Source organism: Kluyvera sp., assembly GCF_047971185.1.
In the GTDB taxonomy this organism is placed as follows: domain Bacteria; phylum Pseudomonadota; class Gammaproteobacteria; order Enterobacterales; family Enterobacteriaceae; genus Kluyvera.
In genome coordinates this window covers 1-57,497 of sequence record NZ_JBKDZH010000058.1, presented here as the reverse complement: position 1 = coordinate 57,497, position 57,497 = coordinate 1, and the positions used below count along the sequence as shown (strand labels likewise).

General features: G+C 55.9%; 53 protein-coding genes, 1 pseudogene and 1 other annotated feature (1 of these 55 running past the window's edge). Of the genes and pseudogenes, 18 read left to right on the top strand and 36 right to left on the bottom strand.

The window, feature by feature from the left end; genetic code table 11:
- Both ACK5JN_RS16950 and ACK5JN_RS16945 read right to left on the bottom strand, forming a co-directional pair.
- Positions 1-1,048 carry the 5' portion of an MFS transporter gene (locus ACK5JN_RS16950; protein ID WP_416871229.1) on the bottom strand. 329 nt of this gene lie to the left of the window's left edge, so only the first 1,048 of its 1,377 coding nucleotides appear in the window; it begins with the start codon at positions 1,046-1,048; its stop codon lies beyond the left edge, outside the window.
- Between the two features lie 204 nt (positions 1,049-1,252).
- Positions 1,253-2,203, bottom strand: a complete 951-nt coding sequence (locus tag ACK5JN_RS16945) for a LacI family DNA-binding transcriptional regulator (RefSeq protein ID WP_416871228.1) — start codon at positions 2,201-2,203, stop codon at positions 1,253-1,255.
- 296 nt (positions 2,204-2,499) lie between these two features.
- Here ACK5JN_RS16945 and ACK5JN_RS16940 point away from each other — a divergent pair, with 296 nt between their 5' ends.
- The 4 genes from ACK5JN_RS16940 (at position 2,500) to ACK5JN_RS16925 (ending at position 6,085) form a co-directional block, all read left to right on the top strand.
- Positions 2,500-2,814 (top strand): PTS sugar transporter subunit IIB, encoded by a 315-nt coding sequence (locus ACK5JN_RS16940; RefSeq protein ID WP_416871227.1) that lies wholly within the window; start codon positions 2,500-2,502, stop codon positions 2,812-2,814.
- A gap of 12 nt (positions 2,815-2,826) precedes the next feature.
- On the top strand, positions 2,827-4,149 hold the full coding sequence (locus ACK5JN_RS16935; RefSeq protein WP_416871226.1) for a PTS sugar transporter subunit IIC: 1,323 nt from the start codon (positions 2,827-2,829) through the stop codon (positions 4,147-4,149).
- A gap of 81 nt (positions 4,150-4,230) precedes the next feature.
- Complete coding sequence (locus ACK5JN_RS16930) at positions 4,231-4,533, top strand: PTS lactose/cellobiose transporter subunit IIA (RefSeq protein ID WP_416871225.1); 303 nt, start codon at positions 4,231-4,233, stop codon at positions 4,531-4,533.
- A 163-nt stretch (positions 4,534-4,696) separates the two neighbouring features.
- Entirely contained in the window at positions 4,697-6,085 is a 1,389-nt protein-coding gene (locus tag ACK5JN_RS16925; protein ID WP_416871224.1) for a carbohydrate porin, read from the top strand.
- A 123-nt stretch (positions 6,086-6,208) separates the two neighbouring features.
- On the opposite strand, the gene nepI is transcribed toward ACK5JN_RS16925, so the two are convergent.
- From nepI to ACK5JN_RS16905, 4 genes are all read right to left on the bottom strand, one after another.
- Complete coding sequence (gene nepI / locus ACK5JN_RS16920) at positions 6,209-7,393, bottom strand: purine ribonucleoside efflux pump NepI (protein ID WP_416871223.1); 1,185 nt, start codon at positions 7,391-7,393, stop codon at positions 6,209-6,211.
- A gap of 120 nt (positions 7,394-7,513) precedes the next feature.
- A complete protein-coding gene (locus tag ACK5JN_RS16915) occupies positions 7,514-7,813 on the bottom strand; it encodes a helix-turn-helix domain-containing protein (protein WP_416871222.1) in 300 nt (99 codons plus the stop codon).
- A 146-nt stretch (positions 7,814-7,959) separates the two neighbouring features.
- Positions 7,960-8,472 carry an SRPBCC domain-containing protein gene (locus tag ACK5JN_RS16910; protein ID WP_416871275.1) on the bottom strand — a complete coding sequence of 171 codons (513 nt, stop codon included), beginning with the start codon at positions 8,470-8,472 and terminating at the stop codon, positions 7,960-7,962.
- A gap of 114 nt (positions 8,473-8,586) precedes the next feature.
- Entirely contained in the window at positions 8,587-9,039 is a 453-nt protein-coding gene (locus ACK5JN_RS16905; RefSeq protein ID WP_416871221.1) for a DUF1198 family protein, read from the bottom strand.
- Between the two features lie 104 nt (positions 9,040-9,143).
- Between ACK5JN_RS16905 and ACK5JN_RS16900 the strand changes: the two genes are divergently transcribed.
- Positions 9,144-10,049, top strand: coding sequence for a LysR family transcriptional regulator (locus tag ACK5JN_RS16900; protein WP_416871274.1), 906 nt, complete (start codon positions 9,144-9,146; stop codon positions 10,047-10,049).
- Between the two features lie 41 nt (positions 10,050-10,090).
- On the opposite strand, the gene uhpT is transcribed toward ACK5JN_RS16900, so the two are convergent.
- From uhpT to ivbL, 7 genes are all read right to left on the bottom strand, one after another.
- On the bottom strand, positions 10,091-11,482 hold the full coding sequence (gene uhpT, locus ACK5JN_RS16895) for a hexose-6-phosphate:phosphate antiporter (protein ID WP_064540786.1): 1,392 nt from the start codon (positions 11,480-11,482) through the stop codon (positions 10,091-10,093).
- Between the two features lie 138 nt (positions 11,483-11,620).
- Complete coding sequence (locus ACK5JN_RS16890; protein ID WP_416871220.1) at positions 11,621-12,940, bottom strand: MFS transporter; 1,320 nt, start codon at positions 12,938-12,940, stop codon at positions 11,621-11,623.
- A 9-nt stretch (positions 12,941-12,949) separates the two neighbouring features.
- Entirely contained in the window at positions 12,950-14,452 is a 1,503-nt protein-coding gene (uhpB, locus tag ACK5JN_RS16885) for a signal transduction histidine-protein kinase/phosphatase UhpB (protein ID WP_416871219.1), read from the bottom strand.
- Positions 14,449-15,042 carry a transcriptional regulator UhpA gene (gene uhpA / locus ACK5JN_RS16880; RefSeq protein WP_416871218.1) on the bottom strand — a complete coding sequence of 198 codons (594 nt, stop codon included), beginning with the start codon at positions 15,040-15,042 and terminating at the stop codon, positions 14,449-14,451. Before uhpA ends, uhpB begins: the two co-directional genes overlap by 4 nt.
- 73 nt (positions 15,043-15,115) lie before the next feature.
- A complete protein-coding gene (gene ilvN / locus ACK5JN_RS16875; RefSeq protein WP_065357373.1) occupies positions 15,116-15,406 on the bottom strand; it encodes an acetolactate synthase small subunit in 291 nt (96 codons plus the stop codon).
- Positions 15,407-15,409: 3 nt separating this feature from the next.
- A complete protein-coding gene (gene ilvB / locus ACK5JN_RS16870; RefSeq protein WP_416871217.1) occupies positions 15,410-17,098 on the bottom strand; it encodes an acetolactate synthase large subunit in 1,689 nt (562 codons plus the stop codon).
- A gap of 105 nt (positions 17,099-17,203) precedes the next feature.
- Positions 17,204-17,302, bottom strand: a complete 99-nt coding sequence (gene ivbL / locus ACK5JN_RS16865; RefSeq protein WP_416871216.1) for an ilvB operon leader peptide IvbL — start codon at positions 17,300-17,302, stop codon at positions 17,204-17,206.
- Positions 17,303-17,494: 192 nt separating this feature from the next.
- Between ivbL and ACK5JN_RS16860 the strand changes: the two are divergent.
- The 4 genes and pseudogenes from ACK5JN_RS16860 to ACK5JN_RS16845 all read left to right on the top strand — a co-directional run bounded on the left by ACK5JN_RS16860 (position 17,495) and on the right by ACK5JN_RS16845 (position 22,537).
- A pseudogene (locus tag ACK5JN_RS16860) lies at positions 17,495-18,356 on the top strand (EamA family transporter).
- A gap of 175 nt (positions 18,357-18,531) precedes the next feature.
- A complete protein-coding gene (gene emrD / locus ACK5JN_RS16855) occupies positions 18,532-19,719 on the top strand; it encodes a multidrug efflux MFS transporter EmrD (RefSeq protein WP_416871215.1) in 1,188 nt (395 codons plus the stop codon).
- 251 nt (positions 19,720-19,970) lie between these two features.
- Positions 19,971-21,242: an MFS transporter gene (locus tag ACK5JN_RS16850; RefSeq protein WP_416871214.1), complete on the top strand. Its 1,272-nt coding sequence runs from the start codon at positions 19,971-19,973 to the stop codon at positions 21,240-21,242.
- Entirely contained in the window at positions 21,242-22,537 is a 1,296-nt protein-coding gene (locus tag ACK5JN_RS16845) for a BNR repeat-containing protein (protein ID WP_416871213.1), read from the top strand. The genes ACK5JN_RS16850 and ACK5JN_RS16845 overlap by 1 nt, the downstream gene beginning before the upstream one ends.
- Before the next feature lie 47 nt (positions 22,538-22,584).
- On the opposite strand, the gene ACK5JN_RS16840 is transcribed toward ACK5JN_RS16845, so the two are convergent.
- The 8 genes from ACK5JN_RS16840 to ACK5JN_RS16805 form a co-directional block, all read right to left on the bottom strand.
- Complete coding sequence (locus tag ACK5JN_RS16840; protein ID WP_416871212.1) at positions 22,585-23,910, bottom strand: PTS sugar transporter subunit IIC; 1,326 nt, start codon at positions 23,908-23,910, stop codon at positions 22,585-22,587.
- A gap of 1 nt (position 23,911) precedes the next feature.
- Positions 23,912-25,300: a glycoside hydrolase family 1 protein gene (locus ACK5JN_RS16835; protein WP_416871211.1), complete on the bottom strand. Its 1,389-nt coding sequence runs from the start codon at positions 25,298-25,300 to the stop codon at positions 23,912-23,914.
- Between the two features lie 9 nt (positions 25,301-25,309).
- Positions 25,310-25,624 carry a PTS sugar transporter subunit IIB gene (locus ACK5JN_RS16830; RefSeq protein WP_416871273.1) on the bottom strand — a complete coding sequence of 105 codons (315 nt, stop codon included), beginning with the start codon at positions 25,622-25,624 and terminating at the stop codon, positions 25,310-25,312.
- Positions 25,625-25,869: 245 nt separating this feature from the next.
- Positions 25,870-26,682, bottom strand: a complete 813-nt coding sequence (locus tag ACK5JN_RS16825; RefSeq protein ID WP_416871210.1) for a helix-turn-helix domain-containing protein — start codon at positions 26,680-26,682, stop codon at positions 25,870-25,872.
- Between the two features lie 108 nt (positions 26,683-26,790).
- Positions 26,791-27,912, bottom strand: coding sequence for an anaerobic sulfatase maturase (locus ACK5JN_RS16820; RefSeq protein ID WP_416871209.1), 1,122 nt, complete (start codon positions 27,910-27,912; stop codon positions 26,791-26,793).
- Positions 27,909-28,271, bottom strand: coding sequence for a DUF202 domain-containing protein (locus tag ACK5JN_RS16815; RefSeq protein WP_416871208.1), 363 nt, complete (start codon positions 28,269-28,271; stop codon positions 27,909-27,911). The genes ACK5JN_RS16820 and ACK5JN_RS16815 overlap by 4 nt, the downstream gene beginning before the upstream one ends.
- Positions 28,261-28,608 (bottom strand): YidH family protein, encoded by a 348-nt coding sequence (locus tag ACK5JN_RS16810; protein ID WP_416871207.1) that lies wholly within the window; start codon positions 28,606-28,608, stop codon positions 28,261-28,263. Before ACK5JN_RS16810 ends, ACK5JN_RS16815 begins: the two co-directional genes overlap by 11 nt.
- 78 nt (positions 28,609-28,686) lie before the next feature.
- A complete protein-coding gene (locus ACK5JN_RS16805) occupies positions 28,687-30,030 on the bottom strand; it encodes a glycoside-pentoside-hexuronide (GPH):cation symporter (protein WP_416871206.1) in 1,344 nt (447 codons plus the stop codon).
- Between the two features lie 244 nt (positions 30,031-30,274).
- Here ACK5JN_RS16805 and ACK5JN_RS16800 point away from each other — a divergent pair, with 244 nt between their 5' ends.
- On the top strand, positions 30,275-31,690 hold the full coding sequence (locus ACK5JN_RS16800) for an aryl-sulfate sulfotransferase (protein WP_416871205.1): 1,416 nt from the start codon (positions 30,275-30,277) through the stop codon (positions 31,688-31,690).
- Between the two features lie 158 nt (positions 31,691-31,848).
- Positions 31,849-33,294, top strand: coding sequence for a sulfatase (locus ACK5JN_RS16795; RefSeq protein WP_416871204.1), 1,446 nt, complete (start codon positions 31,849-31,851; stop codon positions 33,292-33,294).
- A gap of 37 nt (positions 33,295-33,331) precedes the next feature.
- Here ACK5JN_RS16795 and ACK5JN_RS16790 read toward each other — a convergent pair whose 3' ends face one another.
- On the bottom strand, positions 33,332-34,825 hold the full coding sequence (locus ACK5JN_RS16790) for a sulfatase-like hydrolase/transferase (protein ID WP_416871203.1): 1,494 nt from the start codon (positions 34,823-34,825) through the stop codon (positions 33,332-33,334).
- On the bottom strand, positions 34,822-36,540 hold the full coding sequence (locus ACK5JN_RS16785; protein ID WP_416871202.1) for a solute:sodium symporter family transporter: 1,719 nt from the start codon (positions 36,538-36,540) through the stop codon (positions 34,822-34,824). Before ACK5JN_RS16785 ends, ACK5JN_RS16790 begins: the two co-directional genes overlap by 4 nt.
- 172 nt (positions 36,541-36,712) lie before the next feature.
- Between ACK5JN_RS16785 and ACK5JN_RS16780 the strand changes: the two genes are divergently transcribed.
- Positions 36,713-37,606 carry a helix-turn-helix transcriptional regulator gene (locus ACK5JN_RS16780; protein WP_416871201.1) on the top strand — a complete coding sequence of 298 codons (894 nt, stop codon included), beginning with the start codon at positions 36,713-36,715 and terminating at the stop codon, positions 37,604-37,606.
- Here ACK5JN_RS16780 and ACK5JN_RS16775 read toward each other — a convergent pair.
- On the bottom strand, positions 37,603-38,925 hold the full coding sequence (locus tag ACK5JN_RS16775; RefSeq protein ID WP_416871200.1) for a 6-phospho-alpha-glucosidase: 1,323 nt from the start codon (positions 38,923-38,925) through the stop codon (positions 37,603-37,605). The genes ACK5JN_RS16780 and ACK5JN_RS16775 overlap by 4 nt on opposite strands.
- Positions 38,922-40,544, bottom strand: a complete 1,623-nt coding sequence (locus tag ACK5JN_RS16770) for an alpha-glucoside-specific PTS transporter subunit IIBC (RefSeq protein WP_416871199.1) — start codon at positions 40,542-40,544, stop codon at positions 38,922-38,924. Before ACK5JN_RS16770 ends, ACK5JN_RS16775 begins: the two co-directional genes overlap by 4 nt.
- Positions 40,545-40,841: 297 nt before the next feature.
- Between ACK5JN_RS16770 and ACK5JN_RS16765 the strand changes: the two genes are divergently transcribed.
- On the top strand, positions 40,842-41,588 hold the full coding sequence (locus ACK5JN_RS16765) for a GntR family transcriptional regulator (RefSeq protein ID WP_416871198.1): 747 nt from the start codon (positions 40,842-40,844) through the stop codon (positions 41,586-41,588).
- Here the strand turns inward: ACK5JN_RS16765 and ACK5JN_RS16760 are convergent.
- The 4 genes from ACK5JN_RS16760 to ibpA all read right to left on the bottom strand — a co-directional run bounded on the left by ACK5JN_RS16760 (position 41,545) and on the right by ibpA (position 45,204).
- Positions 41,545-43,206, bottom strand: coding sequence for a putative transporter (locus ACK5JN_RS16760; protein WP_416871197.1), 1,662 nt, complete (start codon positions 43,204-43,206; stop codon positions 41,545-41,547). The genes ACK5JN_RS16765 and ACK5JN_RS16760 overlap by 44 nt on opposite strands.
- A gap of 103 nt (positions 43,207-43,309) precedes the next feature.
- Positions 43,310-44,134 (bottom strand): DNA damage-inducible protein D, encoded by an 825-nt coding sequence (dinD, locus tag ACK5JN_RS16755; RefSeq protein ID WP_416871196.1) that lies wholly within the window; start codon positions 44,132-44,134, stop codon positions 43,310-43,312.
- Positions 44,135-44,269: 135 nt separating this feature from the next.
- Positions 44,270-44,698 (bottom strand): small heat shock chaperone IbpB, encoded by a 429-nt coding sequence (gene ibpB / locus ACK5JN_RS16750; RefSeq protein WP_416871195.1) that lies wholly within the window; start codon positions 44,696-44,698, stop codon positions 44,270-44,272.
- Between the two features lie 92 nt (positions 44,699-44,790).
- The gene (gene ibpA / locus ACK5JN_RS16745; protein WP_015343937.1) at positions 44,791-45,204 is read right to left on the bottom strand and encodes a small heat shock chaperone IbpA; all 414 of its coding nucleotides are present in this window, start codon (positions 45,202-45,204) and stop codon (positions 44,791-44,793) included.
- Positions 45,198-45,273, bottom strand: a sequence feature (ROSE (Repression Of Heat Shock gene Expression) occurs in the 5'-region of heat shock genes and acts as an RNA thermometer to modulate expression.). Its footprint overlaps the gene before it by 7 nt.
- Before the next feature lie 240 nt (positions 45,274-45,513).
- On the opposite strand from ibpA, the gene ACK5JN_RS16740 reads away from it, so the two are divergent.
- Complete coding sequence (locus tag ACK5JN_RS16740) at positions 45,514-45,846, top strand: YceK/YidQ family lipoprotein (RefSeq protein WP_416871194.1); 333 nt, start codon at positions 45,514-45,516, stop codon at positions 45,844-45,846.
- On the opposite strand, the gene ACK5JN_RS16735 is transcribed toward ACK5JN_RS16740, so the two are convergent.
- From ACK5JN_RS16735 to dnaA, 7 genes are all read right to left on the bottom strand, one after another.
- Complete coding sequence (locus ACK5JN_RS16735; protein ID WP_416871193.1) at positions 45,840-47,066, bottom strand: DUF3748 domain-containing protein; 1,227 nt, start codon at positions 47,064-47,066, stop codon at positions 45,840-45,842. The genes ACK5JN_RS16740 and ACK5JN_RS16735 overlap by 7 nt on opposite strands.
- A 90-nt stretch (positions 47,067-47,156) precedes the next feature.
- Complete coding sequence (yidA, locus tag ACK5JN_RS16730) at positions 47,157-47,969, bottom strand: sugar-phosphatase (protein ID WP_416871192.1); 813 nt, start codon at positions 47,967-47,969, stop codon at positions 47,157-47,159.
- Positions 47,970-48,090: 121 nt separating this feature from the next.
- The gene (locus ACK5JN_RS16725; RefSeq protein WP_416871191.1) at positions 48,091-48,492 is read right to left on the bottom strand and encodes a YidB family protein; all 402 of its coding nucleotides are present in this window, start codon (positions 48,490-48,492) and stop codon (positions 48,091-48,093) included.
- Positions 48,493-48,613: 121 nt separating this feature from the next.
- Positions 48,614-51,028: a DNA topoisomerase (ATP-hydrolyzing) subunit B gene (gene gyrB / locus ACK5JN_RS16720; protein ID WP_416871190.1), complete on the bottom strand. Its 2,415-nt coding sequence runs from the start codon at positions 51,026-51,028 to the stop codon at positions 48,614-48,616.
- Positions 51,029-51,056: 28 nt separating this feature from the next.
- Positions 51,057-52,130 (bottom strand): DNA replication/repair protein RecF, encoded by a 1,074-nt coding sequence (gene recF / locus ACK5JN_RS16715; RefSeq protein WP_416871189.1) that lies wholly within the window; start codon positions 52,128-52,130, stop codon positions 51,057-51,059.
- Positions 52,130-53,230 (bottom strand): DNA polymerase III subunit beta, encoded by a 1,101-nt coding sequence (dnaN, locus tag ACK5JN_RS16710; RefSeq protein ID WP_064540673.1) that lies wholly within the window; start codon positions 53,228-53,230, stop codon positions 52,130-52,132. Before dnaN ends, recF begins: the two co-directional genes overlap by 1 nt.
- Before the next feature lie 4 nt (positions 53,231-53,234).
- Positions 53,235-54,632 carry a chromosomal replication initiator protein DnaA gene (gene dnaA, locus ACK5JN_RS16705; RefSeq protein WP_035896454.1) on the bottom strand — a complete coding sequence of 466 codons (1,398 nt, stop codon included), beginning with the start codon at positions 54,630-54,632 and terminating at the stop codon, positions 53,235-53,237.
- 778 nt (positions 54,633-55,410) lie between these two features.
- Here dnaA and rpmH point away from each other — a divergent pair.
- The 4 genes from rpmH to yidC all read left to right on the top strand — a co-directional run.
- Positions 55,411-55,551 carry a 50S ribosomal protein L34 gene (gene rpmH, locus ACK5JN_RS16700; protein ID WP_003849659.1) on the top strand — a complete coding sequence of 47 codons (141 nt, stop codon included), beginning with the start codon at positions 55,411-55,413 and terminating at the stop codon, positions 55,549-55,551.
- A gap of 17 nt (positions 55,552-55,568) precedes the next feature.
- Positions 55,569-55,928: a ribonuclease P protein component gene (rnpA, locus tag ACK5JN_RS16695; protein ID WP_064540669.1), complete on the top strand. Its 360-nt coding sequence runs from the start codon at positions 55,569-55,571 to the stop codon at positions 55,926-55,928.
- Positions 55,892-56,149 carry a membrane protein insertion efficiency factor YidD gene (gene yidD / locus ACK5JN_RS16690; RefSeq protein ID WP_074398703.1) on the top strand — a complete coding sequence of 86 codons (258 nt, stop codon included), beginning with the start codon at positions 55,892-55,894 and terminating at the stop codon, positions 56,147-56,149. Before rnpA ends, yidD begins: the two co-directional genes overlap by 37 nt.
- Positions 56,150-56,151: 2 nt before the next feature.
- Positions 56,152-57,497, top strand: a 1,346-nt coding sequence (gene yidC / locus ACK5JN_RS16685; RefSeq protein ID WP_416871188.1) for a membrane protein insertase YidC, incomplete at its 3' end; no start/stop codon positions are given.

Below are 57,497 nucleotides of genomic sequence, written 5' to 3'. Positions count from 1 at the left end.
CCGACAGCGCCGCCGAGCCGAAGTCCATCAGCCCCTGCGACAGCAGACACAGGCAGCCAAGGAAATAGGTTGCCGCGATCACCACTTTCGCCGAAGTGCGATCCATCAGGTAGCCCACCAGAATACCGCCCAGCGGGCCGCCGAGCTGGAACAGGCCGGTGATGATCGCCGCCTGCTGCAGCGACAGGCCGCCGGAGCGCAGAATGGTCGGCAGCCAGCCGTTCAGCAGGTAAATCACAAACAGGCCCATGAAATAGGTCAGCCACAGCGCGACCGTTCCGCGCGCATAGCCGCCGCGGAATAGCTGGATCACTTTGGCATGACGGGAGATTTCCGGCGTGCTGAGGGTAAACAGCGTGCTGGCGGCAAAGCTTCCCCCCATCCGATTCAGCACGCGGGCGATTTCCGCCCCCGGCAGGCGTCGCGCCACCATATTCATGGCGGATTCCGGCAGCATCACCAGCATAAAGGGCAGTACGATAAGCGGCAGCGCGCCGCCGAAAATCAGCGCCGAGTGCCAGCTGTAGTGCGACAGCAGCGCGGCGGCGATGAAGCCACCCAGCCCGGAGCCGACGTTAAATCCGCTGTACATTAGCGTAATCATCAGCCCTTTACGCCGTTCCGGCATGTATTCCGCCACCAGCGTCACACAGTTTGGCATGACCGCCCCCAGGCCCAGCCCGGTCAGGAAACGCAGCAGCGCCAGCTGCGTCGGCGTTTGCGCCATTGCCGCCGCCAGGCTGAAGAGACCAAACAGCGCCACCGAGGCCAGCAGAATCCGCTTGCGCCCGTAGCGATCGGCCAGCGGCCCGGCAATCAGCGCACCCAGCGCCACGCCGAACATCGCGGCGCCGAGGATGGGCCCGAGCGCCGCGCGGCTGATGCCCCAGTCCTCCAGCAGCGCCGGGGCGATAAAGCCCATCACCGCGGCGTCGTAGCCGTCGAGCATGATAATCACGAAACAGAGAAACAGGATTTTCCACTGAAAGCGCGAGATTGGTCGGGCATCTATCCACGCTTTTACATCTACACCGGTAGAGAGGTTCATAGGGTCACTTCCTTAAAGAGGAGGTCTGAATGTTCTGGTTTGTGTTATTGGATGAACGTTCAGTCCACGGTAAGGCAGTCGCCCGACGCTGTCCGGTTCAAAAATCCGGGGGTAGGTATGAGTTATTTTTATATTGTGAGCGGGGTGGCAAAAAGGTGAAAGCGGGAAATGCCCCGCCGCAAACCCTGCGGCGGGCGGTAAAAACTAGCGCGGACGGGTATTGGGAAGGATTAAATCCCCGCGAAACGCGGTGTGGCCCGGCGTCTGCGTTTTTTCTTCCAGCCAGTGCACAATGCGCGCGGCGATAGCGTCCATCGAGTATTCAATCGCCGGGATGGTCGGGATGCCAGGCAGGTGCAGCGAACCGGCGAGGCTAAAGACCATCACGTCTTCCGGCACCCGCTTGTTAAAGGCCAGCAGCTGCGGGATCACCCGCTGCGCTTCCTGTTCGTCGGCCACCAGCAGGGCGTTAAAGCTGACCAGACTGGCGTTATTGAGCAGCTCCTGCAGCGCCACGGTAGACGAACTGCTGTCCATAAACACCAGATTGCGATTAAACGGCAGGAAGTTTTTCTCCAGCCCGTGCTTGTAGCCCAGCAGCACGTCGTCGGCAAAGCCGCTGCCCAGCGGTTGGATCAGCGCAATCTGCCGCCGCCCCTGGCTGGCGAGGTAATTGCAGGCGGTTTCCGCGGCAAATACGTGGTCAAACTGGATACTGTTGCCGGTCTCCGCTTCCGGGCAGTCAATCAGCACCACGTTGTCGCTTTCCACCTCCAGCGGGAAGCGCGCGCCGATAATCAGCACGTCATCGCACAGCCCGCTGGTCAGTTCGTCCAGCGCGGACATCACGCCGGTACGCGTATTGGCAAAGCGCAGCAGCAGATGCTTTTGATGCTGGCTGAACTGCTTTTCCAGCGCGTAAAGATAGCCGGTGGTCTGATTAATATTCTCCATGGCGCAAATGACGCCAATGCAGCCGGTGGATTGACTCAGCAGCGATTGGGCAATCACATTTGGCCGATAATTGAGCTCATCAACCGCCCGTAATACCGCTAGCCGGCTGGCCTCTTTGACGCCTCTTGAACCGCTCAACACACGTGAAACCGTGGCTTTAGATACCCCTGCCAGACGTGATACATCGTTGATTGTGGACATCTTTCTCCCCTGAAAAGGCACAATGCCTGCCGTAAAAATCCTCTGTACAGCAACGGCTTAAATGATAGCTGAGCCCAGTATATCCGTTTCTCTTTTTTCATGGAAACCGATTGTCCATTTGATGTCCATTTCATCGCAAAACGACATTTTTATGTGAGCCAGGACGAAATAATTAGTCTCATAAGCATGAGAAATTGATGGATATCACAGTTCTAAGTTTTATGAATAGAAACCGGTTTCAGTTTCATATCAAATCAAACTCGCAACAACTTTTTACATTTAGAGGAGGGTCGTCGATGTACAAAATTATGCTGTGCTGCTCCGCCGGAATGTCGACCAGTATGCTGGTCAGAAAAATGGTTGAAGCCGCGAAAGAACGGGACTTGCCGGTGAAAATTGATGCCTACGGCGTGTCCGAGTTTGATATCCAGTACCCGCAATATCAGGTGGTGTTACTGGGGCCACAGGTGAAGTACATGTTAAAAAGTTTGTCAGAAAAGGCCGCCGCCCAGAATATTCCCGTCCAGCCGATCGATACCATGGACTACGGAATGCAACGGGGTGACAAGGTACTCGATTACGCTCTGTCGCTGATTTCCGCGGCGCACTAAAAGGGTTTCCAGATGAGTTCTCTTTATCAGTCGATGGTTGCCGTTATTGAGCAATCCATAACCCCGCTGGCCGGCCGTCTCGGGCAGCAGAAATATGTCATCGCCATTCGCGACGGCTTCACCGCCGCGCTGCCGTTTATGATCATCGGTTCGTTCATGCTGGTGTTTATTTTTCCACCGTTTTCACCGGATACCACCAACGGTTTCGCCCGCGGCTGGCTGGATTTCTCTGAGCACTATCGCGAGCAGCTGATGCTGCCGTTCAACCTCAGCATGGGCGTGATGACGTTCTTTATCTCCGTCGGTATCGGGGCCAGCCTCGGCCGTCAGTTTAACCTCGATCCGGTGATGTCCGGACTGCTGGCGTTTATGGCGTTTCTGCTGGTCGCCGCGCCGTACGCCGACGGTAAAATTTCCACCCAGTACCTTTCCGGTCAGGGGATCTTTACCGCGCTGATTACCGCGATTTACTCCACCCGCGTCTATGCGTGGCTCAAACAAAACAACGTAACGATTCGCCTGCCGAAGGAAGTGCCGACCGGCGTGGCGCGTTCGTTTGAGATCCTGATTCCGGTGCTGGTGGTGATTGGCACGCTGCACCCGCTGAACCTGTTCATTGAAGCGCAGACCGGCATGATCCTGCCGCAGGCGATTATGCATGTGCTAGCGCCGCTGGTTTCCGCCTCTGACTCCCTGCCGGCGATTCTGCTGTCGGTGCTGATGTGCCAGATTTTCTGGTTTGCCGGGATTCACGGCTCGCTGATTGTCACCGGCATCATGAACCCGTTCTGGATGGCGAACCTCTCCGCTAACCAGGCCGCGCTGGCCGCCGGCACCGTCCTGCCGCACGTTTACCTGCAAGGCTTCTGGGATCACTACCTGCTGATCGGCGGCGTTGGCTGCACCTTACCGCTGGCGTTTTTGCTGCTGCGCAGCCGCGCCACGCATCTGCGTACTATTGGTAAAATGGGCATCGTTCCAAGCTTCTTTAATATCAACGAACCGATTCTGTTCGGCGCGCCGATTATTATGAACCCGATGATGTTTATCCCGTTCGTCTTCATTCCGATGATCAACGCCGTTCTGGCCTACACCGCAACCCGCCTCGGCTGGCTGGCGCAGGTGGTGTCTCTGACCCCGTGGACCACCCCGGCCCCCATCGGCGCGTCCTGGGCGGCCAACTGGGCGCTGAGTCCGGTCATCATGTGTATTATCTGCATGCTGATGTCGGCGGCGATGTATTTACCGTTCCTCCGTGCCTATGAACGTTCATTAATGAAAACGGAAGAGCAGAAATTAAAAGCGGCGACGCCTGTGGCCGAAACTATCAGCTAAGTCAGAGCTGATTAATATTACGCAATAGATATTTTTAGCCCTTATTGAAACGATGACTTTCACGAGTCAGGGGGACCTATTATGGTTAGGTTAGAAGACGCGGTAATGGAAATTATCATTAACGCCGGCCAATCCCGTTCGCTGTGTTTTGAAGCGCTGCACGCCGCGCGCAAAGGTGAGATCGAGGAAGCCAGAAATCTGCTGCGGGAAGCCGACGGCTACGCCCGCCAGGCGCATCATATGCAGACTCAGCTCATTGAGCAGGATGCAGGCGAAGCGCGCCAGCCGATGACATTGATTATGGTACACGCCCAGGATCATCTGATGAATTCCCTGCTGGCGCGTGAGCTGTCGGAAGAGATTATTCACCTTTACCAACGTTAATATTAAATTTTTCTGACTACGGAGAACTGTATTACGCTAATTATTTAACTGTACCCCTACGATATTAAAAATAGAATCAGCTTGTTTTGGTGGCGTCTTTTATATTTACACCAGAACGAGATGGTTATTGTCTGAAAATATAATTAATTAATTTGAGATAACCATGAAAACTGTAAAAAAACTTCCTTTAGCTATGGCGGTTATCGCCGCGCTTTGCCCACTCTCCTCTGTAATGGCACAAGAATTTACTCAGGAGCAAATCGACGCCATTGTGGCGAAGGCCGTCGATAAAGCGCTGGCGGACCGCCAGGCCAAAATGGACGCCGCTGCCGCCAAGAAGATAGACCTGGAAACTAACCCGCAAACCGCCGCCGCGACGCCGGATATGGCAGTGCCGTTCGGCCTGAAGTTCAGCGGCTACGCGCGCTACGGCGCGCATTTCCAGACCGGCGACCAGAAATACATTGGCGTCGACGGCTCCTATAACGGCGCCTCGGCGATTGGCCGTCTGGGTAACGAAAGCAACGGCGGTGAATTCCAGCTCACCAAGGCCTTTAAGAGTGACAAAGGCGCTATCTGGGATATCAACGTCATGTTCGACCACTGGAGCGACGAAGTTAACCTGAAAAAAGCCTACGTCGGCGTGACCAACGTGCTGGAGTCCAACCCGAATGCCTACATCTGGGCCGGTCGCGACTTCCACCAGCGTCCGCAACAGGGTATCAACGACTACTTCTGGATGAACCACGACGGCCAGGGCGCCGGGGTGAAAAACTTTGATATCGGCGGCGTGCAGTTCGACGTGGCCGCCGTCTCGCAGGTGAAATCCTGTAGCCCGGAAGTGATGGCCGATGAGACTAACCCGTCGCGCATTACCTGTACCGGCAGCTCCGACACCGGTGATGACGGCCACTACGCGCTGACCACCAAAACCCACAACCTCAAAGCCGGCCCGATCGACGTTGAAGTGTATGCTAACTACGGCTTTGATTCGAAAGCGGTGGATAACGATGAGCAGCTTGATGCCTGGCAGGGCGGCCTGCTGTTAAGCCATACCAACAGCGATGGCAGCGGCGTGAACAAAGTGATCCTGCGCTACTCCGATAACGCGGATAACAGCGTTTACAACAAAACGGACGGTCTGACCGCCATCTACGCCAGCTTCGAGGGGAACTACAAGTTTACCCAGCAGGCGCAGGTTGAATATCTGCTGGCCTTCCACGACTACGACAACAGCAAAGACAACACCGACAACCGTAAAAACTACGGCGCGATCGTGCGTCCGATGTACTTCTGGAACGACGTGCACTCCACCTGGCTGGAAGCGGGTTACCAGCGTGTCGATTACGATCAGGGCGGGGATAACCACGGCTGGAAGCTGACCCTGTCGCAGAACATCGCCATCGGTATGGGCCCGGAATTCCGTCCGATGCTGCGCTTCTACGTGACCGGTGGTCAGGTCGACAACAAGCGTACGGCGAAGGTGAACGGCACCGACGACCAGCAGCTGGATTCGCTGAACGTCGGCGGCATGTTTGAAGCCTGGTTCTAAGCTAGCGTGAAAACCCCCTCTCCCTGCTAAAGGGAGGGTTGGGGTGAGGGTTTGACTTTCGGGCCAACATACACCCCTTACCCTAACCTCTCCCCAACGGGGCGAGGGGACCCCATTGTGGCATTAGTGAATCTTCACTTTTGCGGTCACCAGCAGCGCCGTCAGCAGCATCAGCGCGCCGGAAATCATTAATGGCGACGTCAGCCCCAGACGGTCCAGCGCCAGGCCGCCAATCGCCGCGCCGCAGGTATTCGCCAGCTGAATTACCGCCACCTGAATAGAGCCGGCTTTTTCCGCCTGATCGGCAAGCGACCGGGTGATCCACGTCGACCAGCCCACCGGCACCAGCGCAAACGCCAGCCCCCAGATAATGGCGATAGCCGCGGCCACGATTTTTTCGTCGCCCCACAGACTCAGCACCAGCGCGCTCACCGCCAGCACCAGCGGCGCGCCGGCCAGCGCCAGTTTGACCGAGCGTTTAAGGATAACGGAGGAGAACGAGGTGCCGATAAAGCTGGCGATACCAAAGCTCAGCAGCACCAGCGTCAGGCCGTCGACGTCGAATCCCGCCAGATTCATATACACCGGACGAATATAGGTGAAAAAGGCGAACTGCCCGGCGAAGGACATAAAGATGGCGATCATCCCGGCCATCACGCCGGGGCGCTGCAGCAGGCTAAACATGTTCTGCTTGTGATGCGCAGGCTCGCCCGGCAGCGACGGCAGCGCCTTCAGCACCCAGACAATGCACAGCAGCCCCATCACCGCCGCCGCGTTAAAGACGTTGCGCCAGCCGATAATGCCGCCCAGAAAACTGCCCAGCGGCGCGGCAATCACCAGCGCGATGGACACCGCACCAAAGATTACCGACAGCGCCTTCGGCACTGTGCGAGCGGGCACCAGACGCATAGTCAGCGAGGCCGACATCGCCCAGAAGCCGCCAAGCGCCAGCCCCAGACAGGCGCGGCCCAGCAGCAACAGCGTAAACGAACTAGCGAACGACACCAGCAGGCAGGAGAGCGTCAGCAGCACGGAGAACAGAATCACCACGTAGCGACGGTTGGTGGCGCCAATAGCCTGAGTAATAAACAGGCTGGAAAACATGGCGACAAACGCGGTCACCGTGACCGACTGCCCGGCGACGCCCTCGGAAATGCCCAGATCCTGCGCCATCGGCGTGAGCAGGCTAACGGGTAAAAACTCCACGGTAATCAGGCAGGCGACGCAAAACGCGACGGCAAAAACCGCCGACCAGTTGGGCCGCGCAACGACGTCGGCGCGGGTTTTTTCTTCGATATGTGCACTCATTTTGTTACCTGCGGAGGGTGTCTTTGCGGAAAAGACACGCAGTGTAACATCTTATTTGTGACGTATTTAACGTTTTAGCAACTGTTTTCCGGATGGCGACGTTGCCTTATTCAGCCAACATCAAAGATGAAACGCCACTCTCTTTCCTGTGGGTAATGTCACATCAATGCTTATCTCTCCCCCTAACGCTGTAACATAACGTTTTAACGTTGAGAGACGGGGATCGTTGTCTGCTTGCTCCATTTTCGCCACGGTAGGCTGTTTAACCCCCATTGCCGCAGCCAGCTCTGCTTGAGACACGTTCAGCTCTTCCCTTAATCGATTTAAGGCAATCGTCTGACGCATCTCTTCAACTTTTTCAGCGATACGCTTCTGACTTTCCGGGCTCTGTTTAGCCATTAACTCTTTAAGGGTCGCCATTCTCATTCCTTACTTGAGTGCTTCGGTTTGCTCCACGAACCAACAGTCGAAAACATCCGTTGTTTCCACCTCCCACATCGGCGATCCCTCATAGCAAATAAGCTATAAATAAATTATAGCCTATTTGCTATAAATCAATGAAATTCTCACTCTCCTCGCGCCGATTTCACCAGCCCGGTAATCCACTCCTGATGGCCGTTAATCATCGGGTTTGGCACGGTGCGCGCCAGTTCCTGCGCCGGAACGCCGATTTGCGATTCCTGGGTCAGAATACGCACGCGGTTGCCCGGAAGATCTTCGAACAGCCAGGCGTGGATAACGTCCAGACGGGTGGTGGCGTCGCCTTCCGCCCAGCCGTGCCAGGCAACCCGTGCGGCCTGGCCGTCAACCGGCGGCACGTATTCGGTAATCTGTGCTTCAATCGGGAAACCGAAAGTCGAGAAACGGAAGCGGGCGTTGGCGCTTAGCGTTGGGCCGCTGCCGTCGTGGAAATGGATATCCGCCACGTTGCTGTAGTAGGTTGGCCACAGGTTGGTGTCGTCGAGCTGTGCCCAAATCTGTTTGGCGGTCAGGCCGCTGACGATGATTTCGTTAGAGGCAAAGTTGTCGGTGGTGCCCGGCAGGTAGCCTTCCGGCCAGACGATAGCGCTTTGTTGCATGGACTGTTTCATGATGAACCTCGTGAGTGATGTTGTTGACGAGGTTCATCATGCGCTCGACAGTGATATAAATATAATCACCATTATTGATAAACAACATAATATAAAATGATATCAATGCAGCCAGTGAACGCCGTTTTCATCGTGGAACAGCGCGTTGTAGCGATGCTGGAAGGCGTTTAGCTCGCTAATCTCCGGCTCCAGCTCGCGCAGGAAGCTGAGCGCCAGACGCACCTGGGCGTCGGTGATGGGCGCGGCGAGACGGGCCTTTTGCAGCCGCCGATGCCAGCTGAGCATGTTGGATTCGCCGCCGTCGACGATGCACACCTGCCAGATCAGCAGCATCTGCGCCGCGTTCTGCAAATGGGCTTCGTTCGGGCGCTCCAGGTAACGTAAAAACTCTTCACCCTGCGCTTTCCCTAGCTGGTCAATCATCGATTCAACCGGCTCCGGCGTGATCGCCAGCCGCTCACTCAGACGGCGTATGGCCCGTCGGGAACTCGAGGTCAGGATCCGAAATCCGACAACAAATACCACCGCCAGGGTGGCCAGAATTAACCAGATCATGCACGCTCTCACTTAGCTAAACCCCGACATCATAATGGGATTTTGCGCTCTGTCGATAATCGGACGTGCCATAATGTGCGTTACCTCGCTGAAGGAACTCGATGATGAAACCGGATCTCAGAACGCTCGACTTCAACCTGCTGAAAACGCTGGACGCGCTGCTCGATGAGCGCAGCGTCACGCGCGCGGCGGCCAGGCTGGCGCTGACCCAGCCCGCCGTCAGCGGCATGCTGACCCGGCTGCGGGATAACTTTGACGATCCGCTGTTTATCCGCGCGCCGCACGGCATGGTGCCGACCCTGCGCGCCCAGCAGCTGGCCCCGGCGGTAAAGCAAATCCTTAGCGATATCAACGCACTGCTACAACCCGCGCAGTTCGACCCGTTAACCGCCGCGTTAACCTTCACGCTGGCCGCCACCGATTACGCCCTGAAGGCGGTGGTGGTGCCGTTTATCGCCGCGCTGAAGGTTCGCGCGCCCGGTATTAGGGTACGGGTGATTCCGGTGGAGCCGGAGCGGCTGGCCGCGCAGTTTGAGCAGGGAAAAATCGACCTCGCACTGCTTACGCCCAGCACCACGCCGGGCGATCTGCACAGCCGCACGCTGTACGAAGAGCGCTACGTCTGTATGCTACGCGCCGACCATCCGGACGCACAGCAGCCGCTGAACCTCGCCCGTTTCTGCGCGCTGGAGCATATTCTGGTCTCCTATGAGGGCGAGAGCTTCTGGGGCGTCACCGACGATGCGCTGGCAAAAGTGGGCTACAGCCGCCGAATCGGGCTGTCGGTGAGCAGCTTCCTGGTGCTGCCGGAAGTGCTGGCAATCAGCGAGATGATTGCGGTGGTACCAAGCCGTTTAGCCCGCGCTGACGCAGCGATCTGCGTGCAGGAGCCGCCGGTGGCGATTCAGGGGTTTACCAAAAGCATGGCCTGGCACGAGCGTACGCATCGCGATCCGGCGCAGCAGTGGCTGCGCGAGCTGCTGCATGAAACCAGCCAGCGCCAGGCATAAAAAAGCCCGGTGCAGAACCGGGCAAACGTTACCAAACACACTTACGCCATTTTTAACTGCTGAATCTTTTTCTCACGGCGAATTTTACGTTCTTCAAAGATAGCGACGATGGCCATCAGGCAGATACAGCCAATGGCGGCGGTATCCAGCGCGGCAAAGGTGCCCGCCCAACCGGTGAGGCCGAAAATCGGCGTGCCGTCGGCAATCATCCCGAGACCCAGCTTGGCGAAGCTGTCGCCGATCAGATAGGCGAAGGTGCCTTTAATGCCATCGGCCGCGCCGATCGCTTTTTTCGGAACGAAACCCACCGCCGCCACGCCGATTAACAGCTGTGGGCCGAACACCAGGAAGCCGAGAGCAAACAGCGAGGCCAGATAGACATACTGGTTGCTGGCGTGCTGATAAACGCCCAGCGTCGCGATAATGAGTGCCAGCGCCACACAGGCCACCAGCGCACGACGACCATTGGCGAGATCGGAGAGCCAGCCCCACAGCAGCGTACCGACCAGCGCGCCCACTTCAAACAGGGTAAAGCCCTGAATCGCCACTTCTTTGGAGAGCTTCAACTCCTGGAAGGCATAGACAGTGGACCACTGGTCGATACCGATACGCACCACGTACAGGAAGATGTTGGAGAAGCACAGCAGCCAGATCACTTTGTTTTTCAGCACGTACTCAACAAAGATCTGCCATTTGGTCATCTCGTTTTCTTCGGTCTCTTTGTCCTCTTCGCTGATCTCTTCACCGAACAGCTCTTCAGCTTTGCCAAGACCGTAAGATTCCGGGGAATCGCTGCCAAAACGCAGGCCGATAAAGCCGACAATCAGGGCAATAATCGACGGGAAGATAAACATACCGATCACGTGACCGTCGAACAGGTAATTTGCGCCGAACAGCGCCACGCCCGCCGCACCCGCACCGCCGAGGTTATGGGAGATATTCCACATGCCGAGGTAGGAACCGCGCTTACGTCGCGGCGTCCACTTGGTGATGGTGGAATAACTGCACGAGCCGCCGGTGCTCTGGAAGAAACCGCTCAGGGCATAGAAAGTAATCATCAGGAACAAGCTGACGGATCCCGAGCCCATGCTGGCGCTGAAGCCGAGCATACATATGGCGGAGAGGATCAGCATAAACGGCAGGAACTGCTTGGTGTTTTTGCCGTCAGCGTAGTAGGAAACCAGCGTTTTGCCCACGCCGTAGGTAATGGAAAAGCCCAGGCCAATCATCCCCAGCTGCGTCATGCTCAGCCCGTAGGTGGAGATCATGTCGTTCTGAGCGATGTTGAAGTTTTTGCGGATCAGATACATGGTCAGGTAGCCGATAAAGACCACCAGGTAAGACTGCATGAACGGTTTGAACCACATTTTGCGCCGCACATCGAGCGGCAGATCCAGGGTCGGTTTGCGCACCTGGTTTAAGAAGGCCAGCATGGGTATCTCCTGATTTTTATACCTGCGTGATGGCCGGTATTGTAAAAATCAGCGGCGCGGCTGGCCTGAGACAGCGTCCAGGTGGAACCGGGAAAATTTCTTAGTTTTACGCCGTTTGTCGAAGAAAGGTGAAGCAGGTCACGCTTCGCGCGGGGCCTGGGCGTTTAAGAACGGCAGTAACAGCAGTGCGGAGATCCCCGCAGCAATGGCGATCACCACGAAGAATCCGCTCCAGTGCCAGACCTCCATCACCTTCGCCAGCGGCCAGCCGGAAAGTGAGGCGCCAAGATAGGCAAACAGGCCGACAAACCCGGTCGCCGCCCCCGCCGCCTCTTTGTGCGAGCACTCTGCCGCCGCCATGCCGATCAGCATCTGCGGGCCGAAAACGAAAAAGCCGGTGGTGAAGAAGCACGCCGCCTGCATCACGTAGCTGGCAAACGGCATCAGCCACAGCGAGCCGACGGAGAGCAAAATCCCGGCGGCGAAAATCAGGTTCATCGGGCCACGGTTGCCGTTAAACAGCTTGTCCGAGCCCCAGCCTGCCACCAGCGCGCCGATAAAGCCGCCCAGTTCAAACATGGTGACGGCGGTGTTGGCGGTGACCAAATCGACGCCGAGCGTCTCCGACATATACAGATTGCCCCAGTCGTTGATCGCCGCGCGCACCACGTACACTAGCACGTAGCACAACGACAATAGCCAGATATACGGGTTGAGTAACACGTACCGGGTGAGGATCTCTTTACGAGTCAACCCCGCCCCTTCCTGCTGTTGGGCTATCTCCAGCGCATCGTGCTGCCAGTCGCCAACCGGCGGCAAGCCTACCGTCTGCGGTCTGTCGCGCAGTCGCCAGCAGAGAAAAACGCCCACCACGATCGCCAGCAGTCCGGCAATCATCATCCCGGCGCGCCAGCCGTAATGCAGCGCCGCCGCGCCCATCACCATCGGAATCAGCGCGCCGCCGACGTTGTGCGCGGTGTTCCAGATGGCCCACCAGCCGCCGCGCTCGTTGCGCGAATACCACGCGGTGAGCAAGCGGGCGCACACCGGCGCCCCCCAGCCCTGGAAGAAGGCGTTCAGCGCCCACAGCACGGCAAAGGCCCACAGTGAGGTGGAGAAACCGAACAGAATATTGACCACGCCGGTAGCGATTAGCCCGATACCCATAAAATAGCGGGCGTTCGAGCGGTCGCTGACGATACCCGAAACAAACTTCGACAGTCCGTAGGTGATGTAAAACAGCGTCGCCAGCAGACCGATATCGCTGCGGGTCAGCACGCCGCTGGTGATGATCTCCGGCACCGCGGCGTTAAAGCTTTTACGGGTGAAGTAAAACAGCGCGTAGCCGAGCCAGATGGTCAGCAGGATATGCCGCCGCCAGTAACGGTAGCGGGCGTCCACTTCCTGCTTGTCGGTGATGAACGGCACGCTGGCCGGGGCTTTTAAAAACTGAAACATGGCCGTTCCTCAGGCGTAGCGCTGGGGCAGCGACACGCTAACGCGCGTGCCGTGCATGCAGGAAATCGTGAGTGAACCACCGAGCGCCGTCACGCGCTCGCGCATACCGGTGAGGCCAAAACCTTGCTGATTCGAACCCGGAGGCAAGCCGCTGCCGTCGTCCTCAATGACCAGCATCAGCCGTTCATCCTGCTGCCAGCCCTGCAGCGTCACCGCGCTGGCGTTGGCGTGCTTCACAATGTTGTTCAGCCCTTCCTGGCAGACGCGAAACAGCGTCACGCGCTGGCTTTCGCTGAGTGCTGATTCGTCAATTCGCCAGTCGAGGTGGCTGACGATGCCGCGGCTTTCCAGCTCCATTTCACGCATCAATGAGCGGATGGCCTGCTCCAGCGTGAGATCATCCAGCTGGCGCGGTCGCAGGCGACCCAGCAGGCGGCGAACCGAATCGTACACGCCCAGCGACAACTGCTCGATATGCGCCCCGCTTTGCTTCACGCCCGCGTTCTCGGGGGCCAGGCGCTGTACGATGCCCGCCTGAGTGCGAATGGCGGTGATAGTCTGGCCGATATCGTCGTGCAGCTCGCGCGCCACGTCACGACGCACGCTCTCTTCGGTTTCCAGCAACCGTTCCGCCAGCCGATGATTACGCGCCAGCTCGCTTTGCAGCGACTGGTTAAGCTCACGCAGGCGCTGAATACCCGCGCCGAGCAGCAGCCCGGTCAGGCTTTGCGCCAGCAGCGAGAGCAGTAAATCGACCGGGTGATCGTGCCAGGTCTGGCTGGCAATCAGCGCGATGGCGTTCATCAACGTCGCAATCAGCGCACCCTGCCAGCCGTAATGCCAGGCGAGCGCAATAATCGGTAAAGCGAGACAAAATGGCGTAAAGCGCGAAAGCTCAGCGGGCAAACCGAGCTGTAGCCACAGGCTGACGGTGAACAGCAACAGGTACCAGACCAGGTGTCGCCCGCGCCAGTTTACCGGTTGTGACACCAGCGCCGGGCCGAGCGGCAGCCAGGTGGTGCTGGTCAGGTAGTGCCAGAACACCAGGCAGATCGGCGCCAGCGTTAATCCGCCGGTCAGGGTCAGTAGCAGCGCATTCCACGCTTCCTCGCCCTGCCCCAGCCACGGCAGCGATTGCAGCAGCGCCGCCGCCGTCAGCGCCGCGCCCTGTAACAGCAGCGTACGCCAGTCGCGCTGATGACGATAGCGGGAGATTAACGTCACCGGCAGCAACGTGAGGAAGCTGCCGATCATCAAAATAGACAGATGCGCCAGCGCCACCTCCTGCCCCAGCCAGTACATCAGCAGCCACTCCGCGCCCAGCAGCACCGGCCAGTAGCCGCGCGGGCATTGCAGCATCAGCCCCAGACGCAGGCCAAACGGAAACAGCAGTACCGCCAGCTCCGGGCGCTCAACCAGATGCAGGCTGATGCTCCACAGGCAAAACCAGGCGGCGGAGAAGATGAAAAAGCAGGCGACAACGGTGATCAGCCGGGAAAAGAGCGCGTTCATGACCAGCCGTCAAACATACGCCGCGCCAGCTCAACATCGTTGCTGACGCCCAGCTTTTCCATCAGGTTAGCGCGATGCACGTGCACCGTTTTTGGCGACAGGCCCAGTTCAGCGGCAATCTCTTTCACCGCCATCCCGCGCGCCAGCTTTTCCGCCACCTGGCGCTCACGTTTGGTCAGCGGGTCCTGACGCCCGGCCGCCAGCTTAACGGCGATATCCGGCGTTAAATAGCAGCCGCCGGTCGCCACGGTATGCACGGCGGCAATCAGTTCATCCGGGCTACAGCGTTTGGAGAGGAAGCCACGCGCGCCTGCGTTGAGCGCCTGCTCGACCAGCGCCGGGCTGTCGTGGACCGAGAGCATGATAATCGCCATGCCTTTTGGCAACTGGCTTAACAATTCCAGACCGGAGATATCCGGCATCGAGATATCGCAGATACACACCTGCACGCCGCGCCCCGGTAAACCGGCCAGCGCCTCGCGCCCGGAACCAAATTCCGCCACAACCTGCAAATCAACCTCCAGCCCCAGCAGTTGGGCAAAGCCGGAGCGGACGATAGTGTGGTCGTCGATAAGGGCGATGGTGATCATGGGTTTGTCCTGGCGGATAAAAAAACGCGCTTACCTTAACGATAAGCGCGCGGCTGTTCAAGTCTTGAGCGAATTACTCGAAGAAGACGGAGATTTTGTTAAACATCGACGGATCGGACTGATTTCGCGCCACTTTCACCACATCTTCCAGCTTGTCGATCTGGCTCATCATCTGCTCAAGGCGCTGATCGTCGTTCACCAGGAGCCAGATCCGGCTATGGTCGCTGCCGTGAATCGGTAGGCATAGAATGCCTTCGACGTTGAACGCGCGGCGGGCAAATAGCCCGCAGACGTGGGTCATTACGCCCGGATGGTTGCGCACGGTGAGTTCCAGGATAACGTTGTCATGTGTCTGTTTTTGCATGGCTTATTCCCCCACCATTTCTCTATTCGCCGCACCCGGCGGAACCATCGGATACACTTTTTCTTCCGCGTCGATACGCACGTGGATCAGCGCCGGGCCCGGGCGGTTGATGATCGCCTGCAGCGCCGCCTGCGGGTCCGCTTCGTTATTCAGATCGCAGGTTTCAAGGCCGAAACCGGCGGCAATTTGCATAAAGTTAATCATGCCCGGGTAGGTGGCGGCAAATACGCCCTGCTTGTAGAACAGGCTCTGCTGCTGATGTACCAGCCCCAGCGCCTGGTTGTTCATCAGGATAATCTTCACGTCGAGCTGGTTTTCCGCCGCCGTCGCCATCTCCTGGATGTTCATCATCAGGCTGCCGTCACCGGAGAAACACAGCACTTTCTTGTCCGGGTTCGCCAGCGCCGCGCCAATTGCCGCCGGCAGGCCGAAGCCCATGGTGCCGAGGCCGCCGGAAGTCAGCCACTGACGCGGGCGATTCAGTGGGTAGGCCTGCGCCGTCCACATCTGATGCTGGCCGACGTCGGTGGTGATGATCGCGTTGTCGTCCACGCAGGCGGCCACGGCGTTAATCAGGCCGTAATGGCTGAGCGGGTCGCCCGCTTGCGGAATCGCCCCCGGGAACTCTTGTTGCAGTTCGGCCACTTTGCCACGCCACTCATCGCGCGGCTGGGCGTCAATCTGCGGCAGCAGCTGCGCCAGTACGTCGTCGACGTCGGCCTGAATCGCCACGTGCGCCTGCTTGATTTTGCCCAGCTCGGCGCGGTCGATATCCACGTGAATAATCTTCGCATTCGGGCAGAACTCCGCCACTTTACCGGTCGCCCGGTCATCAAAACGCGCGCCTAAAACCACCAGTAAATCAGACTGTTGCAGAATAAAGTTGGTGCTGCGCGCGCCGTGCATTCCCAGCATACCCAGCGACAGCGGATGCGCTTTCGGCAGCATGCCCAGCGCCATCAGCGTCATGGTGGTTGGCAGATTGGCTTTCTCGGCCAGTTCGCGTACGCGTTGCGGGGCGTTAATCACGCCGCCGCCCAGATAGAGCACCGGACGCTGCGCGGCGTTAATCATCGCCGCCGCTTCACTGACGCTCTCGGCGCTGAAGTCAGGCGCGGCGGCGCGGCCACCCGGTTCCGGCAGTTCGCTGATGTCGATTTCCGCGGTCTGCACATCCTTAGGAATGTCTATCCACACCGGACCAGGGCGGCCCGACTGCGCAATCCGGAAGGCATCAGCAATAACCTGTGGTAATTCATTGATGTTGCGGACTAAGTAGTTGTGTTTAGTGATGGGGATAGAGATACCGTAGGTGTCGACTTCCTGGAACGCGTCGGTGCCGATTAACGAGGAGGCCACCTGGCCGGTGATGCACACCAGCGGAATGGAGTCGAGGCGCGCGTCGGCGATAGCGGTCACCAGGTTGGTGGCGCCGGGGCCGCTACAGGCCATGCACACCGCCGGTTTCCCCTGGGTGCGCGCCATGCCCTGAGCGATAAAGCCCGCGCCCTGCTCGTGTCGCGCCAGAATATGACGGATTTGCGTGCTCTGGCTTAAGGCGTCATACAGCGGCAGCACAGTGCCGCCGGGGATACCGGTGACCATGGTAATGCCCTGACGTTCCAGTAAGTGAACGATTAACTGCGCGCCCGTAAACCGGGTCGGTTGTGATGTTGTGCCCGAACTTGCCATGCTCCAGTCCTTTTATTCTGGGCCGACTACCCGGGAGGGGGCTAGAAACTAAAAACCCCGCCCGGTTTACGCCGGCGGGGTTTGGAATCGTGTGTGTTCCTGACCCTACGGCGCATTGCCGACGACCACCACCACACGCACGACGACCACCGCGGCTGGTAGCGCGGTTTTTAGTAGGGTCGAAGTCATCATGGATGGGATCATTAAGGGTCTTCTCTCAATTCGTTTAGTGAATTTATACAAACACAGCTTTTTCAGGCTGACAATGGAAATATTTTCATCTGCGTAAAAATGCAGCAAGGATCACACTTCCTCGCGGAGGGAAATCTTCTGAACTGTCCCGCTCTCCCCCTATTTCTGGCCCTGTTTTCCCCCGGAGGGTTGTGTTACGTTTTGCTGAATTCTCCCTCAGCCACGCACGATCATGACGCTTTCTGTTTTCTGCATTTTGCTGTTTGCCGCGCTGCTGCACGCCAGCTGGAACGCCATCGTTAAGGCGGGAAACGACAAACTCTATTCGGCGATCGGCGTCACCGGCTCCGCCGCATTGATAGCCTTGGTACTCATCCCCTTCGCGCCTGCGCCATCAGCAGCCAGCGTGCCATTTATGATTGTCTCGACGGTATTACAGGTGATCTACACCATTCTGGTGGCGAAAACCTATCAAATTTCCGATATGAGCCAGACCTATCCACTGATGCGCGGCACCGCGCCGCTGCTGGTGGCCATCATCAGCGTGCTGTTTCTGGGCGATCATCTTTCCGCGCTGGCATGGTGCGGAATAGCGGTTATCTGTACGGCAATCCTGGGGATGGCGCTCAACAGCCGCGGCGGTTCGCAGCGGGGCGTAGTGCTAGCGCTGCTGAACGCCTGGATTATCGCCGGATACACGCTGATTGACGGCACAGGCGTACGGCTTTCGGGTACCGCGCTGGGCTATACGCTGTGGTCGTTTTTCCTCAACGGCTCCACCCTGCTGTGCTGGGCGATGATTGCCCGCCGTCGCGAGGCGGCAAGATATCTGGCGCAGCACTGGAAAAAGGGCCTGCTTGGCGGAGTGGGCACCATGGGTTCCTACGGGCTGGCGCTGTGGGCGATGACTCAGGCACCGCTGGCGGTGGTCGCCGCGCTGCGCGAAACCTCAATTTTATTCGGCGCGCTGATCGCCTGGCTGCTGCTGAAAGAGCGAGTCGCGGGCGTGCGCCTGATTGCCGCCTGCGGGATTGCCGCCGGCGCGATTGTGCTGCGGCTGTCCTGAAAAACTGGCAACTATTGTTGCCGATCGACGTGTATAAATCCTGCCTGCATCACACATTTCATTTACATGACGCATGATTAAATCGTCACCGCAGTGTGGTAGATTCCTCTCCGATTTGGCGCATAGCCTGGATGTTTATTCTTACAAACCAAAATTCCATAAAGTAATCAGCGAAATGAAAAGAGATAGAAACGTCAACATCCTGGTGATGCTGGTGTTGCTGGTGGCTGTCGGCCAGATGGCGCAGACCATTTATATTCCCGCTATCGCCCAGATGGCGAGCGACCTCAACGTGCGTGAAGGGGCGGTGCAGAGCGTGATGGCGGCGTACCTGCTGACCTACGGCGTTTCCCAGCTGTTTTACGGCCCGCTGTCCGACCGCGTGGGACGTCGTCCGGTGATCCTCGCAGGCATGTCGATTTTTATGCTGGCGACGCTGGTTGCCATAACCACCCATAGCCTGACGGTGCTGATCGCCGCCAGCGCGTTACAGGGGATGGGCACCGGCGTTGGCGGCGTGATGGCGCGAACGCTGCCGCGTGATATGTATGAAGGCAGCCAGCTTCGCCATGCCAACAGTCTGTTAAATATGGGGATTCTGGTAAGCCCACTGCTGGCACCGCTGATTGGCGGCGTGCTGGAGACGCTGATTAACTGGCGGGCCTGCTACGGTTTTCTGCTGGTGCTGTGCGCGGGCGTCACCTTCAGCATGGCGCGCTGGATGCCGGAAACGCGCCCGACCGGGGCACCGAAAACCCGCCTGCTCAGCAGCTACAAAACGCTGTTCGGCACCAGCAGCTTTAACTGCTACCTGCTGATGTTGATTGGCGGGCTGGCCGGTATCGCGGTGTTTGAAGCCAGCTCGGGCGTGCTGATGGGCGGCGTCCTGGGCCTCAGCAGCATGACGGTCAGCATCCTGTTTATTCTGCCGATTCCGGCGGCGTTCTTTGGTGCCTGGTTCGCCGGGCGGCCGAAAAAACGCTTCTCGACGCTGATGTGGCAGTCGGTGGTGAGCTGCCTGCTGGCGGGGCTGATGATGTGGATCCCTGGGCTGCTTGGGGTGATGAACATCTGGACGCTGCTGGTGCCCGCCGCGCTGTTTTTCTTCGGCGCGGGCATGCTGTTCCCGCTGGCGACCAGCGGCGCAATGGAGCCGTTCCCGTTCCTCGCCGGTACCGCCGGGGCGCTGGTTGGCGGCCTGCAAAACATCGGTTCCGGCGTGCTGGCCTGGCTGTCGGCGATGATGCCGCAAACCGGCCAGGGCAGTATCGGCCTGCTGATGACGCTGATGGGGCTGCTGATTTTCCTCTGCTGGCTGCCGCTGGCGTCGCGCTTTGCGCGCCATCAGCAGACGATGGTATAAGCACCTCTCCGCGAAGGCCTGATAAACGCAGCGCCATCAGGCAGATCGGCGCACGTTGCCGGATGGCGGCGTAAGCGCCGTATCCGGCCTACTTTTTGCGTGACAATCGTGCCAGATTACGCGCCATTGTGGCATCTCAGGTCAAAGCGTATTGCCGCGCGTCACACTCCGTTCTCCTGCTCCCCCTGGCGTTAAAACCGCGTCGATATACTCCGGTTTACCTCGTACCTCTACGATAACCGGAGAACACAATGCAACAGGCTGAAAAATCTGTCGGCCGGGGCGGCTTCACCCTGCTCATCTGGGTGCTGCTTTTGCTTCTCGGCTGCGTGCTGTTTTTCTTTTCGCTCGACCGGCAAATTGTTTCGATCCTCAAAACCACGCTGATGCAGGAACTGGGGCTGGATAACAGCGATTATTCGGTGCTGATCAGCGCCTTTATGATCCCTTACACCTTCATGTATTTCTTCGTCGGCGGCATCGTCGACCGCTTCGGCAGCCGCTTCGTGCTGTGCGCGCTGATGGTGTTGATGTCTCTCGCCACGCTGATCACCGGCCTTTCCCACTCCATGACCGGGCTGATTACCGGCCGCGTTTTGCTGGGGCTGGCGGAGTCCGGGATTGTGCCCGCGCTGACGCTGGCGGTCTTTACCTGGTTCCGCGCCGAACAGCGGGCGTTTGCTTTCCAGTTAACCAACATTATTCAGTCGCTGGGGCTGATTATCGCCCCGCCGTTCGTGGCGTGGGTGACGCTGTCCACCGGCTGGCGCTGGGCGTTTTTTATTCCGGCGATGGCGGGCGTGGTGGTGGGCATTCTGTGGTTTATCTCCAGCCGTAAAACGCCGCCAGCGGCGGAGGACGTAGTGCTGGATAGCGCGGTGAGCGTGCCGCTGGTTGAGCGCTACAAAATGGTGCTGACCTCAAAGCCTATCTGGGCACTGCTGATCGCCCGCCTGCTGACCGACCCGTTCTGGTTCTTCTATCAGTACTGGCAGGTGGGTTTTATGCAGGAGAAAATCGGCCTGACGCTGGCAGAAGTGGGCAAGCTGATGTGGCTGCCGCCGCTGGTGGCCGTGTTCGGCGTGCTGGCGGTGTGCTGGGCCTCCGACCGTCTCGTCGCCCGCGGCATGGACGCCACCCGCGCCCGCTTGACGATTATCTGGTCGGTGACCTGCCTCGCGCCGCTGGTGTTCCTGCTGCCGTCCATCAGCAATGCCTACGCGGCCGTCGCCATCATGACGGTGATTAATTTCATGTGCACCGCCTGGCTCAGCATGGCAACCATCATGATGGGCGGGCTGGCCCCGCGCGTAGCAATTGCCACCGCCATCGGCGTGATGAGCGCGCTGGGCGGCGTCACCTCGATTATCTTTAACGGCTTTGTCGGTTCGATCATCGACCACTTTGGCTACTCGATGCCGATTTATGCCGGTGCTACGCTGCATCCGATTGGCGCACTGGTGCTGGCCGCCTTTTTCTTACGTCGTAAAAAAACCTTTATTGCTCGTCCGGAGACCGTCTGATGACTGATATCGCTGTTACCCCCGTGGCCCACGCCTGCGCAGATTTCACCGTGCTCTACTGCCTGCTGAACCACGAAAACCACCAGTTTGCCGCGTGGTATGACGCGGAGCACCGCATTACCGTGGGCCAACGCCGCCTGCCCGACGGCCCGTGGCAAACTTTTCAGCCGCAAGGGTTCTGGCTGCCGGAGCGCGAGCGTTTCGCCCACATTACTGAATTTGATTCGCACAATTACCTGACGATGGCGGTCGATAGCGCCGGATACCTGCATCTTTCCGGCAATATGCACGTCGATCCGTTAATTTACTTCCGCAGCCGCCGGCCGCTGGACGTCACCACCCTGGAATGCATTCCGGCGATGACCGGCGAGCGCGAAGCGCGCGCCACCTACCCGGTATTCTTTAAGGACGTACAGGGGCGGCTGCTGTTCCGCTACCGCGACGGCTGTAGCGGCAACGGCGACGATCTGTACAATATTTTCGACGCCGAACGCCAGCAGTGGTCGCGCCTGCTAGAAACGCCGCTGCTCAACGGCGAAGGCGCGCGCAACGGCTACGCGCGCCAGCCGCTGCTGGGGCCGGACGGCTACTGGCATATGGTGTGGATGTGGCGCGAAACGCCGCACTGCGAAACCAACAACAATCTCTCCTACGTGCGCAGCCGCGATCTGCAACGCTGGGAGAAGTCCGACGGCACGCCGCTCGCGCTGCCGATTGCCCGCCACCAGGGCGAGATTGTCGACGACGCCGGGATCGGCGGCGGGTTAATCAACATGGTGCAGGAAGTGGGTTTCGATAACGATGCCCGCCCTGTGCTGATTTACCATCGTTATGATGATCGGGGGCTATCGCAGGCCTATCTGGCGCGACCGGATGGCAAAGGCAGCTGGCAAAAAGCGCAGATCAGTCAGTGGGATTTTCGCTGGGACTTCAACGGCGGCGGTTCTATCCCACCGGACGTCACGCTCAGCGCGCCGCGAGCGGTTGGCAACGGCAAAATGGAAGTGGAGTGGACCTCGACGTGGGCCGGAAGCGGCGTGTGGATTATTGATGACCGGACGCTCAGCGTGGTGGACCATCGCCCGCTGACGCCGCCGCTGCCCGCCGAACAATGGCAGCCCCGGCAGAACGTTGCGCCGCTGGCGGAAGTGCAGCTGGTGGCCGCACAAAACAGTGATTACAGCCCGCAAAGCCGCTACTGGCTGCGCTGGGAGGCGCTGCCGATTTTCCGCGATGTGCCGCATGAAGCGAAAACCGGATCGACGCTGCTGGAAGTGGTGGAAGTGAAGAATTAAAAAACGCGCGCCAGCCGGGACAGAGGCTGGCGCGCTGACTTTGCGCATCAGGCGTTCGCCAGCTGCTTCGCCTTCTCCTCTTCTTCCTGCTGGGCCAGCTGCGTTTCCAGCATCTTTTTCTCATACACCTTGAAGAACGGGTAGTAGATCGCCAGCGAGATAAAGAAGCAGATAAATACCAGACCGCAGGCAATCAGGTTCCAGTTGGTGGTAATCAACGCGCCCAGCGGCGCAGGGATGGTAAACGGCGGTTTCACCATCATGCGTGGGATCAGCCCGCTGATGGTGAAGAGATATACCACCACCGTGTTGACCATCGGTGCCAGAATAAACGGCACCGCCAGAATCGGGTTCATCACAATCGGCGCACCGAAAATCATCGGCTCATTGATGTTGAACAGGCCGGGAATAAATGACAGCTTGCCTAACGATTTCAGATAGATAACTTTCGATCGAATAAACAACACCACCAGCGCCAGCGTGGAGCCGGTGCCGCCCATCTGCGCGTACCACTGGAAGAACTGCTCGGTGAAAATATTCGGCAGATCGTAGGCGCTGGTTCCGGCCTGGAACAGCTCCATATTCTGCACGATCGCCTGATCCCACAACGGGCGAATCAGCGGTCCCATCACCGCATGGCCGTGAATACCAAACACCCAGAACAGGTCGATAAAGAACTGCGTGACGATACCGCCAAACAGGTTAGTTCCTGTCATAAAGCCCTTCAGCGGCATAATGATGTAGCTGATGATGGCGTTAATATCGATATTCAGAAAGTGCCGTGGGATCCAGAAAATCAGCACCACCGCCAGCGTCGGGAACAGCGCAGAGAAGGAACTGGCGACTACCGGCGGTACGCCTGCCGGCATCTTAATTTCAATATTGCGGACTTTAATAAAACGGTAGATTTCAATGGCGATAAGCGACGAGATAATGGCCCCGAACAGCCCCTGCGAGCTGAGCGACGCTACCGGGATGTAGCGCCCGGCGACCGCCTCACCCGCGACGGTGACGCCCTGTTTGATATTCACCGGCACAATCATCAACAGCGTGGCGAGCATCGCCAGCAGCCCGCTGGTTACGTCGTTGAGCTTATAGCTTTTCCCCAGAAACGAGCCGATGGTAAACGCGGCGTACAGCGACATCAGCCCGACGGTAAAGCGGAAGGGAACGTCAAGAATATCGCGCCACGGCGCAATAAAGTCCATGTAGCCTTTAATGGGAATGTTGAGCAGAATAACGAAAAACGATCCGACAATCGTCAGCGGTAAAATAGAGATTAAGCCGTTACGGATCGCCTGCATATGGCGCTGATTGCCAATAGCATTAGCTACCGGCATCATTTTTTCAGCCAGCCGTTCAAAGTAAGACATATTACTCCCCCTCGAAACCGTTATTCGCAATCACCGTGGAGAACCACTGCCCGGACTTCTTCAGCGATCGCTGTTGGGTGGCTAAATCAAGGTGGTAGAATCCGTAGCGATTTTTATAGGCGTTTTGCCACGACCAGCAGTCGATAAAGGTCCACATGTGGTAACCCAGACAATTGCTGCCGTCGGCCATCGCCTGATGGAGATATCCCAGATGCTCTTTTAAGAATTCAATGCGGTAATCATCCTGCACCTGGCCGTTAACCATAAATTGTTCTTCGTCCTGAATACCGATGCCATTTTCAGAAACGAACCACGGTAAATTGCCGTAGCGTTCTTTCACCACCATCGCGATGTCATAAAGCGCCGCAGGGTAAATCTCAATGCCACGCGAAGTATTCATCCGGCGTCCCGGCATGATGTATTCTTCGAAGAAACGCTCCGGAACAAAACCGTGCGGTTCGGCCAGCGGCGTTTCACGCGCTTTTACCCGGCGAGGGCGGTAATAGTTAATGCCCAGCAGATCGATGCGCGTTGCGGCAATCAGTGCGCAGTCTTCAGCTAAATAGACCGGCAGTTGGTCATGCTCGCGTAAAATCGCCACCAGTTCTTCCGGATAGCGGCCCAGTAAAATAGGCTCGTTGATGCTGCGGGTATAAAACAGATCGGCCATCGCGGCGGCCTGTAAATCCTCCGCCGAGTCGCTGCGCGGATAGACCGGAATAACGTCCATAATAATGCCAATCTGCCCGGCCAGACCCAGCTCGCGCCACGCCGCAACCGCCTTACAGTGCGCCAGTACGATGTGGTGCAGCACCTGTGCCGCACGACGGAAATCGGTGACGTAGGGATAATGACGCGGATGCAAATATCCGGCTTCCGCCGGAATTAACGGTTCATTGAAGGTAAACCAATAGCGAACGCGATCGCCAAATAGCTGATAGCAAATACGCGCGTAGCGGGCAAAGGCATCGACGACCTCACGATTTTCAAAGCCGCCCTTTTCCTGCAGCGCCATCGGCATATCGAAGTGATAGAGATTAATAAACGGCTCAATTCCCTGCGCGTTTAATTCATCAATGACGGCATTATAAAATTCGACCGCCTGTGGATTCACCTCGCCGTCGCCGTCGGGGATCAGACGTGACCAGGAAATAGAGGTACGAAATGAGTTCAAGCCAATGTCTTTGGCGCGCTGAATGTCTTCCCGATAATGCTGATAAAACGTCGAGGTATCATCCGCCGTGACGCCCTGAAAAAAGCGCTCGTTAAAGTGATGTGAGGCGTAATCCCAGATATTATCGCCTTTGCCATCGCCGGGAACCCGGCCTTCAGACTGCGTCGCGCTGGTCGCGGTACCCCACCAGAAGTTATCAGGAAAACGATATTTCATGACCTGTCCTTATTGTGCTTTGGCTAATAAAGACAGCGCGTGATCGAGGACTTTGTCGCCCTGCATCGAACCATACTGCATCATATCAATGGCCGCTACCGGTACCCCTTGCGGTTCGGCGACGGCGGATAAACGCTGAAGCTGAAATTTCACCTGCGGGCCTAATAAAATAACATCGGCGTCTTCGATAATCTGTTCGAATTCAGAAACCGGGACGGCGGTGATATCCACTTCAATATCGCGACTGGCGGCAGATTGTTTCATTCTTTCGACTAACATACTGGTCGACATGCCCGCGGCGCAGCATAAAAAGATCTTCTTCATCATGTTCCCCTGGCGTAATAAGCGTTGTATTCCGCAGAAATGCGGCAAAATATATTCTGCGGAGTAGGGTTAAATGCAACAAGTGAAGGGCGGCACAAAACCGATTTATAGCGCTGGTACTTTTATTGTTTCGAATGAAGAAAAGCGGAATTTATTAATTATAAACATAAATATAGAGATGTTACTTTCATTTCTTGTAGTGTTATTTTTATTCGTTTTTATGCATTACCTCCCACTCTGGCCAACTAACGACACTGGTTCGGCGATACGCCAAACTGGCGGCGAAAAGCCCGCGAAAAGTAGCTAACGTCGCCAAATCCGCAGCGCTGGGCGATATCGTTGACCGAGTCGCTGGTAAACAGCAGCTGATAGCGTGATTGCAGCAGCCGGAGGCGGGCGAGATATTGCTGCGGCGAAACGCCGGTATAGTCGCTGAAGCCGCGCTGTAGGGTGCGCCGCGAAACGTTAAAGCGCTGACACAGCGCGTCCAGATCGAGCGGCTGCTGCCACTGGCCGTTGAGGTGAATCAGCACCTGGCTGATGCGGTCTTCACTGGAGTGAAAGTCCTGCGTTTTATAGCGCCAGAGGTTTAGCGTGTGCAGTACTTCGAGGAAAATCATCTCCTTATGACTTTCCGCCAGCAGCGGGTCGTTGAACTCTTCTTGCTTATGGCTTGCCAGACGGTCAAACACGCGCTGCATAATCCCCACGTCCAGCTGCCAGACGTTGCTTTCCCCCTCCTGCGGCAGCAGATAATCGATGTGCTTGATAAAGTTAAAGCTGTCGCGCCCCAGATACAGCAGGTTCACCTGCTGCAAATCTTTCATCTCTTCAAACAGGTGGTAGTCCTGGCGGTTCAGGTAGCACAGCGTGCCGCTGCTCAGCAGGTACGGCTTTTCATTGATGACGTGAATTCCGCTACCGCTGCCCACCAGAAACAGCTCACAGTATTCGTGCGAATGTTCGTGGCTGATGCTTTTTTCCGGGTGCCAGAAATGAAATACCACGCTCTCCTGCGGATGGCGAAAATGGGTATCACGGGGTAACACTAGCGACATAGACACTCCAGGCGGTTTATCACTCAGAGTGATAGTGATACCAGAACGAACGGAGGACGCCTTGACCTGCTTGCCACCCGGCAACGGCGGCTGGCAAACAGAGAAAGCTTATCGGCTCTGATTTAACATCGCCATTAATTCCATCGGCGAGCGCCGCTGTTTGAGCAGATCGCGCATCGCCTTCATATGCGGTGCGCTGTAGGTGAAGAAGCGGCGGTAGCCCGCGCAGAGCGCGCTTTTCCCGCCGGCGTGGCGGTGTTTGGGGCAGTCGCCGTGACAAAAACGCAGCACCGAGCACTGGCGACACGACGCGGCCAGCCCGCGCTGTTTTTGCTGCCCAAAGTCTATAGCTGCCGGCGTGGCGTTCAGCGCCTGTAGCGTCTGCTGATGGATATTACCGAGATAATAATCGGGGTAAACGTAGTGGTCGCACTGGTAGAGATCGCCGTTGGCTTCCAGCGCAAAGGCGTGGCCGCAGGTTTCGCTAAACGCGCACATTTGCGACGGATAGCCGCTCCAGACGCCGAGCGTCGAGTCAAACAGCTGCACATAAACCCGGCCAATATCTTCGCGCACCCAGAGGTCGAAAACGTCGGTTAAGAACGCACCCCAGGCTTCGTCGGTGACCGATTCGGCGCTGAGCTTGCCGCTCTCGTCGCGCTCAACCAGCGGAATAAACTGCAGGAACGGCGTGCCGAGGCCGCGCAGATAACGATAGAGGCGCTGCGGCTGCAGGCTGTTCAGACGGTTCACCACCACCAGCAGATTAAACTCGACGCCGTGTTTCACCAGCGTCTCAATCGCCTTCATCACCTTGTGATGCGTCGGCTTGCCGCTGCGGTTAACGCGCCAGGCGTCGTGGAGATCGGCCGGGCCGTCCAGCGAAATGCCGACCAGCCAGCCGTTGTCGCGAAAGAAGCGACACCAGTCATCGTTGAGCAGCAGGCCGTTGGTCTGGAACGCATTGTGGATCTGTTTGCCGTTGGCGTACTGGCGCTGCAGCGCCAGCGCACGCTGGAAAAATGCCAGCCCGCACAGCGTGGGCTCCCCACCCTGCCAGGCAAAGATGACCTCCGGCCCCGACTGCGCCGCGATATGCTGGCTGATAAAGCGCTCCAGCGTGGCGTCGTCCATCATCGGCAGTTCTGGCTTTTCGATGTAGAAACAGTAGCGGCAGTTGAGATTACAGCGAGAGCTGGCCGGTTTGGCCATCACCTGACATCCAGTCATGTAAAATCCCTGATAAAAATAATGAGTTGGCGTATGTGGGTAACAGCAAACAATATTGCGAGGGATAACACCGCGAGGGAGATCAAAAATTTGTCACGCACCGCGCGCTTCTGCACAAAATCGCCCTGCGTGACGTCCATCAGGTTGCGATGGCGGGTATAGCGCCAGAGGATGATCGCCACCACCGCCAGCACCCCCAGCGATATCCAGAATAGCATCCCGGCCTGATGCCAGTTGTGCTTGAGCGCCAGCGCCATCAGCGCGCCGTAGCCCAGCAGCGTGCGGAACCATGCCAGTGAGGTGCGCTCAGGCTGTAGGCCCGGGTCGGACAGCCGCCGGGCTTTGCGACTATCCGGCATACAGCACCAGCACCATCACGATCACCGCCACAATCATCAGGATAACGCTGATGGCCAGCAGACTGTGGGTATAGGGGAGATCCTCTTTCAGCCGCATCGCCTTCTCATTCCGCAGCCAGCGCAGATAGCCATAAATTGCCAGCCCACCGGCAAACAGGCACAGCATCAGCGCTAGCGCTTCGCGAATCACCGGCGTAGCAAAGTCTGGCGCCAGCTGGTCTAGCCCGACGCCCGCCGCCAGAAAGCCCAGCGAGGTACGAATCCAGGCCAGAAACGTACGCTCGTTGGCCAGCGAGAAGCGGTAGTCTGGCGCTTCTCCGAGGCGGGAAATTTTCATCTTAACTCCTTGATGGTACCCGTTCGTTTAAAGTATCGACAATTCTACCTGACCACCGATGTAAAACAATGAATCCGACTATACAGATAGCTTCGCGGTAATTTGCACCATTCTCTCGGTTGTCAGCTTATAAAACAGCTTCGCCGTGAGCGCGCATAACAGATAGCAAATCCCCGGAGCGATAGTAAACAACGCAATAATGGTGTTCAGCGTGGCTGGCGTTTGCGCATTCGCCCCAGCCTGATAACCACCTGCCGCCAGCATCCAGCCAATTACCGCGCCGCCAACGGCAAGGCCCATTTTCAGCACAAATAGGGTTCCGGCGAAGCTAATGCCCGTCAGGCGTTTACCGCTAACCACTTCACCGTAGTCCACCGTGTCGGCCATCATCACCCATTTAATCGGCGTCATAATCTGATGCAGCACGCCAATCACAAAGATCAGGCAGAACATCACTACCATGGTATCCATCGGTACAAAGAACATCGCAAAACTGAGAAGCGTCAGAATCAGGTTGCAATAAATGAATACTGAGACTTTACAGAAGCGCCCGCTCAGCGGCTTTGCTACCGCACTACCCACAATATTGCCTACGCAGTAGGTCGTCAGGAATAGGGAAAATAGTTTGGGCGACTCCATGATCCAGGTGACGTAGTACATCATTACGCCGCCGCGAACCGAGGTACCGATAATCGCGAACACCGTCAGAAATCCGACGACGCGCCACTGATCGTTTTTCCAGATATCGCGCAAATCACCGATCATACCTTTGAATCCCATGCTGGTCGGCGGAGCAACAACACGTTCCTTGGTTGTGAAGAAGCAGATAAAAAACATCACGATAGCGATGACAGAGAGCAAAGTTATGCTGGCCTGAAAACCAAAGGCTTTATTCTCGCCGCCAAACCAGTCGACAAGATTCATCATCAATGCGGTAGATAACATTCCGCCTGCTGTAGCTAAAACAAAACGCCATGACTGTAAAGACATTCGCTGCTGTGGGTCGCTGGTAATCACACCACCCAATGCGCAATAAGGAATATTCACGATGGTATACATCAGCGTTAAGCCAATATAGGTTATCGTCGCGTAAATCATTTTTCCGGTCAGCGATAAATCTGGAACGCTATAGGTTAATACACAGCTAAGGCCAAACGGAATGGAAGCCCAGAGTAGCCAGGGACGGAATTTCCCCCAGCGGGTCCGGGTTCGGTCGGCCAGTAACCCCATGCAGGGATCTGAAATAGCGTCTAAAATTCGTGTTACCAGAAACATACTTCCAATGAATGCCGCTGGCAGACCTGCGATATCGGTATAAAAAAACATTAAATACAGCATCACATTGTCGAATACAATATGGCTTGCCGCATCTCCTAAGCTAAACCCGATCTTCTCTTTTAACGTCAACAGTGAATTACTCATAATTTATCCGTTGAATTGTGTAGTAAGGCAACATATTAAGATTAGAATTTTATATTTTTGAATTATGTTTTTTTGCTTTCCTTTTATGTTTATTTTTATATGTGATTTCGCTCTCGTAAAATATCATTCATAGTCACAGCGTATAATTAAATATAAATAATTCATGTTATATATTGAATGCGATTTATGGCCTCCCTATTCTGCTACGGTAACTATTAATTATTTTATTAAAAGAGGATTTACCATGCCGAATACCATTCAAACCCACGTTGTCGTTAACCCTTTCAACCAGAATCTTCTCTCTGCACAGGTGAGTATGTCTACTGAACTCGCAATGAAATATCGCTATAGCGTTCAGGGGAAAACACAGGATACGAATTTTACTTATTACAATGATGAATATTTACTAAACCCAGTCATCCCTGTGATTGGGCTGTACGCCAATCAGGAAAACACCATCATTATTGAATGTTTCTTCACCGATGGCACCCAAAATACGCTCAGCGTTATTGCTGACACTACCGGTCAGAACTACGGCGAGACGCCGCTCACGGTTGATTTTATTATTAATGATGAAACCATTGCAAAAGAGACATTAGGTAACGGTTGGCTGGTGACCTGTTATTACACCGCCTATGATAAAAATGGCGATCTACGTATGGCATTTATTGATGCATGGGATAATAACAACCTCAAAAGTGATAGCAGCGCAATCTACCCGGGGTTTGATATTTTCGTCACCTCCGGTGAAACCTATGCCCAAACGCTGAAACGAATGAACCTACTCGGTGAAGAGCGTCAGCGCTACCAGGCTCCTGCAGGCAATGGTTTCCACCACGATGTTGCCTTTGGCCCTGACGGTAACATGTTCTGCCTTGTAACCCTGCTGGAAAACCAGACAGCTGAGCAGCGCCAGCAGGCTTCACTCTATAAATACGACGTCACCAGCGGGGAAATCCTTTGGTCGCGTGATTACTCTGCGTTATTTGATAATCAAGATGTATGTATTGATGCACAACCTAATGATATCCACTTCAACTCATTGGCCTTCAGTACGCAGATCAACCAACTTATTTTAAACAACCGCTCAACCAGTACTATTTACGGTATCAATTACGAGAACGGCGATATTGTATGGACGATTGATAACCCTGATTATTCACTGGTTGCCGAAGATGTTAACTTACAGCCTATTGATGCCGCTAATTTTATCTATCCCAACGGTGAACATGCCGTTTTCCCGACAACTAATGTAAAATATGCAGACTATCTTACCGAGAATCGCCTCGCGATTACGCTCTTCAACAACAAAGCGGCATTATTTGATGATGGAAGTGAAAATGACAAAAAGATGGAGGACCCGATCCCTGATGAATACTATGAAGCACAAGTTGACTCGCAATGCCTGGTATATGGTATTGACCTCATAGCCAACACCGTAGCGTTACTGGACGTTTTTGAAATTGCCGGTCAGCGCAGTAATATCACATCAGAGATCCACGAAGCCGGAAATTATTACAGTATTATGTATGGTGTTGACAGTAACTTCTTTATTATCGATACCGATAACAACATTGCCGTTGAATGCTATAGCGTGTATCCCGCGCTCACCTATCGTGGCCGTTTATTCTCCTTTGATGAATTACGACAGCTGATTTAAATAGACGCCGATGCTGGGTCAGCCCCAGCATCGGCATACGTTACGAAATTCCACAACCAATTTATGATAATTCCCATCTGTGATCCCTATCCTGTACAAGCCACGGCAATAACCTTTAGCTTTCCGGAACTGAAAATAGCGCCCGTACAGGAGAAGTGATGAAAGCTATAATGGTTATGTATGATTCATTAAATAGACATTATTTAAGCCCATATAATTCCAGATGGACCCATACGCCTAATTTTTCCCGGCTCGCCAAAAACAGCATGGTATTTGATAAAAGCTATGTGGGTAGCCTGCCGTGCATGCCAGCCAGGCGTGAATTGCATACCGGGCGCTATAATTTTCTGCACCGCAGCTGGGGGCCATTAGAACCGTTCGACGACTCTTGCTTCGAAATAATGAAAAACAATGGCGTGCACAGCCATTTAATCAGCGACCATTATCATTATTGGGAAGATGGTGGCTGCACTTACCATAATCGCTACGCTTCATGGGAGATTGTTCGCGGCCAGGAGGGTGACCACTGGGAGCCGGATATCAAAAAGCGCGAGTTCCCGCCGCATCTGGGCCAGATGATGTCTCAGGACCAGGCGAACAGGGAGAAAATTCTGCAGCAGGATAAATTCCCTATTGAGAAGACCTTCGATCTCGGTATGGAATTTATTGAGAAATTCCATAATCAGGACAACTGGTTCCTGCAAATTGAAACCTTCGATCCTCATGAACCGTTCTTCCACCGCCGCCAGGCAGAGAAAAAAGCCGGCCCCGAATTTGACTGGCCGCACTATGCGCAGGTCAGCGAAGAGGAGCGCCCGTGGGTTGATAATTTGCGTGAAGAATACCGTGGGCTGCTGGATATGTGTGACGTCGGTATTGGCCGCGTGCTCGACATGATGGATAAATACAATCTATGGGAAGATACACTGCTGATTATTAATACCGATCATGGCTACCTGCTGGGTGAGCACGACTGGTGGGCCAAAGCGAACGACGCCAACTTCTATGAAGAGGTATCCCATACGCCGCTGTTTATTTATGACCCGCGCAGCAAAAAGACCGGCAGATGCCAGCAGCTGGTGCAAACTATCGATTTAGCGCCAACGCTGCTGGACTATTTTAACCTGCCGATTCCACAAGACATGCAAGGCAAAGCGCTGAAAGAAACTATCGCCAACGATGTGCCGGTGCGCCAGACCGCCCTGTTCGGCGTGTACGGCGCGCAGGTCAGCTGCACGGACGGCACCTGGGTGTACACGCACGCGCCCACCCAGGCGAACCGTCCGCTCAACCACTACACGTTAATGCCCACCCATATGCGCCACCCTTTCACGCCGCAGGAGCTTCAGCAGACCGAAATGGTGGAGTCCTTCAGCTTTACCAAAGGCTGCCGCCTGATGAAAATCGCCGATATTGGCCTTGGCATGGTGCCGCTGGAGCATCACTGGCAAAGCGTGTTGTTTAACGTGACCGACGATCCCCGCCAGGCGACGCCGCAGCACAACCCGGACGTTGTCGCGCGTATGAAGAAAGAGATTGTCAGGATGATGAAGGAAAACGAGGCGCCGGAAGAGCAGTATCAGCGTCTGGGTCTTACCGTTTAAACGCTCGCCGGGCTGCGACAGCCCGGCGCATTTTCGGTCAAAACTTCTGTTTCTTCTCTTCAACCTTCACGCCCTGCGTCGGCAATCCAGTGTCATAGTCGCGCACCACCGGTGAATAGCCGTCTTCCGGACGCGGGCGGAACGCCCCCATCCAGCGCGGCTGTGCCTGCGATCGCCACGGGCGCAGGCTCCACTGGTAGGTACGGAACGGGTCGCGGATGTTATCCATGTAATCCAGCAGTGCATCGTGCAGCTCATCGCGTATCGTTGCGTGCTGCGGGTCATCAATCAGGTTACGCATCTCGTCAGGGTCGGCGTGGCGATCGTACAGCTCATCGCTGGTAAACAGGTTCAGCACCAGCTTGTAGCGGTCGGTCACCCAGCAGCGTACCGGAATAAAACCGCCAAAACTGTCGTGCTCAATCTCGTAGCGGTTGAATTCAACCATCACGCCGCGATCGGCGGCGGCGTCCAGCAGGTTGCCGCCGGGTAAAATGTCCGGCTTATCAATTCCCGCCAGCGCCATCATGGTTGGCAGCAGATCGATATGGCTGACCGGCGTATCAACCTGACGCGGCGTTCCGCCTGGCGCTCGCATAATCAACGGGATACGCGTGATGTCGTCGTACATCGCCGCGCCTTTGCTGATGAGCCTGTGCGCCCCCATCATTTCGCCGTGATCGGAGGTGTAGATAACCCAGGTGTTATCGCGCTGGGCGGGGGTCAGCGCATCAATCACCCGGCCTATCTGATCGTCGACAAAATCGTTGCAGGCAAAATACATCGGATGGTAATAACGGCCATCCTCCTGCACCGGAGACGGCATCGCCTGCGACCACAGGCGATGGTGTAGCGGTTTGTCGACTAAATCATCATGCGCTTTATCGCCCAGATCGTAGTAAAAATCCTGATACTTTTGCAGGTACTCCACCGGGCAGGTAAACGGATGATGCGGTTCATCGTAAGACACCACCATCAGGAACGGTTCGTCACGCTGCGGCGCGCTGGCGAGATAATCCACCGCGCGGTTGCTAATGCGATGGGCCCAGGTAAAGGTTTCATCAATGCCGTGCTGCTGTAAATCTTCGATGCTATTCAACCCGTTACGCCACAGGCCGATCTGCTCTTCGCTCAGTTCGCTGAGGTAATTCGCACCGTCATACCAGTAGTCGGCGTCCCATTCCGGCGGGCATTCGCCGGTGCCGAAATAATCATGGCCGTCCAGATGCCATTTACCGATGTAACAGGTTCGATACCCGGCGTCCTTAAAGTAGCGGCCCATGGTGGAGATGTTTTTCCCCGGCGCAACGTTATTGGTCCACGGGCCGGACTGATTGGCATAAATCCCCGTAAACAGCCCGGCGCGCGCAGGCGTGCAGACCGGGCTACAGGTATAGGCGGAGTTGAAGCGGATACCTTCCGCCGCCAGCGTATCAATGTGGTTGGTATTCAACGGCTTGCCGCTGTAACAGCCGACCATATTGGTCGCCTGGGTATCGGTCATAATGAATAAGAAATTGGGACGGCTCATGGTTTTTCCTTAACATCGGCAGGACACAGCGCGGGCGTGGCGAGACGGTTATGTTGCCAACGGCTGTAAATCAGGTATGCCACCACGGCGGCAGTAATGGCGTAGCTGATGACGGCAATCCAGCGGGTGCTGTAGCCGCCAAACTCGGCTAATCCGGCATAAACGCCAATCATCGCAAACAGGATGCCTACGGAAGCGACCTTCACGTGCCGGTACGGCGTCATATCTACGGCAAACGCATCCTGGAATTTGAACGGCGTCGCGCGCGGCCAGATAGCGCCAATGATCAGCATCACCACCACGTTGATGCAGAAGGTGCAGGCCAGCACGTAGAGGAAGTGGAAGTTGAAGTGCACGAGATAATTGATGGTGATATAGCTGACGATCCCCAGCCCCATCGCCACTTTCGCCGCCACGGCAGGAATGCGCGGAAAGAAAAATCCCATGATGATAATGGTCACCAGCGGCACGTTGTAAATCCCGTTGAGCTGCTTCATCCAGCTGTATAGCCCCTGCGGCGCATTGGCTATCCACGGCGCCACCAGCACCGACACCACGGCGATAAACAGGCCAAACTTTCGCCCAATGCTGACCAGCTGCGCGGACTCGGCCTGTTCATTGATCACGCGGCGATAAATTCCCATGCTAAACAGCGTACTTGCGCTGTTCAGGAAGCCGTTAAAGGTACTGATGACGGCACCGAACAGAACCGCGCCGAAGAAACCGACCAGCGGCGTCGGCATGACTTTATTTACCAGCGTGGGGTAGGCCATATCGGCGCTCGGCAGATCCTGATACAGGTGGAAGGCGATAAGGCCGGGAAGCACCAGAATCAGCGGGTCGAGCATTTTCAACACCGCGGTCAGCAGCGCGCCTTTTTGCCCTTCCGCGAGGCTTTTGGAGGCCAGCGTGCGCTGGACGATGCCCTGGTTGGTGCACCAGTAGAAGGTATTCACCAGAATCAGCCCGGTAAACGCCGCGCCGATCGGCAGCGGGTCGGCGCTGCCGCCGATGGAGTTGAGCTTGTCGGCATGTACGGTAGTCAGCTGCTCGATGCCCTGTATAAAGCTGCCTTTTCCCATGGCGATCAGGCCAAATACCGGCACCATCAGGCCGCCAATCACCAGCCCGATGCCGTTAATGGAGTCGGCAATCGCCATCGCCCTCATGCCGCCAATCACCGCGTATATAATCCCGGCCAGCCCCAACATAATCACCAGCAGCCAGATTGCCGCGCCCTGGGAAATGCCCAGCGATTCACCGATATGAAACAGGCTGTTCAGCGCCAGCGCGCCGGAATAAAGTACAATCGGTAAAAAGCAGATACCGGTGGCGATAAGGAAGCAGCAGTCGATAATAATGCGGGTGGTTTTATCGTAACGCTCTTCCAGAAAATCAGGGATGGTGGCAATGCCGCGCTGTAGGTAGCGCGGCAGAAAAATCAGCGCCAGGAAAATCAGGGTGACGGCGGAGGTCACCTCCCAGCCCATCACCGACATACCGCTTTTGTAGGCCTGCCCGGAGAGCCCCACCAGTTGTTCGGTGGAAAGGTTGGTCAACATTAGCGAGGCGGCAATCACTGGCGCTTTCAGCGATCTTCCGGCCAGAAAGTATCCCTGCTGCGAGCCCGTATCTACCTTGCGAATTTTCCACCAGGTGATCGCCGCGACCAGCAGCGTAAACCCGACAAAACTCACTATTTGTATCGTATTCATCTTGTAGCCCTTTTCATTATATCCCGCCGCTATCAGGGTCAGAGGAATAGCGTTTTGTCGGGTTTAGGCGATGAGAATCATAAAATAAGAAACACGGTATCCCTGAACATTCCTTTTTTTGCTAAATTTCACCATTCAGGTTGCAGGCATCATTCGCTGAAGAGATATTAAAATGAATGGAAAAATACGAATTTCGCATGTAAAAAACGAAACCACGTATAATATTCCGTTAGTTCTGGAAGAAAATGTGATCTCAAGCGGGATCTCCCTGCTCTCACTGTGGCATACGCTGGCCGATGAGAGCTACCGCGTGAGCTGGCCGCGGGATAAGAAAAAGCCGCTGATTGCTAACTCCTGGGTGGCAATATATACCGTCCAGGGCTGTGGGGAGATTTACCTGAAGAATAATACCCAAATCACCCTTAACGGTAACTGCATTATTTTCCTTAACCCAATGGAGATAAAATCATACCACTGCGTTGGTTTAATCTGGGAACAATACTGGATGGAGTTTATTCCAACCACCTTAATGTCTATCCCGATCATGCAATTAGGCATTATTTATAATGGCGATATTTATAATAAGGAAATGAATGAAGTCGCTACATTGATTACCAGCGACGATCCGCTAAAAAACAACCTGGCCGTCGCCTGCCTCACTAAAATTATTTATCAGTGGATTTGCCTTATTGCCGAAAATGGCAAAAAAGATCGCCAGCTTCTCAAGCTGGAAAAACTGATCGCCCTGCTGCACGCCAACCCGCAGAAACGCTGGAGCGTTGCCGGGATGGCCGACGAGATGCAGTGTAGCGAACCCTGGCTGCGCCGACTGTTTGTCCGCTATACCGGGAAAACGCCCAAAGAATATTATCTCGACGCCCAGCTTGAGCTGGCGCAATCGCTGCTCAAGCAGGAGGGAAATACGGTAAGTAAGGTGGCAGGAATGCTGAATTTTTTTGACTCATTTCACTTTAGCAAAGCGTTCAAACATAAGTTTGGCTACGCGCCGTCGGCGGTACGGAAAGTTGAAAGCCCGCAGCAAGAATCTGCGGGCTCGGCCGATTAGTGCAGCTCCGGCCAATAGTCCTTATTGGCCTCAATCAAATCATCCAGGATAGCTTTCGCCACCGAGGCGCTCGGTACGGTTTTTGACAGCGTAATCGCCTGCCACAGCTTGTGGTATGAGCGCTGCTCCCACGCATCCACCACCAGTTTTTCCACCATCACCTGCTGGCCCATCATCCCTTTCTGGAAGTGCGGAATATCCCCGACCGTCAGCGGCTCCGGCCCGTTATGGCCCACCAGGCACGGAATTTCGACCATCGCATCGGCGTCAAAGTTATGGATTGCGCCATTGTTCGGTACGATAAGCAGCATGCGCTCCTGGGTGTTGAAGGCGATAGCCGCCGCCAGATCGACGATGTAAGACGCGTGTTCGTCAATTTCCAGCTCGCCCGCGGCGCTTTGGCCCGCTTCGATAATCGCCCGGCAGGCGCTGAACACGTTTTTCTCGCGGTGATCCATCACTTCATTGGCGCGAGTACGTTCCGGGTTGGAGTGGGCGACCACGTAGTCCGGGAACAGATAGTATTTCAGATAGGTGTTCGGCATGGTGTCCGGATCCAGCGCCTGCACGTCTTTCGCTTTCGCGAAGGTATCATTCCAGCTGGCTTCGGTATGCGGGTCGTTAGAAGGCGGAACATAGCCATATTTAGCCACATGTTCGCGTAACTTCGGCATCAAATCGTTACCCTGTAAATCTTCGATGGATGTCCACCAACCGAAGTGATTCAGGCCGTAGTAGCGCACGCGCATCTGTTTGCGGTCCTGAAGGCCGACAATCTGCGCCATCCGCCCTTCAATGCCGATGGGCATATCGCAGATATTGAGGATTTTAGCATTCGGGCGCAGACGGTTCGTCGCCTCCGCCACAATCGCCGCCGGGTTGGAGTAGTTCAGCATCCAGGCGTTCGGCGAGTATTTTTCCATGTAATCCACCAGCTCCAGCACGCCGCCAATCGAGCGCATACCGTAAGCGATGCCGCCCGGCCCGCAGGTTTCCTGGCCCAGCACGCCGTGGCGCAGCGGAATTTTCTCGTCTTTTTCACGCATCGGGTATTTGCCCACGCGGATGTGCGCCATCACGAAATCAACATCGGTAAAGGCGGTTTCCGGGTCCGTGGTGTAGCTGAATTCGATATCCGGCGCCTGCTCCTTCAGCACAATTTTGCAGGCCTCGGCGATCGTTTCCTGACGTGCGCCGTCGTTGTCATAAAACTTCAGCGAGCGGAGCGGAAAACGATCCTGGTTTGCCAGCAACATCAGAACGATACCCGGAGTAAATGTGCTGCCGCCGCCTGCGATAACAACTGAGAATTTTTTCATGATACAGCCTCTGTCAGAGTGGATTGTTCGGTCGGGAAAGATGATTTCATTAGCGTTTCAAGCTGGTCGCGCACCTGCGGGACGTGCAGGCCGACAATGACCTGAATCGCGTTGCCGTGACGCACAACGCCGTGCGCCCCCAGCGATTTAAAGACGTCATCGCTTTGCGTTTTCGCCATATCGTGAAGGCCAATACGCAGTCGGGTCGCACAGTTATTGATGCTGGCGATGTTGGCCGCGCCGCCTAGCGCCTGTAGGTAACCGACTGCCTGGCCCTGCTTCGCGTCAGGGGCTCCTGCGGCGCTGGTTTTACCGCGCGCGGCCTGGTAATCGGCTTTGCTGTAAAGTTTGATTTCACTGTCTTCGCGGCCCGGCGTTTTGAGGTTGAGGCGCAGAATGATCGTCCGGAAGACCACGAAATAGAGCGCCGTGAAGCACAGCCCGATGCCTATCTGGATAAACATCGTCGACGCGTGGTTATGGAACATCGGGATCCAGTTTTGCGGCAGGAACTGATCTAACAGGCCGCCGCCCATGTTGCCGACCACGCCGCACATGTACATCACCGTCGCCATCGTTGCCGCCAGCACGGCGTGAATGGCAAACAACAGCGGAGAGATAAACAGGAAGGTAAATTCAAGCGGTTCGGTGATCCCCACGAGTACCGCCGTCAACGTGGCAGGAATCAGCAGCCCCGCCACTTTCAGCCGGTTTTCCGGCGCGGTGGTGAAGTACATAGCCAGCGCGATACCCACGGAGCCAAACACTTTAGAGTTACCGTGCAGCGCGAATCCCCCTTCCGGGAACAGCGCTTTCAACGGTTCGGTGCTTTGACTGAACGCTTGCAGATGCTCTGCCCAGTAAACCTGGATACCGCCTTCGACGACGGCCGGACCAAAGATGAACGGCCCATAGACAAAGTGGTGAAGCCCGGTCGGGATGAGAATGCGCTCCAGGAAGGTGTACACCCACACGCCCAATGCGCCTGCACTACGTAAGAATGCCTGCAGGGACTCGATCCCCATCTGGACTTTCGGCCAGCCGAGCAGCGTTAGCCAGGCGCAGGGAATCATCACCAGGAATGCTACGATCACCACAAATGATGAGCCCTGGAAGATGCCGAGAAAGACCGGAAGCGGTTTATCGAAATAGCGGTTGTGCAGCGCGGTGACGATACCGGAAATCACGATTGCGCCAATAATGCTGGTATCGAGCGTTTTAATGCCGGCAATCATCGTCAGGCCGCTACCGGCGGTGGGGTCGACGGAGAAATCAACGCCGAAAAAGTGGCCCCAGGTCATCCCCATGGCGTTAATAAAGTAGTTCCACGTCATAAAGCTCACCAGCACCGCAAGGCACGCTCGCCCCTGGGCCTGTTTTGCCAGGCCAATAGGCAGGCCAACGGCAAAAATCAGCGGCATGTTGCGGAATACCGTCCAGCCGCCTTCTTCAATAATATGAACAATCTGGGCAAATAAATTATCAGGTGCCGTTAGCGCTTCGCCGACAAACATCGGGTTGCGCAGCATGATGGCGATACCCACCACGATCCCGGCAAAAGGAAACAACAAAACCGGGGTAAACATGGCGCCGCCAAAGCGTTGTATTTGACTGAGCATTGAGCAATCCTCATTTAACAACTCGTAGGGTAAGTGGCCTTTTTATGTTGATCTTCGGCCTGCTACGAGAATAAGAATTCGCTCTCCAGACAACATGCGGACAGGTTGTGATTCGTGATCGCTTTCATGGTTTTAATCGGCGCAATGTTGTCTACTTTTTTAAAAATTAATAGACATCTTCATCAGCGCTATTTTTAATTTATTGGTAATGAACGCTTAATCAGCTGTAATAAATTAGTTTTTAATAAGAAACAGCGGTTCATTAATTTCATTCCGCAAACGATAAGAGGTCTAGTTGTGATCTATAAATCCATTGCCGACAGATTGCGTTTACGGCTGAATTCGTCAGATTTCAATATTGGTAGCCCGCTGCCGGGTGAGAAAAAGCTGGCGGAAGAGTTTGGCGTGGCGCGGATGACCATTCGTAAAGCCATCGACCTGCTTATCGAGTGGGGGTTAGTGGTCAGACGGCACGGCAGCGGAACCTACGTGGCGCATAAAGACATACATCATGAAACGACCAATTTAACCGGCCTGGCGGAGATACTGCGGCAGCAAGGGAAAGAGGTGGCCAGTAAGGTCCTGATTTTTGAGATGATGCCCGCGCCGCCGGCGATCGCCAGCCAGCTCAGAATTCAGATTAACGAACGGATCTATTTCTCGCGCCGGGTGCGCTACGTGGATGGCAAACCGCTGATGCTGGAAGACAGCTATATGCCGGTCAAATTGTTCCGTAACCTGTCGCTGGTGCATCTGGAAGGGTCGAAGTTTGATTACATTGAGAAAGACTGCGGGATCACCATTAGCGGCAACTATGAAAGCCTGGCGCCGGTGCTGGCCGATAAGCAGCTGGCGCAGAGCCTGAATGTGCCGGAACAAACGCCGCTGCTGCGCATCACCTCCCTTTCCTACAGCGACAGCGGCGAGTTCCTTAACTATTCCGTGATGTTCCGCAACGCCAGCGAATATCAGGTGGATTACCACCTGCGGCGGCAGACCGTTAGCCCATCCCCCAAAACAATACCGCCAGCAGTTGCGGAGTGATAATGCGCAGGAACATCACCAGCGGATAAACCGTGGCGTAGGAGAGCGCGGCGGCGCCGCTGGTCGCGTGGAGGTTGTTGGCAAAGGCCAGCGCCGGTGGGTCGGTCATTGAACCGGCCAGCATGCCGCACAGGGTCAGGTAGTTCATCTTCGCGAAGATACGCGCCAGAATCCCCACCGTCAGCAGCGGAATGCCGGTGATAAATATCCCGTAGCCAATCCAGCTGAGCCCATCGCCATGCACCAGCGTGTCGATAAAGTCGCCGCCGGACTTAAGCCCCACCACCGACAGAAACAGCACGATCCCCAGCTCGCGCAGCGCCAGGTTAGCGCTGGGCGGCATAAACCAGTAGAGCTTGCCGATGCTGCCGATACGCCCGAGGATCAGCGCCATAATCAGCGGCCCACCCGCCAGCCCCAGCTTCAGCGCCACCGGGAAGCCGGGAATAAACAGCGGCACTGAACCCAGCAGCACGCCGAGCCCGATGCCAATAAACACCGGCAGCATCTGTACCTGCTGCAATTTTTGCTGCGCGTTGCCGAGGTCTGACGCCACCGCATCAATCGCCGCCGGGCGACCAACCAGATTGAGGATGTCGCCAAACTGCAGGCTGGCATTGCTGCTGGCGACCAGTTCTACCCCGGCACGGTTCAGGCGGGAAATCACCACGTCATAGCGCTGTTTATAGTGCAGATCGCGGATTTTCTTGCCCAAAACCTTCTCGTTGGTAACCACCACCCTTTCCACTTTCAGGTCCGTGCCGCGCGTCGACAGCGAGGTCTCCACCTCTTTGCCGATCACCAACTGCGCGCTGTGCAGATCCGCCGCTTCCCCCACCAGGTGCAGCAGATCGCCGGTTTCAATCAGGGTCGTCGGCGACGGGACCATCAGGGTATCGCCGCGTTTGAGCCGCGAGCAGATGATGTTATCGCTGTTGATCACCGGGATATCCTGAATGGCCAGGTGGTTCAGGTTTGGGTTTTCGACGCGGATATTGATGGTTTTGAGGTGTGAATGGCCGGAACCGGCCTGTTCATCGAACTGCTGCGCTTCTTTTTCCACGTTGATACGAAAGAACAGGCGCACCAGCCACATGGTCAGCAGAATGCCACAGATACCAAACGGGTAGGCCATGGCGTAGCTCATCCCCATTTGGTCCACCACGCTAAACGGCTCGCCAAGATCGCGCAGGATTTGCTGCCCGGCCCCCAGCGCCGGGGTGTTAGTCACCGCGCCGGAGAAAATACCCAGCACCACCGGCAGCGGAATGGAGAAAATTTTATGCAGTAACGTGGTGACCAGGCCGCCGAGAATAACGATCAGGATAGCGAACAGATTGAGCCGCAGCCCGGAGACGCGCAGCGAGGCAAAAAAGCCGGGCCCCACCTGAATACCAATGGTGTAGACGAACAGAATCAGGCCAAATTCCTGAATAAAATGCAGCATCGGACTGCTCAGGGTAATGCCCGCCTGCTCGACAAAGTGGCCAACGATAATCCCACCGAACAGCACGCCGCCAATACCGAAACCGATGCCGCGAATTTTGATATTGCCAATCCACAGCCCAACCACTGCTACCAGCGCCAGTACGCTGACCGTCAATGCTATATCACTCATTTTATGTTCCCTGTGAATAACATTAATAACAATATGGATTATGGCCGAGTTGGGGGGAGCTTGTATGTAGTGCGGCGCACATTAATCAACCAAGCGGGGAGCACTATTCAGGTGAATTTTTTCCTTTGGCGGCAATTTTCAACTGCTGGATGCTTTTCTCGGGAGAAGGCAGTGATTCAGGCATTGTGCCGCCAAGATCCTCGATTGTCTGACGCACCTTCTGGCCCACTTCGTAGTGCGTTTGATTGGCGATTTGCCTGGTGCTCACTTCATCACGTCGGAGTTTTTCTTCGGTTTGCGTCGCACGAAAAAGATTTGCCGCCAACTCGGTTGAACCCATATGGTCGAGGATTTTCTGGCTTTTCTTTAATCCTTTGCGCTCGTGAATGGCTTTCTGATCCAGGCCACCATAAAGGCCTTTGTAGCCATGGTTCTGGAAGACGGCAAAATCAAGCGCAGTCTCAACACCAGCCCGTTGAGCAGTTTCCACCAGATGTTTATTGTGCTCTTTTAGCTCATTGCGCAAAAAAAGACGCTTCTCATCTTCCCGTAAAGACTTAAAAGCGTTGTCATCCTGAAGCTCCTGACGCCGGGTCTGCAAAGCAAAGTAGGTTTGCCCTGCAGCGATAACCGGTTTGGACGGATCGCCATTTTGTACAACCAGGTAACAGGCATAGCGAGATAGCCTGATGTCTTCAAGATTTCGGTTCGCACCCGACCCCAATTCGACCATTTTGTTGGATTCAACAAAATGGTCAGACGCATGCTGACCACTCACCTCACAAGCGATCACAGCTTTTGAGATAACCTTTTGAAAATTACGCCATTCCTTATAATCAAGTAATGGCCCTAAATCTCGAGCAGACCAATACTCTCTCCCTTCCCGATCGGTGTTTTTAATCACTTCAAACGGCTGTTGCTCATTCATAACATGTCCCTTGTTTTAATACCCATCTGAGTGATCATTTTTTAATCTGAAACACGCGTTGCAGCAAGGGGGATTAATGAGGCGTCACACGCAAAAAAAAGCCCCGATTTCTCGGGGCTAATTGGGCAACCAGGGTTAGCTATTCAGCGCCGGGCGCTCGCTAATTGCGATACGCTGCGGGGCGATAGCCTCCGGCTCGTTGCGGGTTAAATCGATATGCAGCAGGCCGTTAGTAAAGGTGGCGCCGGAGACTTCCATATTTTCGGCCAGCGTGAAGCTCAGGCTAAAGGCCTGGGTCACCAGACCCTGATGCAGCCATTTGGTCTCTTTTTCCTGCGGCTGCGGCGTGCCCTTCACGGTCAGGCGAGTGCCTTCCAGCTGCACGTCGAGATCGTCCTGACGGAACCCTGCCAGCGCCAGCGTAATGCGGTAGTGGTTATCGTCGCTTTTTTCGATGTTGTACGGCGGGAAGCTCTGGCCTTCGCTGCTGGTTTGCAGCGCGTTCGCCAGTTTGTCAAAGCCGATCCATTGACGCAGCAGAGGGGATAAATCGTAGTTACGCATTGTGTTTCTCCTTCTAAGAAGCGAGTGAGTACGTTTCGGCTCCCTGACGGCAAGCCGATGGTTTAACAGGGCCGCGCGGCGGCCCGTCGGAATTAGTTAATTTCGATACGGCGCGGTTTGTTCGCTTCCGGAATCACGCGTTCCAGTTCGATATACAGCAGGCCGTTCACCAGGTTCGCGCCACGTACGTGGATGTTTTCCGCTAGCTGGAATTTGCGTTCAAAGTTGCGCTCGGCAATACCTTGATAGAGATAGGTACGTTCTTTCTGTTCTGCGGCATGCGCGCCTTTTACCACCAGCATGTTGTCCTGGGCGGTAATTTCCAGCTCGCTTTCAGCAAAACCCGCCACGGCAATCGCGATGCGATAGTGGTTTTCATCAACCAGTTCAACGTTGTACGGAGGGTAGCCGCCGTTACTTTGCGTTTGATTGTTTTCTAACAGGTTGAACAGGCGGTCGAAACCAATGGCAGAACGGTATAACGGGGATAAGTCAAAGTTACGCATAATCAAATAGCTCCTGAAAGTCAGCGAGAAATTGTGGACCTTCCATCGTGGACAGGTCGTGAAGCCCGAACACCCCGCAGGCGTGTTCTTCCCGGCTACACCTATAAAATGAGGGGGAAAGAACCTTTTTCAAGACCCAGTGTCTGACTTTTTTTGCACTTTCCCCGATAAGGCTTACACTGGGTGAGAGCACAAAAGTCCAAATTGCGACAGCCGCCACAGAGCGGCGAGCCTGGGCTTTCTATTTTGGCAACGGGTGGCTATAACCCGGAGGACGAGCTTTTTTATGCTCATAACAATGAAGAGCTCATGATGAAAAATCTGCTGATCAAAACGACGCTGGTTGGGGGGATCCTGTTGTCAGGTGGGTGTTCCAGCGTCATGTCACACACCGGTGGCAAAGAAGGCACTTATCCCGGCACGCGCGCGAGCGCAGAGATGCTCGGCGATAGCGAAAACGGCTGGGCGACCAAATCGCTGATCGCCCTGGATATGCCGTTTACGGCGGTGATGGACACCGTTTTGCTGCCGTGGGATTTCTTCCGTAAAGACAGTTCGGTCCGCTCGCGGGTCGAAAAGAGCGAGCAGGAGACGCTAGCCACTAATTCGGTGATCCCGCCGGCGCCAATGCCCGCTCAGTAGCCGGTCTCGGTGACCCACAGCTGGCGAAAGCCAGCCGTTTCTTCCATCCAGGCGATCAACCGCCCGTCGGGAGAGAAGACCACCGCATCCGCCGACGGCGGATTGGCATGTTTTTCCGTTAAAAAGGTGGTTTCTCCGCTCACCGCGTCACACCACGCGATACGCCCGTCCAGCACCATCCCCAGTCCGTTTCCAGACGGATGCCAGTTAAACGCCGACTGAATATCCGACGCATTACGCGTGAGCTGCCGCGGCTCGCCGCCCGCCGGAGATATCAGCCATAGCTGCACCACGCCGCGATCGTCGCGCATCAAAAAGGCAATCTGCGTGCCATGCGGATTGCTGCGCACCCAGTGGCGCGGGACGTTCACCAGCCCGGGAAACGCCCGCTGATGGGTGAAGGTTAAACGCCGCTGGCGAACGCCCGCTGGTGGAGCGGGGAGCGTGGTGTCAGTGCCCTGCAGCGGCGCATCCCCAGGCTGCTTCCAGCCCTGAGCGTCGCCGGGCAGTTCCACCAGGAACAGTTCCGGCACTTTCTCGCCGGCCAGCGAGACGGTATCGCCGATAAACGCCAGCGCCCGCGAGCCAACCCAGCCTTCTTCGTAAGCGCGGGTGATGTCATCGCTACCGGGAATGGGCATCGCGGTGGTCTGGCTGACCAGCACGCACCAGTGGCTGCCGCCATATTCGCGCGGGTGCTGGCCGCGCGGTTCAACCGGGCCGTAAGGCACGGCTACGCCGACGTTGCGCTGGTCCAGCGCCGGATCGTATTCGTGCATCACGTGGTCGTTGTAGGTAAAGCTGACAAACTGGCCGCAGGGGCTATAGACGTGGACGTGGCTGCCGCCGCGCAGCGCGCCCGGCGTATAGGGCGAGGTGATATCCAGGGCGTCGAGGTCGCGGGTTTCACCGTGCGCCGTTACTACGCCGCGTCGGTGGTGGAAATCATAGTGCCAGCTGGCGTCCGGATTCTCCGGACCGTGGATAAAAACGTACCGCTCAGCGTCAGGATGTACCGTCACCACGCCGACGTGCGCCCCGGCGCTGGCGCGATAAATCACCTCAACCTCACCGCTGCTGACGTTCACCCGTTCGATGGTGTCACCGGTAAACGAAGCGCCGGAAGGGCGAACGTCGTAGACCAGCCACAGGCTGTCCGGCGTCCACGTGCGGGTATTGGTGAGCTGATGATGGCGTGCGGCAAAGGTGATTTGTTTCATGGCGGCGTCCCGGTCAAAAGATACCGCCTAGTTTTACCACGCTAAAGGCTTATCCCATAAGCCTTTAGCGGAAACGCGGGAGAGGGAGCCTTAGTTGAGGACGTATTTCTCAATCGCCCAGGCCACGCCGTCTTCAAGGTTGGATTTGGTGACAAAATTCGCCACTTCTTTGACCGCCGGGATCGCGTTATCCATCGCCACGCCAACCCCTGCGAATTCAATCATCGCAATGTCGTTTTCCTGGTCGCCAATCGCCATGATCTCTTCCGGCTTAATGCCCAGCACGTCGGCCAGCGATTTCACGCCGGTACCTTTGTTGACGCGCTTATCCAGGATTTCGAGGAAATACGGCGAGCTTTTCAGCACGGTATATTTCTCTTTGACTTCCGGCGGGATACGGGCAATCGCTTTGTCGAGGATCGCCGGCTCGTCAATCATCATCACCTTCAGGAACTCGATGGACGGGTCCATTTTCTCGGCTTCGCAGAACACCAGCGGAATGGTGGCGACAAAGGATTCATGCACCGTGTAGTAGCTGATATCGCGGTTGGCGGTGTACAGCGTGTTGCGATCCAGCGCGTGGAAGTGGGAACCGACCTTGCGGGACAGCTCTTCCAGGAAACGATAGTCGTCATACTTGAGCGCGGTCTGCGCCACGGTACTGCCGTCGCCGGCTTTCTGGACCAGCGCGCCGTTGTAGGTAATGCAGTAATCTCCCGGCTCGTTCATACCCAGCTCTTTCAGGTAGCTGTGCACACCAGCGTAAGGACGCCCGGTGGTCAGAACCACGTTTACCCCTTTTGCGCGCGCCGCCGCCAGGGCGTTTTTCACCGCAGGAGAGATAGTGTGGTCCGGCAACAGCAATGTTCCGTCCATGTCGATTGCAATCAGTTTAATAGCCATGAGATCCCCAGGTTAGATGAGCCTGTCCTCATGCTAACTCGATTTAGCGCAAAAAACAGCAGCCAAGGCGGCTTAAAACGGGGATACAACGCGTGAGGCATTCTCCCCTTTTACATGGCCTTTAACCGAATAGCTTGCCGCCTTTAAGCAGGTTCATTCCGGCAGACAGCAGGTCGTTGTGCGCCTGCGGGTCAACCTCACCCTGCGGGGAAAGGGCATCAATAATTTTCGGCAGGTAGTCTGCCAGCATCGACGAGGCAGAACCGGTATCCACCCCCAGCTTCTGGCCGAGGTCAGAGACCGCCGAGGTGCCGAGCGCAGACTCAACCTGATCGCCGCTAATCGGCTGATTACTTTGCTGATTGCTGATCCACGAGGCGGCAATATCGCCCAGGCCACCGTTTTGCAGCTTTTCCAGCAGCGCCTGAATGCCGCCCTGCTCGTTTACCCAGGTCAGGATTGCCTGATATTTGCCGGTATCGCCCTGCAATAACGACCCCACTACATCATCGAAAAGCCCCATGCTGCACCTCTGAGTAAAATTGATAGAAGACGTAGTGAAGTATAGTTCGCGTGCGTAAGGCATAAAAAAACGCCTGAAAAAATTCAGGCATTTTTGGGTAAAGCGGATGGCGACGATGTGCTTAGATATCGATATTCGCCGCTTTCAGGGCGTTCTCTTCGATAAACGCACGACGCGGTTCTACGGCGTCACCCATCAGGGTGGTGAACAGCTGGTCGGCGGCAATCGCGTCCTTCACGGTAACGCGCAGCATGCGGCGGCTGTCCGGGTCCATGGTGGTTTCCCACAGCTGATCCGGGTTCATCTCGCCCAGACCTTTATAACGCTGAATCGCAAGGCCACGGCGGGACTCTTTCACCAGCCAATCCAGCGCCTGCTCGAAGCTGGCCACCGGCTGACGGCGTTCGCCACGTTCGATGAACGCATCTTCTTCCACCAGGCCACGCAGCTTCTCGCCCAGCGTGAAGATACGACGGTATTCAGCACCGTTAACGAATTCGCTATCCAGCACGTAGTCGGTATCCACGCCGTGTGTACGCACGCGGATAATCGGCTCGAAATGCTGCTGTTCAGCATTGTGCTGAATATCAAACTTCCACAGGCTGCCGTGCTGTTCTTTTTCGTTCAGCTCGGTCACCAGCGCGTTCACCCAGCGCGTGACTTTCTGCTCGTCGGACAGGTCCGCGTCGACCAGCGTTGGCTGATAGATAAGCTCTTTCAGCAGCGCTTTCGGGAAACGACGCTCCATGCGGTTAATCATTTTCTGCGTGCCGTTGAATTCGGCCACCAGGCGTTCCAGCGGTTCGCCCGCCAGGGCCGGCGCGCTGGCGTTGGTGTGCAGGGTCGCACCGTCGAGGGCGATGGAAATCTGGTACTGATCCATCGCTTCGTCGTCTTTAATGTACTGTTCCTGCTTGCCTTTTTTCACTTTGTACAGCGGCGGCTGTGCAATGTAGACGTGACCACGCTCGACGATTTCCGGCATCTGACGATAGAAGAAGGTCAGCAGCAGCGTACGGATGTGCGAACCATCGACGTCCGCATCGGTCATGATGATGATGCTGTGATAGCGCAGTTTGTCCGGGTTGTACTCGTCGCGACCGATGCCGCAGCCCAGCGCGGTAATCAGCGTCGCCACTTCCTGAGAAGAGAGCATCTTGTCGAAGCGCGCTTTCTCAACGTTGAGGATTTTACCCTTCAGCGGCAGAATCGCCTGGTTCTTACGGTTACGCCCCTGCTTCGCAGAGCCGCCCGCGGAGTCCCCTTCCACGAGGTACAGTTCAGACAGCGCCGGGTCGCGTTCCTGGCAGTCGGCCAGTTTGCCCGGCAGGCCTGCTAAGTCCAGCGCGCCTTTACGGCGGGTCATTTCACGGGCTTTACGTGCCGCTTCACGGGCACGCGCGGCGTCGATAATTTTGCCGACCACGATTTTCGCGTCAGACGGATTTTCCAGCAGGTATTCGCTCAGCAGTTCGTTCATCTGCTGTTCAACCGCCGATTTCACCTCAGAGGAGACCAGCTTGTCTTTGGTCTGGGAGGAGAATTTCGGATCCGGTACCTTCACGGACACCACGGCAATCAGGCCTTCACGGGCATCGTCGCCGGTGGCGCTGACTTTCGCTTTTTTGCTGTAGCCTTCTTTGTCCATGTAGGCGTTCAGGGTACGGGTCATCGCCGCACGGAAGCCCGCCAGGTGGGTACCGCCATCACGCTGCGGAATGTTGTTGGTGAAGCAGTAGATGTTTTCCTGGAAACCATCGTTCCACTGCAGCGCCACTTCTACGCCAATACCGTCTTTTTCGGTGGAGAAGTAGAAGATATTCGGGTGGATCGGCGTTTTGTTCTTGTTGAGGTACTCAACGAACGCCTTGATGCCGCCTTCGTAGTGGAAATGGTCTTCTTTGCCGTCGCGCTTGTCGCGCAGGCGGATAGAGACGCCGGAGTTCAGGAACGACAGCTCACGCAGGCGTTTCGCCAGGATGTCATATTCAAATTCGGTGACGTTGGTGAAGGTTTCATAGCTCGGCCAGAAACGCACCATGGTACCGGTTTTTTCGGTATCGCCAGTCACCGCCAGCGGAGCCTGCGGCACGCCGTGGGCGTAGATCTGACGGTGAATTTTGTTATCGCGCTGGATAACCAGCTCCAGTTTCTGCGACAGGGCGTTAACCACGGAGACGCCTACGCCGTGCAGACCGCCGGACACTTTATAGGAGTTATCATCGAATTTACCGCCTGCGTGCAGCACGGTCATGATAACTTCCGCCGCGGAGACGCCCTCTTCCGGGTGAATACCGGTCGGGATGCCGCGGCCATCATCCTGTACGGAGACGGAGTTGTCGCTGTGGATGGTGACGATGATATCTTTGCAGTAACCAGCGAGCGCTTCGTCGATAGCGTTATCCACAACCTCGAATACCATGTGGTGCAGACCGGTGCCGTCATCCGTGTCGCCGATATACATACCCGGGCGCTTACGCACCGCATCCAGCCCTTTCAGGACTTTGATACTGGAGGAGTCATAAGAATTCGACATCAACGTTTCTCGCTCATTTAATCTTGGGTTAATCCGTTATTTTACCCTTTTCCACGGTAAACATCTTCGAATTTTCATCCGACATGTCCACAACGTGTTCAGCGCTGATCGCGCTGACGAAAACCTGAGACTGTGTGGCTTTTAAACGGCTGGCCAGCAGGCCGCGCCGCGCGTCGTCAAGCTCCGAGGCAAAATCATCTATCAGGTACAGGCAGCGTCTGCCGCTCTCGCGGGTCAGAAACTCGCCCTGTGCCAGGCGTAGCGCGCACATCAGCAGCTTAAGCTGCCCGCGCGATAAGGTGTCTTCCACCGGCGCGCCGTCGGCGCGAATGCGGAAGTCCGCCTTGTGCGGGCCGTGTGCCGTGTAGGTCAGCATACGGTCGCGTTCGAAGTTTCTCTCCAGCACCTCGGCATAATCGGTCTCTTTCTCCCAGCCGCGCTGGAAGGAGAAGGTCAGAGAGAACTCCGGGAGAAATTGCTTGCAGGTATCGGCCATATCTTCGGCGATACCGGTACTGTATTCCGCCCGCCAGCGGCTGATTTGCTCGGCCAGCGGGATAAGTTCGAGATCCCACGGACGCAGCTGCGCATAGCGGCTCACCTGGCGCAGCGCGGCGTTGCGCTGCTTGAGCAGGCGCTTCAGGTTGCTCCAGGCGGTGAAGAATCCGGCTTCGTTATGGAAGCATCCCCAATCGAGGAACGCTCTTCTATATTTGGGGCCGCCGTTGAGTAAAGTAAACCCCTCGGGCGTAATCAGCTGCATTGGCATCAGCAGCGCCAGCTCGGCGACCTTGTGGCCGTCGGTACCATCGATGCGCACTTTGCTGTCGCCCAGTTTATCTTTGGTCAGGCCGATCGAGGTTTCACGCTCCGCGCCCTGAAGGCGGCCGTGCAGTACGAAAGATTCCTGCTCGTGGCGGATCACGCGGCCAATCTGCAAACTGCGAAACGCCCGGCCGTGGCCGAGCGTATAGATGGCTTCCAGCACGCTGGTTTTACCGCTGCCGTTAGCGCCAACCAGGAAGTTAAAGCCGGGGGATAAGGCAAGATCCGCGTTTTCGATATTGCGAAAATCGCGGATCAACAGGCGGGAGAGCGACATTACAGTCTCATTGGCATAACAACGTAGGCAGCACTCTGAGACGCCGCATCTTCAATCTGTACGCTGGACACGGAGTCAGTCAGCATAATGCGCACATTTTCGCACTTCAGCGCATTGAGCACGTCCAGTACGTAGCTGACGTTAAAGCCGATTTCCAGCTCAGTGCCTGGATAGGTGACATCCAGGATCTCTTCCGCCTCTTCCTGTTCCGGGTTGTTGGCGGTAATTTTCAGCTGATTTTCGCTGACGTACAGACGCACGCCGCGGAATTTCTCGTTCGAGAGAATCGCCGCACGGGCAAACGCCTGCTTGAGGATATCGCAGCCGGCTTCGAGGTGTTTATCCGGGTTCTTCGGCAACACGCGACGATAATCCGGGAAACGGCCGTCAACCAGCTTCGAGGTGAAGATAAAGTCACCGACGTGCGCACGGATGTTGTTGCTGCCGATCTGCACGCGCAGCGGCGTGTCGCCGCCGTCGAGCATACGCATCAGCTCAATCACCCCTTTACGCGGCACGATCACCGAATGGCTCGGCAGGGACTGGCCCACCGGCATAGAGCAGACCGCCAGACGGTGGCCGTCGGTCGCCACGGTACGCAGCTCTTCGCCTTCGGTTTCGAACAGCATACCGTTTAAGTAATAACGCACATCCTGATGGGCCATCGAGAACTGGGTGGCTTCAATCAGGCGTTTCATTGTGGCCTGCGGCAGCGTGAATTCCACGTCGCTCTGCCAGTCGTCAAGGTTCGGGAAGTCGGCGGCAGGCAGCGTAGAGAGCGAGAAGCGGCTACGGCCAGAGCGCACCAGCATGCGGTCGCCTTCCAGCTGCACGGCGATTTCCGCGCCTTCCGGCAGGCCACGGCAGATGTCGAAGAATTTACGCGCCGGGACGGTAGTCGCGCCCGGTTCATGCGCCTGCAGCAGCGCCACGCGCGCTACCATTTCCATTTCCAAATCGGTACCGGTCAGCGACAGCGTGCCGTCCGCGACCTGCAGCAACAGGTTACCCAGAATCGGCAATGTCGGACGCCCGCCTAACGGGCCACTCACCTGTTGTAACGGTTTTAATAAATGTTCACGTTCTACGGTAAATTTCATAGGATCACGACGACAATGTTCTGATTAAATTGGAAAAGTCTTCTTTGATATCGTGGCTTTCTTCACGCAGCTGTTCAATCTTACGGCAGGCGTGCAGCACGGTGGTATGGTCACGGCCACCAAACGCATCGCCAATCTCCGGCAGACTGTGGTTGGTGAGTTCTTTCGCCAACGCCATCGCCATCTGGCGCGGACGCGCTACCGAACGAGAACGTCGTTTGGAGAGCAGGTCCGCCACTTTAATTTTGTAGTACTCCGCCACCGTCTTCTGAATATTGTCGATGGTGACCAGTTTTTCCTGCAATGCCAGCAGATCGCGCAGCGCTTCGCGCACGAAATCGATGGTGATCGCCCGACCGGTAAAGTTGGCGTTGGCGATTACGCGGTTCAGCGCCCCTTCCAGCTCACGCACGTTAGAGCGTAGACGCTTGGCAATAAAGAACGCCACTTCGCCAGGCAGACGAATGTCATTTTCATCGGCCTTTTTCATCAGAATAGCGACGCGGGTCTCAAGCTCCGGCGGCTCGATCGCCACCGTCAGGCCCCAGCCAAAGCGGGATTTGAGACGATCTTCAACGCCGTTGATCTCTTTCGGATAGCGATCCGAGGTGAGGATGATCTGCTGATTACCTTCCAGCAGGGCGTTGAAGGTGTGGAAGAACTCTTCCTGCGAGCGCTCTTTGTTGGCAAAGAACTGGATGTCATCGATCAGCAGCGCATCAACGGAGCGGTAGTAGCGTTTAAACTCTTCGATCGCATTGTTTTGCAGGGCTTTTACCATGTCCTGGACAAAACGCTCGGAGTGCATATACACCACTTTGGCGTTTGGCTTGCGGGCGATAATACCGTTGCCCACCGCGTGCAGCAGGTGCGTTTTACCCAGGCCCGTACCGCCGTACAGGAACAGCGGGTTATAGGCGCCGCCGGGGTTATCCGCCACCTGGCGCGCCGCCGCGCGGGCCAGCTGGTTCGATTTACCTTCGACGAAGTTATCAAAGGTATGTTTAACGTTGACGTTGGAGCGGTAAGAAGGCTCAGCAGGGGCCGGAACGTTGTCCCAGCCTGCGCGCGGGGCCGGGGCGACGCGCGGCGCATGCACCTGCGCCATTTGCGCCGGAGCGCTGACGTTTGCCGTCTCTCTTAACGTTTGGGTGACGGGCTTGGTGCCCACCTCAAAGCGCAGCTGCGGGGCGTCGGCGCCGCAGAAATCATTCAACAGGCCGTTGATGTTATTGAGGTATTTGTCGCGTACCCAATCAAGCACAAAACGATTTGGCGCGTACAGGGCCAGCGTGTTATCGCTCAGTTCCGCCTGCAACGGGCGGATCCACATGCTGAATTCTGTGGCTGGTAACTCATCCTGCAATCGGGCAAGACATTGCTGCCAAAGCGAAAGTGACACGGCGGACTCCACTCGAAAAAAAGTCGATACACATCATCCTCCAGGCAAACCTGCAGGCTACCTTCTGACGATCCTGCCGCCAGCAAAACTGAATGCTGTCGGGGATTCATTCAGCCGCTGCGCAAATGCAGCCCGAACGATGCTGTGTATAAGATTAAAAATTCGTGATTTTTGGCACACGTCGAAAAGACCCGATGCAAGCGGGTGACGTGCGAACCGCTATCTGCGGTTTTCAACAGCGTCTTTCAGACACTGTGCTGAAAGAACGCGGTTATTTTCCCCTTTAACGATCCACCGATCGCGATCGGGCCGAGGATCATAGCGTAAACTGCGCCAGAGATCTTCTGTTTCTCACAGATTCTTCCCGATTTATCCACAGGGTGGATCCAGAAGCGCTAAGTGTAAACGATCCCGGCGGAGAGAAGGCACGATTTCCTTCGCATATTGGAAAAATTAATGACTAGCGACAATTTTCTGCTTAAATGATCTAACAAAGATCCAGGATGATCCTTGCGCTTTGATGGGTAGCCCGTATAATCCCCCACCCGGCGTGTACCGCTCGAAATTCGGTGAGGGACGCTGCCCATTTGCCGGGCAAAAAACGGCGGTCAAACGTGGTTTTTTACGCGGTAAATAAGGAAAGAGAATTGACTCCGGAGTGTACAATTATTACAATCCGGCCTCTTTAATCACCCATGGCTTCGGCATCCATCGTTCAATTTTCGGTCGGATATCCAATAAAGCCATTGAATTTATTCAAGTTTAGGTAGAAATCGCCATGAAACGCACTTTTCAACCGTCTGTACTGAAGCGCAACCGTTCTCACGGCTTCCGTGCTCGTATGGCTACTAAAAATGGTCGTCAGGTTCTGGCACGTCGTCGTGCTAAAGGCCGTTCTCGTCTGACCGTTTCCAAGTAATAAAGCTAACCCCTCGAGTGGTTAAGCTAGCATTTCCCAGGGAGTTACGTTTGTTAACTCCCAATCATTTCACATTCGTCTTCCAGCAGCCACAACGGGCTGGCACGCCGCAAATCACCATCCTCGGCCGCCTGAATTCGCTGGGGCATCCCCGCATCGGTCTTACCGTCGCCAAGAAAAACGTTAAACGCGCACATGAACGCAATCGGATTAAACGTCTGACGCGTGAGAGTTTCCGTTTACGTCAGCATGAACTCCCGCCAATGGATTTCGTGGTGGTGGCGAAGAAAGGGGTTGCCGACCTCGATAACCGTGCTCTCTCGGAAGCGTTGGAAAAATTATGGCGCCGTCACTGTCGCCTGTATCCCGGCTCCTGATAGGCCTGATTCGGGTCTATCAGCGCCTGATTAGTCCGCTACTCGGGCCGCATTGCCGTTTTACGCCAACCTGCTCTCAATACGGAATTGAGGCATTGCGCAGGTTTGGAGTGATAAAAGGCAGTTGGTTGACAGTGAAACGCGTATTAAAATGCCACCCTTTACACCCTGGTGGTGACGACCCCGTCCCGCCCGGACCATTTGATACCAGAGAACACTAACGATGGATTCGCAACGCAATCTTCTTATCATCGCTTTGTTGTTCGTGTCTTTCATGATCTGGCAAGCCTGGGAGCAGGATAACAATCCGCAGACCCAGCAGCAGACCACGCAGACAACGACCACAGCAGCGGGTAGCGCCGCCGACCAGGGCGTACCGGCCAGTGGCCAGGGAAAACTGATTACGGTTAAAACCGATGTGCTTGAGCTGACTATCAACACTCGCGGTGGCGATATTGAGCAGGCGCTGCTTCCGGCATACCCGAAAGCGCTTAAGTCTACCGAACCGTTCCAGTTACTGGAAACCACTCCGCAGTTCGTCTATCAGGCACAGAGCGGCTTAACCGGTCGTGACGGCCCGGACAACCCGGCTAACGGCCCGCGTCCGCTGTATAACGTCGATAAAGATGCGTTTGTGATGGCCGATGGCCAGAACGAAATCGTCGTTCCGCTGACCTATACCGATAAAGCAGGCAACGTCTTCACCAAAACCTTCACCCTGAAACGCGGTGACTATGCGGTGAACGTTGGCTACGACGTGAAGAACGCCGGCGAGAAACCGCTGGAAGTTTCCACCTTCGGTCAGTTGAAGCAGACTGCCGCGCTGCCAAGCGCGCGTGATACGCAGACCGGTGGCCTGTCTACCATGCACACTTTCCGTGGCGCAGCGTATTCAACGTCTGATTCCAAGTACGAAAAATACAAATTCGATACCATCACTGATAACGAGAACCTGAACACCAACACCAAAAACGGTTGGGTTGCCATGCTGCAGCAGTACTTCACTACGGCATGGGTTCCGCAGAACAACGGTACGAATAACTTCTACACCGCTAACCTCGGTAACGGCGTAGTGGCTATCGGCTACAAATCTCAGCCGGTTCTGGTTCAGCCAGGCCAGGCCGATAAACTGCAGAGCACCCTGTGGGTAGGCCCGGCAATTCAGGACAAAATGGCTGCCGTTGCGCCGCACCTTGACCTGACCGTTGACTACGGCTGGCTGTGGTTCATCTCTCAGCCGCTGTTCAAACTGCTGAAATGGATCCATAGCTTCCTGGGCAACTGGGGCTTCTCCATCATCGTTATCACCTTTATCGTTCGTGGCATCATGTACCCGCTGACCAAAGCGCAGTACACCTCCATGGCGAAGATGCGTATGCTGCAGCCGAAGATTCAGGCGATGCGTGAGCGTCTGGGCGATGACAAACAGCGTCAGAGCCAGGAAATGATGGCCCTGTACAAAGCTGAGAAGGTTAACCCGCTGGGCGGCTGCTTCCCGCTGATCATCCAGATGCCAATCTTCCTGGCGTTGTACTACATGCTGATGGGCTCCATTGAACTGCGTCATGC

Bases quoted from the DNA above. Each gene is read 5' to 3' on its own strand.
- ACK5JN_RS16935 (WP_416871226.1), top strand. From the start codon at position 2,827: ATGAGTTCTCTTTATCAGTCGATGGTTGCCGTTATTGAGCAATCCATA.
- yidA (WP_416871192.1), bottom strand. From the start codon at position 47,969: ATGGCTATTAAACTGATTGCAATCGACATGGACGGAACATTGCTGTTG.
- uhpB (WP_416871219.1), bottom strand. From the start codon at position 14,452: ATGAACGCGCTCTTTTCCCGGCTGATCACCGTTGTCGCCTGCTTTTTC.
- ACK5JN_RS16820 (WP_416871209.1), bottom strand. From the start codon at position 27,912: ATGACTGGATGTCAGGTGATGGCCAAACCGGCCAGCTCTCGCTGTAAT.
- ACK5JN_RS16850 (WP_416871214.1), top strand. From the start codon at position 19,971: ATGCAACAGGCTGAAAAATCTGTCGGCCGGGGCGGCTTCACCCTGCTC.
- emrD (WP_416871215.1), top strand. From the start codon at position 18,532: ATGAAAAGAGATAGAAACGTCAACATCCTGGTGATGCTGGTGTTGCTG.
- ACK5JN_RS16795 (WP_416871204.1), top strand. From the start codon at position 31,849: ATGAAAGCTATAATGGTTATGTATGATTCATTAAATAGACATTATTTA.
- ACK5JN_RS16775 (WP_416871200.1), bottom strand. From the start codon at position 38,925: ATGAAAAAATTCTCAGTTGTTATCGCAGGCGGCGGCAGCACATTTACT.
- nepI (WP_416871223.1), bottom strand. From the start codon at position 7,393: ATGAGTGCACATATCGAAGAAAAAACCCGCGCCGACGTCGTTGCGCGG.
- ACK5JN_RS16760 (WP_416871197.1), bottom strand. From the start codon at position 43,206: ATGAGTGATATAGCATTGACGGTCAGCGTACTGGCGCTGGTAGCAGTG.
- ilvB (WP_416871217.1), bottom strand. From the start codon at position 17,098: ATGGCAAGTTCGGGCACAACATCACAACCGACCCGGTTTACGGGCGCG.
- recF (WP_416871189.1), bottom strand. From the start codon at position 52,130: ATGTCGCTCTCCCGCCTGTTGATCCGCGATTTTCGCAATATCGAAAAC.
- ACK5JN_RS16810 (WP_416871207.1), bottom strand. From the start codon at position 28,608: ATGAAAATTTCCCGCCTCGGAGAAGCGCCAGACTACCGCTTCTCGCTG.
- ACK5JN_RS16930 (WP_416871225.1), top strand. From the start codon at position 4,231: ATGGTTAGGTTAGAAGACGCGGTAATGGAAATTATCATTAACGCCGGC.
- ACK5JN_RS16830 (WP_416871273.1), bottom strand. From the start codon at position 25,624: ATGAAGAAGATCTTTTTATGCTGCGCCGCGGGCATGTCGACCAGTATG.
- gyrB (WP_416871190.1), bottom strand. From the start codon at position 51,028: ATGTCGAATTCTTATGACTCCTCCAGTATCAAAGTCCTGAAAGGGCTG.
- ACK5JN_RS16735 (WP_416871193.1), bottom strand. From the start codon at position 47,066: ATGAAACAAATCACCTTTGCCGCACGCCATCATCAGCTCACCAATACC.
- ACK5JN_RS16835 (WP_416871211.1), bottom strand. From the start codon at position 25,300: ATGAAATATCGTTTTCCTGATAACTTCTGGTGGGGTACCGCGACCAGC.
- ACK5JN_RS16945 (WP_416871228.1), bottom strand. From the start codon at position 2,203: ATGTCCACAATCAACGATGTATCACGTCTGGCAGGGGTATCTAAAGCC.
- uhpA (WP_416871218.1), bottom strand. From the start codon at position 15,042: ATGATCACCATCGCCCTTATCGACGACCACACTATCGTCCGCTCCGGC.
- ACK5JN_RS16785 (WP_416871202.1), bottom strand. From the start codon at position 36,540: ATGAATACGATACAAATAGTGAGTTTTGTCGGGTTTACGCTGCTGGTC.
- ibpB (WP_416871195.1), bottom strand. From the start codon at position 44,698: ATGCGTAACTACGATTTATCCCCTCTGCTGCGTCAATGGATCGGCTTT.
- ACK5JN_RS16840 (WP_416871212.1), bottom strand. From the start codon at position 23,910: ATGTCTTACTTTGAACGGCTGGCTGAAAAAATGATGCCGGTAGCTAAT.
- dinD (WP_416871196.1), bottom strand. From the start codon at position 44,134: ATGAATGAGCAACAGCCGTTTGAAGTGATTAAAAACACCGATCGGGAA.
- ACK5JN_RS16790 (WP_416871203.1), bottom strand. From the start codon at position 34,825: ATGAGCCGTCCCAATTTCTTATTCATTATGACCGATACCCAGGCGACC.
- dnaN (WP_064540673.1), bottom strand. From the start codon at position 53,230: ATGAAATTTACCGTAGAACGTGAACATTTATTAAAACCGTTACAACAG.
- ACK5JN_RS16925 (WP_416871224.1), top strand. From the start codon at position 4,697: ATGAAAACTGTAAAAAAACTTCCTTTAGCTATGGCGGTTATCGCCGCG.
- ACK5JN_RS16770 (WP_416871199.1), bottom strand. From the start codon at position 40,544: ATGCTCAGTCAAATACAACGCTTTGGCGGCGCCATGTTTACCCCGGTT.
- ibpA (WP_015343937.1), bottom strand. From the start codon at position 45,204: ATGCGTAACTTTGACTTATCCCCGTTATACCGTTCTGCCATTGGTTTC.
- ACK5JN_RS16915 (WP_416871222.1), bottom strand. From the start codon at position 7,813: ATGGCGACCCTTAAAGAGTTAATGGCTAAACAGAGCCCGGAAAGTCAG.
- ACK5JN_RS16825 (WP_416871210.1), bottom strand. From the start codon at position 26,682: ATGTCGCTAGTGTTACCCCGTGATACCCATTTTCGCCATCCGCAGGAG.
- yidD (WP_074398703.1), top strand. From the start codon at position 55,892: ATGGCGCCGTCACTGTCGCCTGTATCCCGGCTCCTGATAGGCCTGATT.
- ACK5JN_RS16940 (WP_416871227.1), top strand. From the start codon at position 2,500: ATGTACAAAATTATGCTGTGCTGCTCCGCCGGAATGTCGACCAGTATG.
- uhpT (WP_064540786.1), bottom strand. From the start codon at position 11,482: ATGCTGGCCTTCTTAAACCAGGTGCGCAAACCGACCCTGGATCTGCCG.
- ACK5JN_RS16890 (WP_416871220.1), bottom strand. From the start codon at position 12,940: ATGTTTCAGTTTTTAAAAGCCCCGGCCAGCGTGCCGTTCATCACCGAC.
- ACK5JN_RS16900 (WP_416871274.1), top strand. From the start codon at position 9,144: ATGAAACCGGATCTCAGAACGCTCGACTTCAACCTGCTGAAAACGCTG.
- ACK5JN_RS16740 (WP_416871194.1), top strand. From the start codon at position 45,514: ATGATGAAAAATCTGCTGATCAAAACGACGCTGGTTGGGGGGATCCTG.
- ACK5JN_RS16725 (WP_416871191.1), bottom strand. From the start codon at position 48,492: ATGGGGCTTTTCGATGATGTAGTGGGGTCGTTATTGCAGGGCGATACC.
- ACK5JN_RS16815 (WP_416871208.1), bottom strand. From the start codon at position 28,271: ATGCCGGATAGTCGCAAAGCCCGGCGGCTGTCCGACCCGGGCCTACAG.
- rpmH (WP_003849659.1), top strand. From the start codon at position 55,411: ATGAAACGCACTTTTCAACCGTCTGTACTGAAGCGCAACCGTTCTCAC.
- ilvN (WP_065357373.1), bottom strand. From the start codon at position 15,406: ATGCAAAAACAGACACATGACAACGTTATCCTGGAACTCACCGTGCGC.
- ivbL (WP_416871216.1), bottom strand. From the start codon at position 17,302: ATGATCCCATCCATGATGACTTCGACCCTACTAAAAACCGCGCTACCA.
- ACK5JN_RS16910 (WP_416871275.1), bottom strand. From the start codon at position 8,472: ATGCAACAAAGCGCTATCGTCTGGCCGGAAGGCTACCTGCCGGGCACC.
- ACK5JN_RS16845 (WP_416871213.1), top strand. From the start codon at position 21,242: ATGACTGATATCGCTGTTACCCCCGTGGCCCACGCCTGCGCAGATTTC.
- ACK5JN_RS16805 (WP_416871206.1), bottom strand. From the start codon at position 30,030: ATGAGTAATTCACTGTTGACGTTAAAAGAGAAGATCGGGTTTAGCTTA.
- ACK5JN_RS16800 (WP_416871205.1), top strand. From the start codon at position 30,275: ATGCCGAATACCATTCAAACCCACGTTGTCGTTAACCCTTTCAACCAG.
- ACK5JN_RS16780 (WP_416871201.1), top strand. From the start codon at position 36,713: ATGAATGGAAAAATACGAATTTCGCATGTAAAAAACGAAACCACGTAT.
- ACK5JN_RS16905 (WP_416871221.1), bottom strand. From the start codon at position 9,039: ATGATCTGGTTAATTCTGGCCACCCTGGCGGTGGTATTTGTTGTCGGA.